The organism is Streptosporangium saharense (assembly GCF_014203715.1).
Classification (GTDB): Bacteria; Actinomycetota; Actinomycetes; order Streptosporangiales; family Streptosporangiaceae; genus Streptosporangium; species Streptosporangium saharense.
Window position 1 is genome coordinate 164730 of the sequence record NZ_JACHJP010000011.1, and the last position, 56914, is coordinate 221643.

Consider the following 56914-nt stretch of genomic DNA (forward strand, 5'->3'; position numbering starts at 1 on the left):
GCCGCTGCCCGATCGCGAGGTTCGAGCTGCCCTTGGCGAGCACGACGACGCGGCCGCAGAGGTCTTCGAGGTTCTTGACGCCGTCGGGGTTGCCCTTCTTGACCATGATGGCGCCGCCCGCGTTGAAGTAGTCGACGAAGTCGACGGCCGCGCGGCGTTCCTCGGTGTCGCTCATGGAGGACATGACGATGTCCCAGCGCTTGGCCTGCAGGCCGGGGATCAGGCCGTCGAAGGCGGCGTTGGTCACCTTGATCTTCAGGTCCAGCTTGGCGGCGATCGCGGCGGCGAGGTCGGGGTCAACGCCGATGAGCTCCTGGGTGCCCTTCTTGTACATCTCCATCGGGGGGTAGCCCTCCGAGGTCGCCATCCGCAGCTCACCGGTCTTGCGCACGGCCTCGGGCACCAGCTCCTTGGCGGTCTTGCCCGCCGCCGCGGCGGCACCCTCGTTCGCGTCCGTCCCCGACGCCGAGCGCCCGCAGCCGCCCGCGAGCGCCGTGACGATCAGGGCGGCAGCAATGACGGAATAAGTCCTTTTTGTCATTTAAGCTCCTGTTTTGCGAATAGTTGAGCTTATGCTGCCGACGGCAGGTAACGGTCCCAATGCAGGTGAATGCTTGCGAGTCTGAGCATCGAAAACTTCGACGCTCAGACCGGACAAAAGCCTTAAAGCCCTACCTTCGACCCCATGACCATGGTGATCGAGAACGGCTGGCCACACACCGCGTCGTGGGCCGGTGAGGAACTGCGCATCGGCGGAGTGGGCGTGCGGGAGCTCGCCGCCGAGTTCGGCACCCCCGCCTACGTCCTCGACGAGGAGGACTTCCTCGAACGCTGCGCCCGGTGGCGTCAGGCGCTGCCCGACGGGGAGGTGCACTACGGCGGCAAGGCCTTCCTCTGCCCCGAGGTGGTGCGCTGGCTCGACACGGCCGGGCTCTGCCTCGACGTGTGCACGGGCGGGGAGCTGGCGGTGGCCGTCGCGGGCGGCATGGACCCGGCCAGGGTGGTCTTCCACGGCAACAACAAGTCCCTCGCCGAGCTGCGCCGCGCCGTCTCCTGGCGGGTCGGCTGCGTGGTCGTGGACTCCTTCTCCGAGATCGGGCGCCTGGCCGCCCTCGCCGCCGAGGCGGGGGTACGGCAGAGCGTCATGGTCCGCGTCACCCCCGGCGTCGAGGCGCACACCCACGAGTTCATCGCCACCGGCGGCGACGACTCCAAGTTCGGCTTCTCGCTGCGCGCCGGGCTCGCGGCCGAGGCGGTCCGCCGGGTCCTGGCCGAGCCGTCGCTTGAACTGACGGGGCTGCACTCCCACATCGGCTCGCAGATCACCGACCTGGCCGGGTTCACCCTCGCCGCGCACCGGATGGCCGGCTTCCTGCGGGCCATGGAGGACGAGCACGGCGTGACGATCCCCAAGCTCGACCTCGGGGGCGGCCTCGGCATCGTCCACAGGAACGGCGACCCGCTCCCCCCACGTCCCGACGAGGTGGTCGCCGCGGTCCGCGAGGCCGTACCCGACCATGTGCGCCTGGCCGTCGAGCCGGGGCGCTCCATCGCCGGGCCGACGGCCGTGGCGCTCTACGAGGTCGGCACGGTCAAGGAGATCCCCGGCGCCCGCACCTACGTCAGCGTGGACGGCGGGATGAGCGACAACCCCCGACCCGCCATGTACGGCGCCGCCTACACCGCCGTCCTGGCCTCCCGCCTCTCCACGGCCCCAACGCGCGAGGTCACCGTGGTCGGAAAGCACTGCGAGAGCGGGGACGTCCTGGTCCGTGACCTGCCGCTGCCCTCCGACGTACGGCCCGGCGACCTGCTGGCCGTACCGGCCTCCGGGGCCTACCAGCGGTCGATGGCCAGCAACTACAACCACGTGACGCGCCCGCCGGTGGTCGCGGTGCGCGACGGGGTGGCCCGGGTGATCGTGCGCAGGGAGACCGAGGAGGACCTTCTGCGGCTCTACGTCTGAGCCGCCCGGCCTTCACCGTGCCCTGGGTGCCCTTTACCGGCCAAATTCGGCCAGATCCGGTGTCGATGCCGCGCCGTGGAGAAGGATGCCCGTGAAAGACCGCTCACGGACAACCCAGCACGGACCCAAGGGAGGTCTGCCATGTTCCGCAAGACCCATCTGGCCCTGATCGTGGCCCTCGGCGCCGGTGTCGTCTCCATCGGCGCCGCGGCGACGGCCGAGTCGTTCTCCGGCGGCTCAGGGCACCAGGCGTACACGGCGATAAAGAACGCCGAGGGCGCGACGATCGGCACCCTCAAGATCGACCAGGAGCGGTACGGCAAGTCCAGGGTGACCGTGGCCGTCAGGGGCCTGACCCCCGGCTACCACGGCTTCCACATCCACACCACCGGGATCTGCGACCCCAAGTCGACAGATCCGGCGACCGGCAGCCCCTTCTTCAGCGCGGGCGGCCACTTCAACCTCGGCACCGGAGGCCACGGCGAGCACACGGGCGACCTGCCCGCCCTGCTGGTCGGCGCGGACGGCACCGGGAACGCGTCGGTGGTGACGGACCGCTTCAGGATCGGCCAGCTTCTCGACAAGGACGGCAGCGCGGTCATCGTCCACGGGCTGCCCGACAACCTGGCCAACATCCCTACCCGCTACACCGACGCCAACGGCAAGGCGGGACCGGACGAGGCGACGCTCAAGACCGGCGACGCGGGCGGCCGGATCGGCTGCGGCGTGATCACCGGGCGTTGACCCGCTCTCCGGCCCGGCCTCGCTGTGAGGGCCGGGCCGGGGAACGGCGTCAGGCGATCAACCCCCACGGCTCGGAGATCCGCGAGGCCAGGCGCGGCTTGGCGTCGGCCCACCACAGCACGGACCTGACCAGGGTCGCGACCGGGTCGGCCACCTGGCGCGTCGGCTCGAACGGCTCGGCCATGCTGGTGTAGCTCTCGAACATGCCCAGCAGGCGCACCGCCTGGAGCTGGATGGGCGACAGGTGCTGCTCGGCGAAGGGCAGGAAGAAGCGGTGCCAGCGCCTGGGTGAGATGAACGGCGGCGCGGCGACCGGCGGGATGCCCCGTTCGGCCCGCCAGCCGTTGAGTGTGCCGCAGGTGACGTCCAGGAGCGTCTGCAGGGTCATGCAGGTGGCGCCGCCCGCGATCGTCTCGACCCTGACGCCCTCCGGTGGCGGCCCGGTGACGGCATCCATGATCACATCGGCCACCAGATCGACCGGCGCCACCTCCGCGTATCCTCCCGGCTCCCCGATCACGGCCGCGGCGAGCCCGGAGACCAGGGTCTGCAGCAGCGTGTAGGGGCCGGAGAAACGGGCTATCGACCCGTCGTCGTCACGGCCGAGGATCAGCGGCGGCCGTACGATCGTGACCGGGCCCCGGTGGCGCTCGCGCACCAGCTCCTCGCACCGCGCCTTGGACCACTCGTAGCCGTTGCGGTAGCGCCCGAACCCCTCGTCCTTGGCGTAGGGGTCGTCGGAGCCTTCGACGTAGGCCGTGGAGACGTGCACCAGGTGGGTTTCCGGGGTGAGCAGGTCGAGCACGGCCTCAAGGGGGCGGACGTTTGACTCGACGGCCTCCTCGGCGGTCATCGTCCACCGGGTGGAGGCGGCGGCGTGCACGACGACGTCCCAGGGGCCCTTCAGTTCCCCGGGGGGCGGCCGCACGCCGATCTCCCAGCGGATCTCGCCCTCCCCCTGCGGGCGCCTGGCCACCCTGGACAGTTCGACGGGCGTGTTCCCGAGGGCACGGCACAGTTCGGTGCCGACCACCCCGGTCGCCCCGGTCAGCAGCACTCGCGGCGCGCCGCTCATCCGGCCGCTCCCAGGACCAGGGACACGTTGTGCCCGCCGAAGGCGAAGGAGTTGGACAGGGCGACCGGCGAGCCGATCGTCCTGGGTGTCCCGGTGACGAGGTCGATCTCGTCGGCGCACTCGCTCTTGCCGAAGTTGGCCACCGGTGGCACCAGCCCGGCAGAGGCGACGCCCAGCGAGATCACCGCCTCAAGGGCCCCCGCCGCACCGATCAGGTGACCGACGACGCCCTTGGGCGCGGTCACCGGCGGGCAGCGGTCCCCGAAGCAGGTGGCCAGCGCGCGGGCCTCCGCCCTGTCGTTGAGGAAGGTGGAGGTGCCGTGCGCGTTGACGTGCCCGACGTCGGAGAAGGACAGGCCCGCGTCCCGTACGGCCATGGCCATACAGGCGGCCGCGGCCTCGCCGTCCTCCCTGGGCGCGACGATGTGGTGGGCGTCGGAGGTGCTCCCGTAGCCGAGCACCTCGCCCAGCACGGCGGCGCCCCGCCGCCTGGCGTGCTCCCACTCTTCGAGCACCAGGAAGGCGGCCCCCTCCCCCATCACGAAGCCGTCGCGCTCGGCGTCGAAGGGACGGCAGGCCGCCGCGGGGTCGTCGTTGCGGCCGGACAGCGCGCCGATCCGCGCGAAGGACGCCATCACCATCGGCGTCACCGGGGCGTCCACACCCCCGGCGATCATGACGTCGCACTCGCCGGAGCGGATCTTGAGCATGGCCTCGCCGATGGCCGTCGCCCCGCTGGCGCAGGCGGTGGCGTAGGTCAGCGCGGTGCCCCTGGCGCCGAACCGCATGCCGATCCTGGCCGCCGCCGAGTTCGACATGATCTGCGGCACCGTGAACGCCGGGATCCTGGCGGGGACGTGCTCGCAGCGCCGCAGCACCTCCTCGGTCGCGCCGAGGCCCGCGACGCCGGTGCCGACCGCGACCCCGAGGCGCTCGGGCGTGATCTCCCCCAGCCCTGCTTCCTCGACGGCGTCCACGGCGGCGGCCAGGGCGAGCGTCGTGCCCCGGTCCATCTGGCGGCGCTGGCGGAGCGTGAGATAACGGTCGAGGTCGAAATCGGGGACGGTGCACGCGAACGTCACCGCGACCTCGTTCGCGACCAGCTCCTCGACCGTCGCCGCCGTCGGCCTGGCCTCGGTCAGCCGTTCGAGAAGCTCCCCGACGGTGTTGCCCCCCGGGGCCTTCACCCCGAGGCCGGTCACCGCGACCCGTCTGCGGCCGGTCATGCCGGGCGCGCCGAGATCCGCGCGGCCACCAGGTCGACGGCGTGGCCGACGTTCCGCATGTCGAGGAGGTCCTCGATCCGCATCCGGACGCCGAGCGCCCGTTCGAGCCTGGCCCCGATCTCCATCAGCTCAAGGCTGTCCACGGCGTACTCCGCGCCCAGGTCGGTCTGCTCGCCGATCTCTGTCTGGTCGACCCCCAGGACCTCGGACACCTTCTGGATCATCAACTCGGATATTTCGGCTCGGTTCATCGGGACTCCTTGGAGGCCAGGGAGGGCGCGGACTCGTCCAGGTCGAGGGAGGCGGGCACGCCGAGGGCGCTCCTGCCGAGGAACTGCCGGGTCGCGACGGGGGTGGGCGGGTGGAAGCGGACGGCCTGGGCGTCCCGCCACAGCCGCGCCAGCTCGCCCCCTCTGGCGTAGGAGGCCCCGCCGCACGCCTCGGCGATCGCGGAGACGAAGTCGGGCACCGTACGCACCGCCTGCTGCTTGACGGCGAGCGCGGCGGGCAGCAGGCGCTGCGGGTCGGCTCCGGCGTCCATCCTGGCGGCGACGGCGGCGCAGCCCGCCTCCAGGGTCAGCAGCGCCGCGTACGGGTCGCCGAGCGCGGCCTGGTAGCTGGGCAGGTTCGCCCTGGTGCTGTTCAGGTGCGCGATCCGCTGGGTGCCGAGCAGGGCGCGCCCGGCCCGCAGGGCCGACTCGGCCAGCCCGAGGTAGACCGCGCTCGCGGTCAGCGAGAACCAGATCACGCCCGCGGCCAGCACGTCGTCGTCCTCGGCGCCCGCGGGGGCCTGGTAGAAGACCAGCTCGTCGGGGATCACGCAGCGGTCGAGCACCAGGGTGTTGGAGGCGGAGCCGCGCATGCCCATCGCGTCCCAGTTCTCCACGACGCTCAGCCCGGGGGCGTTGGTCGGCAGCATCGCCACCAGGACCTGCGGGGCGGCGCCGTCCTGCCCCGGGGCCGCGACCTGGAGGCAGACGAGGTCGGCCTCGGCGGCCAGTGAGCAGGGGTACTTCTTGCCGGTCACCTCCCAGCCGCCGGGCACCTGCTTGGCGGTCAGGGTGGACCGGGTCGCCGAGCCTCCCAGGTTGGGTTCGGCGAAGGCGGAGGCGACCAGCCGGTTCTGGGTGGCGATGGCCTCGATGAGCAGCCACGACACGTCGCTGTTGCGCCGCCAGTGCTCGACCGTCAGGCCGATGGTGAAGATGTGCATGTTCACCGCGACAGCGAGCGCCGGGTCGGCCCGGCCGAGCAGGCGCTGTGCCGCGCACGATTCGAGCAGGCTGGCGCCCCTGCCCTGGAAGTCGGTGGGGATCGCGAGGGCGGGCCAGCCGATCTTCCGCAGCAGGTCCAGGCTCGCCGGGTCGGGGCGTCCGCTCTCGTCGGCCCGCGCGGCGCCCGCCGCGATGCTGTCCAGGGCGTCGGTGGGCAGGAGGTCGCCGACGTCGGGCCACAGCTCGCTCACGACTGTCCTCCCCATGCCGCCCCGGCCTCCTTCAGCGCCTCGTCGAGTACGGCCATCGCCCGATCGACCTCGGCGGGGCCCGCGACCAGCGGAGGGAGCAGCCGCAGGGTCCGCGGCCTGCTCAGGCACGGGGAGACCAGCAGGCCGCGTCTGGCCAGGCCCATCTGGACCTCGCCCGCCAGCTCGGTGCCGGTGAAGTCGACGCCCCACAGCAGTCCCCTGCCTCGGACGTCGGCGACCAGGCCGGGGTTGTCCTCGCGCAGCCTCCGCAGGCCGCGCTCCATCAGCCCGGCCAGTTCGACGCCGTTGCCCGCCGCCGCCTCGATCTCGGTCAGCGCGGCCGGGACGGCGGCCGTCGCCAGGGGGTGGCCGCCGAAGGTCGCGGTGTGCCGGAAGGGGTCCTTCAGCAGCGGCTCGTAGAGGGCGTCCGAGCAGACCAGAGCGGAGACCGGCACGACGCCGCCGCCGAGCGGCTTGCCCAGCAGCACCGCGTCCACCTCGATCCCGGCGGCGAGCGCGACCGAGCGGTCGCCGCAGCGCCGCAGGCCGCACTGGATCTCGTCGGAGACCGTGAAGGCGCCCGCCCGCCTGGCGTCGGCGCTCCAGCGCCGCAGCACCTCGGTCTCCAGCGGGCGCACGCCGTTCTCCCCCTGCACGGGTTCGAAGACGACAGCCGCGACGTCGGCCTCGGCCGTCACCCGCGCCACCGCCTCCGGGTCGTCGGCGGCGACGTGCCGTACGCCGTCGAGCAGCCCGTCCAGGCCGTCGCGGAAGCGGTCGTGGTGGGTCAGGCCGAGCGCGCCGAGCGACTTGCCGTGGTAGCCGCCCTCGACCGCGACGACGACGCGCCTGCCGGTCGCCAGGCGGGCGAGCTTCACCGCGGCCTCGACGGCGTCGGCGCCGTTGATGCCGAAGTAGACCCGGTTCAGGCCGCCGCCCAGGTATTCGCTGACCCGTTCGGCCGCCAGGGCGGAGACCGGGTTGGCCAGGCTCCTGGTGGAGGTCGGCATGACGTCGAGCTGGCGCCGTACCTCGGCCACGACGGCCGGGTTGCGGTGGCCCAGGAGGGTCACCGCGTAGGAGCCGAAGTCCAGGACCGAGCGGCCGTCGGACAGGAGCACCTCACAGCCTGAGGCGCCCGCCTCGACCGCGCCCTGACCGGCGAACTTGCCGCTCAGCGCGATTCCCGGGGACATGTGCCGCTGAATCCTGCGGAAGGTGACCCGTGCGAGGTCGGGGGCCGCGGCCCCCGGCGGGGCGGACGGATCCAGCACGTGGCGATCCAACGTTTCCCTTTCTTGCTTTTCCGTGTCTTCGCCGTGTTCGGGGAGACCGCGGTCAGGCGACGGGGCTGACGTCGCTGTTGCGGGTGCTCAGCCGGTTCAGGATGGCCCGGGAGTTCTCTTCGAGGGCGCGGGCCGCGACCGGGTTGAGCATGTCGGCCATGAGCGGGATGCCGATGTCGAACTCGACGTGCAGCTCGATGGTCGTCTGCCCGGCGCCGTCGTCGGTGACCTGCCAGTGGCCGTCGAAGTAGGCCAGGTCGCCCTCGGTCTGCTCGAACTCGATCCTGCGGCGCTCGTGGTCGACGGTGTCGCGTTCGACCCATTCGAGCTCGGAGCCCTTCAGCAGCACCGTCCACCGGCTGGTCCTGCCGGTCTCGGAGTGTTCGAGGATCGTCACGTCCACCACCTCGTCCATGTAGGTGGGGAAGTCCTCGCAGTCGAGCAGCACCTCCCAGATCCGCTGGGCGGGCTCGGTGCTCGTGTGCGTCGTCGTCACGGTGGGCACTGTCGTCTCTTCTCTCTTCTGCTTCTGGGGGGTTTCGGGAGGTCAGGTCCAGGCCGCGGGGAAGGCGGTCGGCAGGCCGGAGGCCTCGTTGAGGGGCAGCAGCGTCCTGGTGAGCCTGAGCGCGGGGAACAGACCGGAGGGGCCGCGGATCGAGGCGGGGGGCACGGTGAAGCCGAGGTCGCGTTCGAGCTCGGCGACGTACTCGCCCACCCTGGCCGCGGCCTCGCGGGCGGCGTCGATGTCCGTGGCCCGCGCGACGGCACGGGCCGTGGCCAGGCCGCGCTCGACCTCCTCGGCGTCGAGTCCCGCGTAGGGGTCGGCCAGCACGTCGTGCTCGTCGGGCGGGAACCCCTCACGCAGCAGGGACCGTACGGCCAGCGCCCGCACGACCGTGTCCCTGGCGACGAACTTCGCCACCTGGAGGAGGCCCTCGTCGAGGGTGCCGAGCAGGTCCTCGTAGCTGGCGTGGACCTCGAAGAGCAGCTCGAAGACGCCGAAGCACTGGTGGGCGGCCCACCTGCGCGGGTCCTTCACCGGGGTCAGGCCCGTCTCCCGGGTCTCGTCGCTCATGTCGTGCTCCAGTCGATCGACAGCCACAGCAGGTCCTCCCGTGCCAGCTCGCGGTGGGTGCGCCTCATCTCCGTGCTCCTGCCGGTCCAGCTCCAGCCGGGTTCGCCGAGGGGGGCGACGTCCGGGGTCTGCGCCTCGGCCCCGCGCAGCGCCCAGCGGTGGACGAGGGTGCGCCCGCCGTGGGTGTTCCAGGTCTGGAGCCCGGCGGCGGGGGTCAGGCACACCGTCGGGTCCTCGGGCAGGTCGAGCCTGGCGGCCAGGCCGTCGAAGAGGTCCCCGGCCTCGCGCAGGTAGGCGTGCGCGTCCTCGGCGCCGGTTGGCAGGTCGAGGAAGCGGCAGTACAGCGCGGCCAGTTCGGTGTCGCCGAGCCTGTCGAGTTTGGCGCCGGTCCACTTCTGCCCGAAGCACAGCTCGCCCCTGGCGGTGGCCAGGGCGTCGAGCGCGGCGACCCCGGCCCTGCCGAGCCGTTCGGCGGCGGCCAGCGGCCTGGTCTCACGCAGCAGCTCGCTCGCGAGCCGGTAGCGGACCGCCTCCGTCCGCCACCAGCGGGCCGTCGCGTCGGCGACCGGCTTGCGCCGCTCGCTCTGCCAGTCGAGCCAGTCCCGCTCACCCCGCAGGGGCAGGCCGAGGATCAGCCGGTTGAGCTGGGCGAGCTTCCTGCGGTAGTCCCGCCAGCCGGAGCGGTCGAGCTTCGCCGAGGTGCCGGAACCGGTCAGGGCGTCGGCGGCGCGGCGGATCGAGTCGGCCCTGATGTAGTTCACGTCCACGGCGACGCCGAGACTGAAGGAGGTGATGGGCAGACCCGTCACCTTCGTGCTCTCGACGACGACGTGGACGTCGACGTCACTCATCGGGGTGCCGAACCCGTGCACCACGGACCCGGCCGCCGACATCAGCAGGGGCTCGCCGAAGCTGGTGTCCACCTCCGCGACGAGGTCGTCGGGCGTCCTCCCGTGCGCGGCAAGGCGCGCGCCGAGATACCGCGCCATGTCGTCAGGCGATGTCAAGGGGTCTCCTTCTAGTACAGGTCGTATTTCTGGCGCCGGTAGTCGAAGGCCGTCGCGGCGACGGCCCCGAGGACCACGGCGCAGCAGCCGAGGACGCCGACCGACTGCAGGACGGGCCCCCACTCCCCGCGTCCCGAGGTCGCCTCGTCCAGGGCGCGCAGGGCCCAGTGGTGCGGGGTCAGCACGCCCACGGCCCTGGACAGGGCGGGCAGGCTCCCGTCGGGCACGATCGCGCCGCCGACGCTGCCCGCGGTGATCAGGAAGATGTAGAAGAGGCTCTCGAAGGTCGAGGTGTCCGCGGTGACGAGATAGAGCACCACCCCCATGGCGCAGCTCACGCCGAGCAGCGTGACGGCGACCGCGAGGAGCTGCCACACCGAGCCGTGGACGGGGGTGCCGTAGAAGACGACGGCGATGGCGGTGAACAGGCTCAGCTGGGTCAGGCCGATCCCGGCGATGGGCAGGATCTTGCCGAGCAGGAAGGCGCCCCTCGGGGGGCGGTAGAGCGCCTGCCGTACCCAGGTGTTGCTGCCGAACTCGCGGAACAGCGCCAGGCCCGTGTAGTGGGTGGTGGTGAAGCTGAACATGACGGCGATGCCAAGCATGGCGCGGCCGTGGCTGCCCTCCCCCGCCACGGCGGAACCGAGGGTCAGGGCCAAGGTCGCGGGCACCGCGAACATGAAGACCAGCGGGGTGCGCATCCGCCACAGCACCAGCAGCTCGGTCGTGGCGTAGCCCGCGGCGACCGACCAGAAACCGGCTCTCTCAGTCGTGCTCAACGACGCTCCCCTGTAGCTCGGGGTCCAGGGAGATGATCTCCCGCAGGTTTCTGCTGGTCAGCCGGACGGACTCCACACCGGAGGCGGCGTGGCCCTCCCCGGCCCAGCGGGCGAAGGTCTCCGCGGCCTGGGCGACCGTCCCGGGGGCCGGGGCGCGCAGGGTCAGCGGGCCTTGCTCGCCGTCGATCCGGGCGAGCAGCTCGCTGTGGTAGCCGCCGAGCAGGTCGCGCAGCGGGCCGACGCCGACGACCGTGCCGCCGGAGACGACCGCGACGTGGGTGCAGGTCTCCTCGATGTCCTCGGGGTAGTGCGAGGTGACGATCATCGCGTCGCCGTCCCGGCGCCAGCGGGCCATCAGGGCGACCAGCCTGGTCCTGGTCTCGAAGTCGAGCGCGCTGGTCGGCTCGTCGAGGAAGCGGAGTCTGGGGGCGTGCACGAAGCTGGCCGCGATGTGGGACAGCCGCTCCCACCCTCCGGACAGGCGGTGCACGGGGGTGCGCGCGACCCTGGCCAGGCCGAAGTCCTCGACGGCGCGCTCTGCCGCGGCGGCGACCCGCCTGCGCGGCAGGACGAGCCTGGCGGCGTGGGTGAGGTTCTCGGCGACGGTGAGCTTCTTGTAGAGCGAGACGCGCTGGCCCGCGACGCCGACGTGACGCCTGACGTCCCCGGAGCCTTCGGGTCCCAGGGTGACGCTTCCGCCACGCCTGCCGGGCACGATGTCGAGGATCGCGTTGATCAGGGTGCTCTTGCCCGCGCCGTTGCGGCCGAGGACGCCCAGCACCTCGCCCGCGCGCAGCCGCAGCGTGACGCCGGTGAGGACGGGCGGGGAGTCGCCGTAGGCGAAGGACAGGTCGGTGACGGCCAGCAGGCGGTCTCCGGTGGCCTGGTCCGTGGGGGTCCCGCTGTCGCGGGTGAGGCCGGTCACGACAGCCGCGCCGCGACGGTCCCGGCCACCCGGTGGGCGTTCGCCATGGCGGTCAGGGAGGAGTTGGTCGCCCCCGAGGTCGGCATGAAGCTGGAGTCGGCCACGAACAGCCCTCTGGCCTCGAAGCACTCGCAGTCGCGGTCGAGTACGGCCTGCGCGGCGTCCTCGCCGAAGACCGCGCCGCCGTGGTGGTGCGCGGAGACCAGGCCCTCACCGGAGGGGACGGGATGCACCCGGGTCTCGACGGCGCCGAGGGCGCGGCCGATCCTGGGGAGGATCCCGGTGACACGCTCCTGCAGCAGCAGGTCGGCCGGGTGCGGCGCGTAGGTCACCGTCGGCACCCTGGCGCCGAAGGCGTTCCTGCGCGCGCTCAGCGAGACGAACTTGTCGGCCGAGGGCAGCGACTCGCCCTTGAAGCTCACCTTGACCACGTAGTGGCCGCGTTCCGCCCGCAGGAAGGCGGCGAGTTCGGGGCCGAGCATCCGCAGGTTGCGGACGTGCCTGGCCGGTGACTCGGCGACGTAGGCGTCGTAGAGGGCGAACTTGCCGCCCTTGCGCAGCGGCCCCGTCTCCCCGAGGTCATAGAAGTCCTTAATCACGACATTTCCGTAAAGTCCGGCGAGGCGGTCGGTCAGGTCCCGGTCGCGGGGCTCCGCGGTCACCAGGTAGGCGGTGCGCTCCAGGGTGAAGGTGAAGCGCCTGCCGAGCAGCCCGTTGCGGTTGGGCAGGTCGGAGCTGAGCAGGATGCGCGTCGTCTCCAGCGCGCCCGGGGTGAGCACCACGGTGCCGCACCTGATGCGCCGGGTCCGGAGCTCCCCGGCGTCGTCACGCTGGAGGTATTCCACCCCCTGGACGGCTCCCCCGGCGACCAGGACGCGGGAGACGTAGCAGCCGCCGAGCAGCCGGACCCTGGGGTCCTCACGCAGCCTGCCGTACAGCTCGACGTACCAGTTGGGGCGGGCCAGCAGCGGCCGGCCGCGCTCGGCGGGGCGTCCGGTGTCGGGGGAGACAGGGCAGGTGTCCCAGGCGCGCCCGCCCAGGCAGCTCTGCCCGACGTAGGCGTTCATCCCGTCGCGGCCGAGCCGGTCGACCAGCGTCCGTTCGAGGTGGCTCGGCCCCGGTCTCTTCCGGTACGGCCCGCCGTCGAACTCCCGGTAGGCGGCCTCGGTGTGGCCGTAGGCGCAGCCGAAGGGTCGCAGCCTCCCCTGGACGTGGTCGTAGGCCCGCTCAAGCTCGGCGAAGTCGAGGGGCCAGTCACGCACCTCGGGGCCGAGGGCGCCGCCGTACGCCGAACGCATCCGCAGGTCGCTGGGGCGGAAACGGGAAAGCTGGCCGTACCAGAGCCAGGAGCCGCCACCGGCGAACCGTGAGGCCCACCACTTGCGCAGCCGCGCCGGGCCCGCGCCGGGGGTGCGCAGGAGCACGTGGTCCTCCCCCGGATCGACGGTGAGCGGGCGGTCGAGGATCAGGCTGCGCTCGCCGGGGAAGGAGTGGCCCTCCGGCTCCCAGAAGGCGCCCCGGTCGAGGACCGCTACGTCGTTCGCGCCGGGGGCGCCGAGCAGCCGTTCCAGGACGGGGGCGCCGGTGAGCCCGAAGCCGACGACTACCGCGTCAGCCGAGCTCGTCCATCGGGTGTTCATAGCCAACCTCCCTCCGCCAGCGCGGGGACGAGAACAGCACGTCGTTGACGCAGGCGCACACCGACTCGGCGGACGCGCGGGCCCGCTCGTCGGGGCCTTCGAGGACGCGCCTGAGGTCCTCCCAGCCGCGCACGCCCGCCCCGGCCAGGGCCTCGCAGCCAAGGCCGCGCTCCCTGACCGTCCTGAGCGCCTGCCCGGCGAGCGGCTCCAGGGACGTCTCCGGCAGGTCGTAGGCGTCGAGCACGGCCGCCACGACGTCCGCTAGCGCGTCGTCGCTCGCCATGTCTTCTCCTGTTCGGTCGGCTCGTCGGTAAGCGAGCCGTACGCGCGCAGCCACGCGAGCGTCCCGCGCAGGCCGTCGGCGAGCGGGGTGCACGCCCCCGAACCGGCGCGGCCGAGGCGGGTGGTGTCGAGCGTCAGCTCCAGGTCGCGGAAGGGGAAGTAGGCCCGCGCGGGGACGCCCTCGTCGTGGACGTACACCGGCCGGTGCCCGGTCCCGGCGACCTCGGCGAGCAGGTCGAGATACTCGGTGAGGGTGCACGTCCCAGGCCCGCCGACGTTGTAGGTGCCGGGGGGAAGCGTCCCGGCGCACGCCGCGGCCACGGTCCTCGCCAGGTCGCCGACGTGGCAGAACTGGATTCTCGTACGGCCCTCGCCCGGCACGAAGATCGGCTGCCCGGCGAGCATCCTGGCCCACAGGAAGCTCTCCCTGGCCTCGGTGTTGTGCGGGCCGTACACGTAGGGCGGGCGCAGGACCGTCAGGCCGGGCAGGCCGGACAGCAGGCGCTCGCACTCCGCCTTGTCCTCGCCGTAGCCGCCCCAGGCGGGGTCGCCGTCCGCCGGGTCGCCCTCGTGGAACGGTGGGCCCGCGGGCCCGCGCCGGTAGACCGAGGCCGAGCTGACGTAGACGTAGCGGGCGGCCCCGGCGACGGCGGGGGTGTCCAGGACGTTTCTCACGTGGCGGGGCTCGGTGCCCGAGACGTCGACGACCACCTCGTAGTTCTCGCGCAGGGCGGCGTGGGCCGAGGCGGCGTCGCACCGGTCGGCGACGACCTGGACGATCCTCGGGTCCCACAGCGGCCTGGTCCCCCGGTTGAGCACGCTCACCTCGAAGGAGGGCAGCAGCGCCTCGACCACCGCCCTGCCGACGAACCGGGTGCCGCCGAGCACCAGTGCCCTGGTCACGAGTCGGATACGGCCGCCGGAACGGCCGCGAGCCTGCGCCAGGCGTCCTGGAGCAGGTGGTCGATCCGCTCGGCCCCCTCAAGGCGCAGGATCGGCACCCTCGCGCCGACGCCCGTCAGGAACGCCTCGGCCCGCGCCCTGAGGTCGGCGGCCAGGGGCTCGCCGATCCCCGACCACCAGTCCTCCTCCGGGTTGTCCGGCGTGTAGAGGTTGGGCCGCATGAGGGCGGCGACCTCGGCGGGGTCGGTGACCTCGCGCAGCAGCGGTTCGCGTCCCCTGGCGACGTCGGGCAGCACGATCATGCCGAGCGGCGCGCTGATCTCGAAGTCGGCGCCGGTGATCGCGCGGAGGCTGGTCAGCGGGACGGTCACCTTGGAGTCGCTCTCGCCGCGCCACAGGCGCTCCTCGTCAACCTCCCGGTACTCCTCGGGGATGAAGGTGTCCCAGCTTCCCGGATACTTCTGCAGCGTGCCCGCGAGCACCCGCAGGCGGGTGGGGATGCCGAAGACCCGCAGCCCCCCGGTGGCCGGGTCCTCCGCCAGGTGGACCTTGTCCACCGAAAGCGGCGTGGCGCCGGTCCTGACGATCGCGTCGAGGAAGCAGGTCGTCTTGCCCGAGCGCTTCGGCCCGGAGAACAGCACGGCCCTGCCGTTTATGACGACGGCGGAGGCGTGGACCTGTAGCTGCCCTCGGACTTCGAGGGTGCGCTGGAGCACGTGCAGGATCAGCAGCGCCAGGTCCTTGTGGACGGTCGGCGCCGCCGGGTAGCCGTCGCCGACGACGAAGGTCAGGCGGGTGTAGGCGGCGTCGGCCAGCAGCCAGGTGGGGGTCTTCACCGTGCGCAGCAGCACGGTCTCGCCCGCCCGCCAGTGCTCGACGGGGAGCCTGCCCTTCTCCGTGCTGCAGTAGGAGATCATCGCGGGCACCGGGTCGGCGAGGCGCGCGGCGGCCTCCTCAAGCCTGCCCACCAGGGCGTCGTCGGCGACGAAGGTCATCTCGACGTCGGGGCGTCCCCCCGTGGGCCGGTCGGTGTGCGAGCCGAGGTAGGCGTGCAGCGCCTCGAACAGGGCCTGGTCACCGCAGCGCACGTCCAGTTCGAGGCCCGCGACGTTCCAGGCCGCGGCGACCTCGCACCGGGCCTTGGCCGCGGTGTCCTCGACGTCGCCGAGCAGGTCCTCGGCGCCGGTCAGAGCACTCACTTGTCTCACTCTCCGAACTCGGGGCGGTCGATGGTCATGCCGGTTCCTCCGCACGTTCTTCTGGGCGCCGCAGCACGGTCTTCGGGGTGGAGAAGCCGTTGAACTGCGAGGAGTAGGCGGTGGTGTAGGCGCCCGCGGAGCCGACGAACAGCAGGTCGCCCTCGGCCAGGCCCTCGGGCAGCTCGACGCCGGTGGCGAAGGTGTCCTGGCTGTCGCAGGTGGGCCCGGTGACGTTGTATCTGCGCCGCGGGCCGCTCTCCCGCTCTCCGGAGATCGGGTAGACCAGCGCGCCCGCGGTCTCCAGGACCTCCATCATCCCGTTGAAGACGCCCAGGTCGGTGTGGGCCCACCAGGTCTCACCCCTGCGGACGACCTGCAGGACCCGGCAGACCATCACCCCGGCCTCGGCGACCAGCGCGCGTCCCGGCTCGGCGACGACCTCGACGGGGTACGGCAGAGCACCGAGGAGAGCGGTTATGTGCTGTCCGAATTCCCCGATGGCGGGAACCGGCTTGTCATAGCGCGCCGGAAATCCGCCGCCGATGTCGAGCATGGCGATTCTCACGCCCTTTTCCGCGAGCCGTTCCATAATCTCGGCCGCGTCGCGCAGCGGGGCGTCCCAGGCGTGCGGATCCGTCATCTGGGAACCGACGTGGAAGGCGATTCCATGGGGTTTCAACCCCAGTTCTTCGGCGCCGAGAAGAAGGTCGCACACATCGTCCTTGGAGACGCCGAATTTCCCCTCGCTCGGCACGACGCTGGCCGCCTGGCCGGTGCCGAGCCTGGCGTAGACGTGTGCCCCCGGCGCCGCCTGGGAGAGTTTCTCCAGTTCGTGCGGTGAATCGACGCAGAAACGCCACACCCCGGCCCCGTGACAGCGGGATATGTGGTCGCGGGGCCGTACGGGATTGCTGTAGAGGACCTCGGCCGGATCGACGCCGACGCCCCTGAGCAGTTCCATTTCCGGGTGGGAGGCGATCTCGAAGCCGCAGCCGAGTCCCCGCAGGTGCCGCAGCAGCGCCGGGTCGGGGTTGCACTTGACCGCGTAGTGGACGCCGACCGAGGGGAACGCCTCGCGGAAGGCCGTGAAGGCGGCGGTGACGAGGTCCTCGTCGAGGATCAGGCAGGGGGTGGCCAGGTCGGCGCCTTCTTCGGCGCCGGGCGCGGGACGGGTCAGGTTCGCCGGGATCGTCACGGGCTCTCCCCGAGGACCTCGCCGAGCAGGGCGCACGCGGCTCCCAGGTTCTCCAGGTGCCTGCGCGGGGAGCAGCCCCTGACCAGGACCTGGAAGTTGTAGGTCCGCAGGTGCCACAGCAGCCGCAGGATCGCGATCTGCCTGGTGAAGACCGCGCGGTCCCTGCCGGATCGTTCCAGGTAGCGCGACAGGACGATCTCCTCCTGTTCGGCCGTGAGCCAGCCCGCGCGCATCTGGTTGAAGTCCGCCGCCGCGACCCGGAACCGCGCCGCCTCCCAGTCCAGCGTCCACAGTTCCCCCGCCCGGTCCACCAGCCAGTTGCCCCGGTGCACGTCGCCGTGGCACAGGCAGGGCTCCTCCTTCTCGAAGCAGGTCATCGCGCCGGTGAGCAGGTCGGCGGCGCCGCGGAGCGGGCCCGCGTGGGCGGGCAGCAGCTCGCACTCGCGCCGCAGCAGGCCGAGCAGGTGCTCGGGCACCGCCGTACGGCTGAGCGGTCCGCCGACGTCGCCGAGGCCGTCGGCCGGGATGGCGTGCACGTCGAGGAGCCGGTCGGCCAGCGCGGTCAGCACCTCGGGGTCGTCCCAGTCGGGGGCGTGGCCGTCCACGAACTCGAAGACGGCGAACCTGTCGACTCCCCGTTCGTCCGCGACGACCTGCAGGATCTCGGGCACCCTGACCCTGCCGGACAGCAGGGGGCCGACGTGGCGCTCCCCGGCGAAGGTCTGGCCGTAGCACGGGTCGTCGAGAACACGGTGCCTGACGAACACCGCCCTGCCGCCCAGGGTCGCGGCGTAGGTGTCGTTCAGCGGCCCCTTGGTGATGGGCCGCCCGGTGGCGCACAGCCGCCGCAGGTCGTGATGCGTCCACTCACCCACGGGCGAACTCCTCGGGAGAGAGCAGCCTGGGGAGCTTGTCCACCGACTTCACCCAGTAGTGGGTCTCCCTGATGGGGTTGGCCGCCGGTCCCGGCAGGCCGTGGCCGCCGTCGAGGGCGAGCCTGCAGTACAGGTCGGGCATGTTGACGCCGAGCGTGGCCAGGAAGTAGATCGACGAGTAGAACCGGGCGGGCTGCACCTCGGTCGGCAGCGCCGTACCGTCGTGGGAGTAGGTGAAGTCGACGCCGATGATGCCGTGCGGGCGGGCGCAGACGGCGCGCACGCACCGTACGGCCAGCTCGTGCAGCTCCTCGTCCCAGAAGGTGCGCTGCGCCCCGGTGATGCCGGTGACGCCGGAGACCGACAGCGTCGCGTACTTCCAGGAGACCCGCTCCCTGAGCTGGGAGCAGACCAGTTCGCCGTCGTTCCAGAGGCCGCTGAGCGTGGCGGTCCGCTTGGACAGGTGCTCGGCCGCGGTGAACTGCCCCCAGCCGGAGTGCTCGTCGAGCCAGGCCGTGGCCAGCGGCATCGAACCGGTCGCGATCGAGCCCGCTCCCCCGCTGCCGCTGCGGCGGCGCAGCCACACCCGGGGGTGGCGGGCCATGATCTCCTCAAGGTCGTCCCGCGAGCCGACCAGGACGGTGTCGGGGACGGGCAGGCCCGCCTCCTTCAGGGCCTGCCAGGTGGCCCACTTGTCCTCCATCCTGCGGTGGTCGTCCCGGTCGGGCAGCAGGGTGGGCGCGACGAGGTCGTCCCGGGCCTCGGCGACGGCGAGCAGCTCGGGGCTGGTGTCGGCGGCGTAGATCAGGTCGGCGGACTCCCGCCCGGCGATGTCGTTGACCTGTTTCACCAGGTCGGCGGGGTCGTCCCAGGAGACGAGATAGCGGGCGTCCGCCTCGCTGGCGTGGAAGTCCTCAAGCGTCGTGTCGACGCCGACGGTCCGGTACCCCCCGGCCAGGGCGAGCGAGCGGGAGAAGTTCAGCCCCGTTCCGTCTCCCGAGCCGACGACGAGGACGGTACGGAGGTCAGAGGACGGGGACATGGGGGAGTCCAAAGGTCGCCGGGTGGCTGCGGATCTTGTCACGCAGGTCGGCGGGGGCCTCGCCCTCGGTGCGCACCCAGGGGTGGAGGGGCTCGGTCAGCTCGGGGTTGACGAAGTACATCAGGGACATGCGCCGGTCGAGGCCCAGGTTGCGCACCTGGTGGTCGAGTGCCCCGACCCTGCCCCCGGTGAGGTCGGCGAGGACGGAGCCCGGCATCAGGACGACCTCGTCGGGAGCCATCTCGACCGGCAGGCACTCCTCTCCCGGCCAGATCTCCAGGCCGGGGGCGGTGGTGTGGATGACGGTGACCATGTGGCCGTCCTCGTGCCGGTCCTGGAGCAGGTCACGGTCGTCGGCGGCGTGGGTGTAGTTGTTGACCTGCAGGTAGGAGGCCGCCTCGAACGAGGGCGCCTGCGCCTGCCCGACGATGCCCGCGACGTGGCCGACGACCTCGGAGACGAGCGTGACCAGGTGGCCGCGCCAGGCGAGCAGCGCGTCCGTCAGCGGGGCCAGTTCCTCGGCGTTCGGCACGAGGTCGAGCCGGTCGGACCACAGGGTGAAGCAGTCGTTGAGGTCGGGCCGCTCCGCGGTGATCGAGTACTCCATGCCGAGCGGGCGGTAGCCGAAGTTGTAGTCGGCGCTGGCGTAGCGGGCCTTGGTCGCGTCGGGCAGGGCGAAGAAGCTCCGGCACTCGTCAAGGGCGGTGGCCAGAAGCGTGGCCTCCTTCGCGCCCAGTGTTATGCGCGCATAGCCGACCCCGAGTAGTTCTCGAGCGTAGTCAAGGGTCTTGTGTGGCATTTCGAGGATGTCCCCCGTCGTACGAAGGTTTGGCGGTGGCAAATGCCAGGCAGAGCGCGATCGCGCGGCCGTCGGTCACTGGTCTCCCGACCAGCGCCGCGAGCGAGTGTATAGGAGGTGATCAAAGCAAATAAATGGTGAATTTTCAGATTAAAGTCACCCAAAGTTGCGGCTTCGCTACGCACCTAAATGACCGCAGACCAACTCGGATATGGCGTACGCGAGGGGAACTCATGTTTTTGGGTTACGGTCACAATCGGAGACCGCTCCGGATAACGCTCTCCCATTTCCGGGCGGATTGTTCGTGGACCGTTCCACGTGGATGAGAACAGCGTTCCCACCCTTTGGGACGCCCCGCTGCGGAGTGGGTTTCGGACAGGCACTTTCTAATTTATTCGCGTCACTAATGAGAACGGTCCAAGGGAGGGAACAAAGCGATTTCCCCATGGTCAACGGGCTCCCGGCATGGCACACTGATCGCGCGCCGGGCCCACGCGGTGGACCTTTCGGCGCCGTGGAGCGTCCCGTCCTCCCTGTGACCCGCGAACTCCCTGTGACCCGCGAAGGAACCGACCGTGGACCACACCCCCGAAGTCGCCGTCTTCGACCTGGACGGCACGCTGGTCAGGGGCGAGTGCGGCGAGTGGTTCCTGCGCTGGCTGACGCGGCGGCGGCCGTGGCGCCTGGCGCTGCTGCTGCCCGCGCTCCCGGTGATCGCCTCACTGCGGGCGCTGCCCACCGTCAGGACGCGCAGGGCCGCCCTGTCGGGACTCTGCTGGTTCGCCACAGTCGGCAGCGACGACGCCGAGCTCGACCGGCTGGCCGCCGCCTTCGCGGCCGGGCACGCCGGGACCGGCTCGGCGAACCCGATGCGCGCGGGCCTGGAACGGCTGCGCGAGCACCTCTCACGGGGCGACCGGGTCGTGATCGCCAGCGGCTCGGGGGCGCGCGTCGTCAGGGCGGTCTGCGCCGAACTCGGGCTGGACGGCGTGGAGATCGTCGCCACCCGCGAGAGACGGCTGCTCGGCGGGCTCGTGGTCGGCGAGCGCTGCCTCGGCGAGGGGAAGGTCCTCATGCTGCGGGCGGCGGGGGTGCCGACGCCGTTCGACTACGCCTACTCCGACAGCGTGGCCGACCTGCCGCTGCTGCTGGCCGCCCGGCGCCGTTTCGCGATCAGCCCGTCGGCCCCCCACCTGCGGCGCATCATGGCCGGGACCGACGGCGACTGCCTGGTCCTGCCGTGGCGGACCGGTCGGTGAGAGGCGCTCAGACGCCGTACTCGACGGTGAGCACCGCGCGGGCCAGGGCGTGGTGGTTGACCGTGCCGGAGAAGATCGCGGCCGTCTGGTCGGGGGTGAGTTCCGTGCTCGCGACCCCGAGGGCGTGGACGGCGAAGACGTAGCGGTGCGGCGGCCCAGGAGGCGGGGCGGCCCCGCCGAAGTCGAAGGTGCCGTAGTCGTTGCGCCCGTGGAAGGCGCCCTCCGGCAGCCCCTTCATGTCGCCGCTGCCCGCGCCGCGCGGCAGCTCGGTCACCCCGGCCGGGATGTCGACCAGCAGCCAGTGCCACCAGCCGCTGCAGGTCGGCGCGTCGGGGTCGAAGCAGGTGACCGCGTAACTCGCCGTCCCCTCGGGGGCGCCTGACCAGCGCAGGTGCGGGGAGAGGTTGCCGGACTCGTAGACGTGCGTGCCGGGCAGCACCCCGCCGTCCGCGAGGTCGTCGCTGACGACCTCGAACGCCGGGACCCGGCGCAGGTGGTCATAGGGCAGCGGCGCGCGCTCGGCCATCATTCCCCCGTTTCTCTGTCGGGAAGTGCCGACTTCCCGCCGGAAGTGGATTGTTGCTCTGTCCTGACCACCTGTCAAGGGTTGACAATTCCATAGGACCTGGGGGCATACTCCGCTTTTGGAGCATCAATGGCAAGGCGGGGTTGCCAGTCGGCTTCCGGCGCCACGTGACAATCCTGCGTCCGGCCGACAGACGATTCACAAACCCGCATCCGACAGCGCGGAGTTTCCATGAACAATCCATTCGAGGATGGAAACGTCATTTCCCCAACCTGGCCCTCGGCACGGGCCTGCGCTCCTGCCGGCCCCGTCCTCAGGAATTCCGCCCGCTGCAGATGCCGTACGGCCTCGCCGCCCTCCTGATCGGTTCCCCGGTTCCACCGTCCGAGCCCTGTTTCCCCGCCATCCACGGCGATCGGCTCGGGTGACCGGTCACCGGGCGTGACCGTCCGGGTGTGATCCCTCCCTCGGCAGGTCGAGGGCGTCCCCCGGATTTCTCTGACTTTCTCCTCGTGGGCGAACAGAAATTCACCCGCGAGCTTGTCGGGGGGTGCGGGCCATGAGCCCCCGGCGTTCTCCCGATGCCCTTCCGGCGCTCTTACGGCGACCGCTGGAAGGACCACACCAGAGTACGGAGTTTTCATGAGCAATCCGTTCGAGGACGAGGACGGGCGTTATCTCGTCCTCGTCAACGCCGAGGGGCAGCACTCCCTGTGGCCTTTCTCCCTGGAAATTCCCGGGGGCTGGGAGGTCGCGTACGGAGAAAGCGGCAGACGGGACTGTCTCGAATTCGTCGAGGCTAACTGGACCGACATGCGGCCTCACGGTCTCCGGACATCGTGAGCGGGCAGGAGATCCGATGAACCCGCCCTCCCGCCGAGAGAGCCTCGCCCGGTTGTTCGAGGCGCGGGTCGCGGCGGCCCCGGACGCCGAGGCCGTGGTCTGCGGCGCCACCCGCCTGACCGCCGCCGACCTCGACGCCCGCGCCAACGCCCTGGCCCACCGCCTGATCGCGGCCGGGGCCAGCACGGAGACCCCCGTCCTGGTCCTACTGGAACGATCCGCCGAAACCGTCATCACCTTGCTCGCCATCGCCAAGGCGGGCGCCACCTACGTCCCCCTGCATCCGGCCTATCCCTCTGAGCGCATGGAGTGGATCAGGCGGGAGACCGGCGCCAGATTGGCCGTGGCCCACTCCTGGGACGGTCTCACCACCCTCCAGGTCACCGGCGAGACCCGTCCCGACAGCCCGGCCCGTGACATCGACCCCCGGCGACTGGCCTACGTCATGTTCACCTCCGGCTCGACCGGGGTCCCCAAAGGTGTCGCCGTCACCCACCACAACGTCGCGGCCTTCGCCTTCGACCGGCTCTGGCGGGGTCCCGGTCACCGGAGGGTCCTGCACCACACGGCGCCGTCCTTCGACGTGTCCATGTACGAGCTGTGGGTGCCGCTGCTCAACGGCGGCACGGTGGTCGTGGCCCCGCCCGGTGTGCTCGACGCGCCGACCCTGGGCCGGATGCTCAGGCAGGAGCGGCTCACCGGGGTCTTCCTGACGACCGGGCTGTTCAACGTCCTGGCCGAGGGCTCGCCCGAGGTGCTGGCCGCCGTACCGGAACTGTGGATCGCGGGTGAGGCCGCCTCGCCCGCGGCGGTCGGGCGGGTTCTGGCGGCGGGGGGTGAGGTCCACAACGGCTACGGCCCGACCGAGACCACGGTCTACGCCACCGCCCACCACGTGACCGAACCCGGCGACGTGGTCCCGATCGGCGCGCCCCTGGACGGCACGGCCGCCTACGTGCTGGACGACGCGCTGCGTCAGGTGCCGGTCGGGGAGCTGTACCTCGCCGGGGACCACCTGGCCAGGGGTTACCTCGGCAGGCCGGGGCTCACCGCCGAGCGCTTCGTCGCCGACCCGTACGGCCCGCCGGGCACGCGCATGTACCGCACCGGCGACCTCGTCCGCAGGCTCCCCGACGGCCTCCTCGACTACGTCGGCAGGATCGACGGCCAGGTGAAGGTGCGTGGCATCCGGGTCGAACTCGGGGAGATCGACGCCACCATGGCCCGCCACCCCGCCGTGGCCCAGAGCGTCACCCTCCTCAGAGAGGACAATCCCGGCGACAAACGCCTCGTCACCTACCTCACCACCAGAAATCCTGTAAAAACCGACGACCTGCGCCACCACGCCGAACAGGCCCTGCCCGGCTACATGGTCCCCGGCGCCCTCGTCGTCCTCGACGCCCTCCCCCTCAACCACAACGGCAAGGTCGACCGTGACGCGCTGCCCGCCCCCGAGGCGGTGACCTCGGGCACGGCGCCGCGCACCCCGGTCGAGGAGATCCTGCGTGACCTGTTCGCGCAGGTGCTCGCCGTACCGGGCGTCGGGATCGACGACGACTTCTTCGCGCTCGGCGGGCACTCGCTGCTGGCCATGCGGGTGGTCGCCGGGATCAGGTCGGCGCTCTCCGTCGAGCTGCAGGTGCGGGAGGTCTTCGAGGCGCCGACCGTCGCCGCGCTCGCCGTGGCGGTCGAGAAGGCGAAGGACCGGGGCACCAGGCCGCCGCTGGTCCGCTCCGAGGATCCAGAGCAGCCGTCGCTCTCCTTCGCCCAGCACCGGATCTGGATCGTCGACCGGCTCGCCGAGTCGGCCGGGCTCTACACCATCCCGCTGGTCCTGCGCCTGTCCGGACGGCTGGACGGGGACGCGCTGGCGGCGGCGCTGCGGGACGTGGCCCGGCGGCACGAGACGCTGCGGACGGTCTTCCCCACCCTGGACGGCCGTCCCCGGCAGCGAGTGCTCGACGTCGTGCCCGACCTGCCGGTGACGGAGATCGACGAGGCGGAGCTGGGCGCCGCGATCGAGCGGGAGGCCGCGCGCCCCTTCGACCTGTCGGCCGAGCCCCCGGTGCGGGCGCGGCTGTTCGCCCTGCGGCACGACCCCGGCGAGCACGTGCTGGTCGTGCTGCTGCACCACATCGCGGCGGACGGCTGGTCGATGGCACCGCTCAGACGTGACCTGGCCGTGGCCTACGCGGCCCGCACTCGCGGGGAGGCCCCCGGGTGGGAGCCGCTGCCGGTGCGCTACGCCGACTACACGCTGTGGCAGCGTGACCTGCTCGGGGACGCCGCAGATCCGGACAGCCTCATGAGCGCGCAGACCGGTTTCTGGCGGCGGGCCCTGGCGGGGCTGCCCGAGGAGCTGACGCTGCCCGCCGACCGGCCCCGGCCACCGGTCGCGGGGCATCGGGGCGGTGCCGTACCGCTGCGGATCCCGCCCGGGCTGCACGGGCGGCTGCTCGCCCTGGCCAGGGGTGAGCGGGCCACGCCGTTCATGGTCCTGCAGGCCGGGCTGGCCGCGCTGCTGACCCGGCTGGGGGCGGGTGACGACATCCCGATCGGCTCCCCCGTCGCGGGCCGTGCCGACGAGGCGCTGGACGAGCTGGTCGGCTTCTTCGTCAACACGCTGGTGCTGCGCACCGACACCTCGGGCGACCCGTCCTTCCGTGAGCTGCTGGCCAGGGTCAGGGAGGCGGACCTGGCGGCGTACGCGCACCAGGACGTGCCGTTCGAGCACCTGGTCGAGGCGCTCAACCCGGTGCGGCTGCCCGGCCGCAACCCGCTCTTCCAGGTGATGCTGGCCCTGGAGAACACCCCCGACGACAGGACCGAGGCGCCCGGCCTGACGGTCTCCCTCGACCCCGACTACTCGCTGTACGGCCTCAGCGGCGCCAAGTGCGACCTGCTGTTCGGGCTCAGCGAGGGTCCTTCGGGCATCCACGGGGTGCTGCAGTACGCGACCGACCTGTTCGACCACGGCACGGCCGAGACGATCGCCGCGCGGCTGACGAGGCTGCTTGAGGCCGTGGCTGCGGACCCGGACCTGCGGATCGGCCGGGTAGAGCTGCTCACCGCCGAGGAGCGGCACGCCCTGGTCGAGGGGGGAAACGCCACTGCTGTGCCGCTGCCGTACGGTGACCTGGCCCGGTTGTTCGAGGCGCGGGTGGCGGCGGACCCGGACGCCGAGGCGGTGGTCTGCGGCACGACCCGCCTGAGCGCGACCCAGCTCAACGAGCGTGCCAACGCCCTGGCCCACCGGCTGATCGCGGCGGGCGCCGGGCGGGAGACTCCCGTCCTGGTCCTGCTGGAACGATCCGCCGACGTCGTCGCCACCCTCCTTGCCGTCGCCAAGGCGGGCGCCACCTACGTCCCGCTGCACCCGGCCTATCCCCCGGAGCGCATGGAGTGGATCAGGCAGGAGACGGGCGCCAGGCTGGCCGTGACCGACTTCTGGGACGGCCTCACCACCCTCCGGGTCACCGAAGAGACCCGTCCCGACAACCCGGCCCGTGACATCGACCCCCGGCAGCTCGCCTACGTCATGTTCACCTCCGGCTCGACCGGGGTCCCCAAGGGCGTCGCCGTCACGCACCGCAACGTGGTCGCGCTGGCGGCCGACCGCCGCTTCGAAGGACACGACCGGGTGCTGTCGCACTCGGCGTTCGCCTTCGACGCCTCGACCTACGAGGTGTGGGTGCCGCTGCTCAACGGCGGGACCGTGGTCGTGGCCCCGCCCGGCGTGCTCGACGCCCCGGTCCTCGACCGGCTGCTCAGGCAGGAACGCGTCACCGGGGCCTTCCTGACCACGGGGCTGTTCAACGCGCTGGCCGAGGGGTCGCCCGAGGTGCTGGCGGCCGTACCGGAACTGTGGACGGGCGGTGAGGCGGTCTCGCCCGCGTCGGTCGGGCGGGTCCTGGCGGCGGGCGGCGCCGTCACCCACGTCTACGGCCCGACCGAGACGACGACGTTCGCGCTCTCGCACCGCGTGACCGAGCCCGGTGACGTGGTCCCGATCGGCGGGCCACTCGACAACACGCGCGCGCACGTCCTGGACGCCGCGCTGCGCCCGGTGCCCGCCGGGGTGCCCGGGGAGCTGTACCTCGCCGGGGACCACCTGGCCAGGGGCTATCTCGGCAGACCCGGCCTCACCGCCGAGCGCTTCGTCGCCGACCCGTACGGCCCGCCCGGCACGCGCATGTACCGCACCGGTGACGTGGTACGGCGGCGCGCCGACGGAAGTGTGGAGTTCGTCGGCCGGGCCGACGGCCAGGTGAAGATCCGTGGCTTCCGGGTCGAGCTCGGGGAGATCGACACCACCATGACCGGCCACCCCGCCGTGGCCCAGAGCGTCACCCTCCTGCGGGAGGACAACCCCGGCGACAAACGACTCGTCACCTACCTCACCGTCCATCACCCCGTGGAGACCGACGACCTGCGTCACCACGCGGAACAGACCCTGCCCGGCTACATGGTCCCCGGCGCCCTCGTCGTCCTCGACGCCCTTCCCCTCACCCACAACGGCAAGATCGACCGCGACGCGCTGCCCGCCCCCGTGCGGGCGGAGACGGCCCAGGAGACGCAGGGGCCGAGGACCGAGGCCGAGGAACTGGTCGCCGAGGTCTGGGCCGAGGTGCTCGGGATCGAGAGAGTCGGCGTGCGCGACGACTTCTTCGCCCTCGGCGGCAACTCGCTGCTGGCCATCCGGGTCGCCGCCAGGATCAGGGCGGCGGTCGATCTGGAGATACCGGTCAACGCGGTCTTCACCGACCCCACGGTCGAACGGCTCGCCGACACCGTCGAGGCACTGCTCATCAACGACATCGAAGGAACCCGATGACCGACCAGCTCTCTGAGCGTGCCGGTGCCCTCACCGCGGACAAGCGCGCCCTGCTGTCACAGCGACTGCGCGGGCGGGCGGCGAGCACGACCGTCCCGCGCCGCCCTCCGGGGACCGAGCCGCCGCCGTCCAGCGGGCAGGAGCGGCTGTGGTTCATGGAGCAGCTCGCCTCGGGGAACGTGGCCTACACGCTTCCGGTGGCGATGCGCCTGCGGGGTGAGCTCGACGTCGCGCTGCTCGCCGAGGCGCTGAGCGCACTGGTGGCCAGGCACGAGGCGCTGCGGATGCGCTTCCCCGCGACCCAGGACGGGCGGCCGAGGGTCGTCGTCGGCGAGCCGTGGGCCGTCACGCTCGACGTCACCGAGGCGGGGAGCGCGGAGCGGGCCGCCGAGATCCTCGGCACGGAGGCGGCCAGGCCGTTCGACCTGACCTCGGAGGCGCCACTGCGGGCCTCGCTGGTCCGGGTCGGCCCCGGCGACCACGTGCTCCTGCTGCTGGTCCACCACATCGTGAGCGACGGCCAGTCCCTGGAGATCATGACCGGTGAGCTGCTCACCCTGTACGGCGGGCTGCGCGAGGGCACGTCCGCCACGCCGCCGGAACCGGCAGTCCAGTTCGGGGACTTCGCCGTCTGGGAGCGGGAGCGGCTGGCCGGGCCCGCCGCCGAGGCCGACGGCGCCTTCTGGTGCGCGGAGCTGGCCGGGCTGCCCGATCTTGAGCTGCCGACCGACCGTCCCCGGCCCGCAGAGCAGCGGTTCGAGGGCGCGGCCCACACCTTCACCTGGGACGCCGAGCTGACCGAGGCCGTGCGGGAGCTGGGCAGGGCGCACTCGGTCACGCTCTACATGACCCTGCTCGCGGCCTACCACGCGGTGCTCGCCAGGCACTCGGGGCAGGACGACTTCGGGATCGGCTCCCCGGTCGCGGGACGGCCCTACCGGGAGCTTGAGGGGGTGGTCGGGGCCTTCGTGAACATGGTGACGCTGCGGGGCCGTACCGGCGCGGATCCGACCGTGGCCGAGCACCTGCGCGACACCAGGCAGGCCGTGCTGGGCGCGCTGGCGCACCAGGACTATCCCTTCCACCGGCTCGTCAACGACCTGCGGGTGGAGCGGGACCCGAGCCGTTCCGCGGTCTTCCAGGCGACGTTCACGCTCTCCGACCGGGCGGTCCGTGAGACGACCGTGGCGGGGCTGGAGGTCGTCCCGTTCGACCTGCGGTTGCGGGCCACCCAGTTCGACCTGGCGCTGTACGTCAGCGAGACCCCGGAGGGGCTGAGCGGCTTCATCACCTACCGGACCGACCTGTTCGAGGCCGCTACCGTCGAGCGGATCGAACGCTCGATGCGGCACTTCCTGCGGCAGGCCGCCGCGGACCCGGCGCTGCGCCTGTCCGAGGTGCCGCTGCTCGACGAGGAGGAGCGGCGGACGATCCTCGGTGAGTGGGCGGGCAGCCGTACCTGGCGGATCTCGCACCGCACGCTCGGTGAGATGGCCGAGGCGCAGGCGGCGCGGACCCCGGACGGGCTCGCCCTCGTGGCCGGGGAGCTGTCGCTGACCTTCGGCGAGCTGCACGGCAGGGCCAACCGGCTGGCCAGGTGGCTGCGGGCCCGGGGGGTCGGCCCTGACGCGCGGGTGGCGATCTGTCTCGACGACACCGTGGAGGCCGCCGTCGCGATCCTCGCGGTGCTCAAGGCGGGTGGCGCCTACCTGCCGCTCGACCCGGAGCAGCCGCGGGAGCGGATGAACCTCCTGCTCGACGACGCCTCCGCCGTGCTGCTGGTCACCGACTCGGCGCTGCGCGGGCGGGCGGACGGCTTCACCGGCCAGGTCGCCGAGCTGGACCGGCTGGACCTGCCGGAGGACGACACGCCGCTAGAACCGGTAGCGGGGCCGGACGACCTCGCCTACGTGATCTACACCTCCGGCACCACGGGACGGCCCAAGGGGGTCGGCGTCCAGCACCGGCACATCGTGGCCTACCTGGAGTATGTCCGCCAGGAGTACGGCATCGTGCCCGGCGCCACCTTCGGCCTGCTGCAGTCGCTCGCCTTCGACTTCAGCATGCTGATGTTCCACCTGCCGCTCACCGGGGGCGGCACCCTCCACCAGTTACCCAGGCGCGGTTCCGGCCCCGAGCTGGCCGAGGCCGTGCGGGACCTCGACTACCTGAAGATGACGCCCTCCCACCTGGCCGCGCTGGGCGCGGAGGTCGAGCTCGAACGGCTGCTGCCGCGCCGGGCGCTCGTCCTGGCGGGTGAGGCGTCACCGGCCGCGTGGGTGCGTGACCTGGCCGCCCGCGCGGGGTGCGCGGTCCTCAACAGCTACGGGCCGACCGAGACGGTCGTCGCGGTGACCGGCGAGCGCGTCGACCCCTCCGCGCTCTCGGGGGGTACGGCCTGGCCCATCGGCCGCCCGTTCCCCGACGCCCGCGTCTACGTGCTGGACGCCGCGCTGCGGCCCGTGCCGCCGGGGGTCGCGGGAGAGCTGTACGTCGGCGGCGACACCCTGGCCAGAGGCTACCTCGGCAGGCCGGGCCTCACCGCGGAGCGGTTCGTCGCCGACCCGTACGGCGCGCTCGGGGCGCGGATGTACCGCACCGGGGACCTCGTCCGCTGGCTGCCCGGCGGGCGGCTCGACTTCCTGGGCCGGGCCGACCACCAGTTGAAGATCCGTGGTTACCGGGTCGAACCGGGCGAGGTCGAGGCCGCACTCGGTGCTTTACCCGGGGTGGTCCAGGGGGTCGTCGGGCTGCGCGGGGACCGGCTCGTCGCGTGGCTCGAACGGGAACCGGACGCGCCGGAGACGGAGGCGTCCGAGCTGCGGGCCCTCCTGCTCGACCGGCTTCCCGAGTACATGGTCCCCGGGCGGTTCGTCTGGCTCGACCGGCTTCCGCTGCAGGCCCACGGCAAGGTTGACCGGAGGGCGCTGCCCGACCCGGAGCCCGAGCGGCCCGACCTGCGGCCCGGCTACAGCGCCCCCGCCGACCCGACGCAGGAGGCCATCGCCGCGATCTGGGCGGGCGTCCTCGACCTCGAACGGGTCGGCACCGGTGACGACTTCTTCGAGCTGGGCGGTCACTCGCTGCTCGCCACCCAGGTCGTGGCCAGGATGCGCAGGGCCTTCCCGGAGAGCAGACCGCCGATCGGCGTGCTGGAGATGTTCACCCACCCCACGGTCGCCGCCCTCGCCGACCTCGTCACCGAACGCAGGACGGGAGCCGCCGCCCCGCGCAAAATTCTCGCCGAGCTGACCCGCCCGGTCGCCCCCGCCGAGCACCGCGGCTCCATCGTCTGCGTGCCGTACGGCGGGGCGAACGCGGTCGTCTACCAGGCGCTGGCCGACGCGCTGCCCGCCGGTTACTCCCTCTACGCGGTGGCCGCGCCCGGACGTGAGCCCGGTGAGGAGGCGCAGCTTCCCTTCGAGGAGGTGGCGAGGCTCTGTGTGGCGGAGATGGCCGAGCGGGTCAGCGGCCCGGTCGTGATCTACGGGCACTGCGCGCCGGGCAGCGCCCTGGCCATCGAGATCGCCCGCCGCGTCGAGGTGTCCGGCCGTGAACTGGACGCCCTCTATTTGGGCGGCATCTTCCCCTTCGCCAAACCGAAGGGGCGTCTCCTCGGGCCGCTCAGCAGCCTGATCAACGACCGGCTGCACGGCACCAGGAGGGTGGCGGCCGAGCTGCGGGCCATCGGCGGCGACGTCTCCGGGCTCGACGAGGAGCAGGTGGCCTTCACCGTCGAGCTGATGCGCGAGGACGGCCGGATGGCCGAGGAGTACTACACGCGCATCCTCGGCACCGAACAGCCCCGGCTGAAGGCGCCGGTCATCTCGGTCGTCGGCGAACGCGACCCAGGCACCGAGTTCTACCAGGAGCGCTTCAGGGAGTGGTGCTTCCTGTCCGACTCGGCCTCGCTGGTCGTGATCGACGAGGCGGGCCACTTCTTCCCCAAGTACCGCGCCGAGGAGCTGGCCCTGATCCTGACGGGCGTCCACGGCGCCGACGACGCCTGGCGCCGGGAGCACTCCCGGGAGGCGGGCGGCACCTGGTGGCTGCAGGACACCGCGGCACTGCAGGAGGTTCGGGCCGTACAACAGCGAGAACCGGACGTGCGCCGCTTCCTGGCCGTCGCGCTCGGGCAGCTGGTCTCGCTGACCGGGTCCGCGCTCACCGAGTTCGCGGTGCCGATCTGGATCTACACGGTCACCGGGTCCCTGGTGCACTTCGGGCTCATCGCCCTGCTCGCCCTGGTTCCCGGCATCTGCGTGGCGCCGCTGGCCGGGGCCGTGGTGGACCGGTACGACCGGCGGCGGGTGATGATCGCCGGTGACCTGTGCTCCGGTCTCGCCCAGGCGGCGATGCTCGCCCTGCTGCTCACCGGCGGGCTCACGGTGGCCCCGCTGTACGTGCTGATCGCGGTGGTCTCGGTGTCGGCGACGTTCCAGCGGCTCGCCTACCAGGCGTCGATTCCGCAGCTCGTGCCGAAACGCTATCTCGGGCACGCCAACGGCATCGTGCAGTTGGCGATCGGCACGGCCCAGTTCCTCGTCCCGCTCGTCGCGGTCGGGCTGCTGGCCGCGATCGGCCTCGGGGGCATCCTGACCATCCAGGTGGCGGCCTACACCTTCGCCGTCGTCGTGGTGCTGTTCGTCAGGTTCCCCACGACACTGGGGCTGCGCCGCCGCGAGCCGATGTCGGCGGAGATCACCAACGGCTTCCGCTTCTCGCTGGGGCACCGGAGTTTCCGCGGCATGCTCGCCTACTTCGCCGGGATCAACCTGTTCCTGGCGCCCATGTTCGTCATGGTCTCTCCGCTCGTGCTCTCCTTCTCCTCGCTTGCGGCGGCGGGCGCCATGGCGGTCGCGGCGGGGGCGGGCGCGGTCGCGGGCGGCGTCACCATGAGCCTGTGGGGCGGGCCGACCCACCGCAGGCTGCGCGGGGTGGTCCTCACGACGACGCTGATGGCGGTCTCCGGGGTGCTGATCGGGCTGCGGCCCAACCTGTGGCTGATCGGCGCCGGGGCCTTCGGCATGTCCTACGCGCTGGCGCTGATCAACGGCATCATCATGACGATCATCCAGGTGAAGGTGCCCTACCGGTTCCAGGGCCGGGTCATCGCGGTCAACACCATGATCGCGGCGGCGACCACGCCGATCGGCTTCGGCGTCATCGCCCCGCTCGCCGCCCCCCTGCTCGACCCGCTGCTGACGGAAGGCGGCCCGCTCGCGGGCACCCTCGGCGTGCTGCTCGGCACCGGCCCGGGGCGCGGGATCGGGCTGCTCTACCTGCTGTGCGGGCTCGGCATCGCCCTGCTGACGGTCGCCGGCATCCGGATCGGGACCCTGGTGCGCTTCGACGACGACGTGCCCGACGCCAGGCCCGACGACCTCGTGGGCATCGAAGAACTCGAAAGGACGCGCGCATCGTGAACACCACCATCGCCTGGGAGGTCAGGGACGGCCGTCCCGCCGCGGCCGACGCCCAGGGGGGCGACCTGAGGGAGACCTGCGCGTGGCTGCGGGAGAGCCGCGACGCCCTCAGGGCGGGCCTGGACGCCCACGGCGCCCTCTACCTGCGGGGACTGCCGGTCAAGGACGTCGGGGACTTCGCCGAGGTGCGGGACGCCCTGGTCTCCGAACTCGCCGGGTACGTCGAGAAGGCCACCCCGCGCAGCCACTTCGGCAGGGACGTCTACTCCTCGACCGACCTACCGCCGTCCCAGGCGATCCGCCCGCACAACGAGAACAGCTACGCGCTCAGCTTCCCCGGCCTGCTGATGTTCGGCTGCCTGGTCGCCCCGGACCAGGGGGGCGCCACCCCGGTGACCGACGTGCGCAAGGTGCTGAGGGACATCCCGGCGCCGCTCGCCGACCGCTTCCGGGCGCACGGCTGGTCGCTGACACGCAACTACGGCGACCACATCAGCCTCGGGTGGCGGACCGCCTTCGGCACCGAGGACAGGGACGAGGTCGCCGCGTACTGCGCGGCCAACCACATCGCCCACGAGTGGCTGGAGGGCGACCGGCTGCGCACGACGCAGCGCCGCTCGGCGACCATCCGCCACCCGGGAACCGGTGAGGAGGTCTGGTTCAACCACACGGTCTTCTGGAACGAGTGGGCGCTCGACCCCGAGGTGCGTGAGGTGTTCCTCGAAGACCTGGGGCACGACAACCTGCCCTTCAACACGGCGTACGGCGACGGCGAGCCGATCTCCAGGCAGGACGTGGAGACGATCGACGAGGCCTACCGGCGGGCGACGGTCAGGGAGACGTGGCGGCCGGGTGACGTGCTGATCGTGGACAACATCCTGTCGGCGCACGCCCGGGAGGCGTTCCGGGGCAACCGGAAGATCGTGGTCGCCATGGGTGACCCGGTGGACCTGGACGACTGCGCGCCGACGGTCCCGCCGCTGGGCGGCCTCGCGACCAAGGCGGCCGAACCGGCGAGGAGACGCCGCTGGTTCGGCCGCCGTTCCTGACCCCTCAGGGTCAGGCGCCGTCCTCCAGGTCCCCCTCCGACTTGAGGTAGACCTCCTGCAGTTCGCGAAGGACGTCGGGGTCGGGGTGCTCCCACATGCCCCGGCCCGCCGCCTCAAGCAGGCGCTCGGCGATGCCGTGCAGCGCCCACGGGTTCGACTCGGCCAGGAACGCCTGGTTCTCCGGGTCGAGCACGTAGGTCGCGGCCAGCTTGTCGTACATCCAGTCGGCGACGACCCCGGTGGTCGCGTCGTAGCCGAACAGGTAGTCGACGGTCGCGGCCAGCTCGAAGGCGCCCTTGTAGCCGTGCCTGCGCATGGCGGCCAGCCAGCGCGGGTTGACCACCCTGGCGCGGAAGATCCTGGAGGTCTCCTCCGACAGGGTCCTGGTGCGGACCGCGTCGGGCCGGGTGCTGTCACCCACGTAGGCGGCGGGAGCCTTGCCGGTGAGCGCCCTGACGGTGGCGATCATGCCGCCGTGGTACTGGAAGTAGTCGTCGGAGTCGGCGATGTCGTGCTCGCGGGTGTCGACGTTCTTGGCCGCGACCGCGATGCGCCGGTAGGCGGACTCCATGTCCTGCCTGGCGGGGACGCCCTCGACGCCCCTGCCGTAGGCGAAGCCGCCCCACACGGCGTAGACCTCGGCCAGGTCGGCGTCGTCGCGCCAGTTGCGGCTGTCGATCAGCGGCAGCAGCCCGGCGCCGTAGGCCCCCGGGCGGGAGCCGAAGATGCGCATGGTCGCCCTGCGCTCGTCACCGTGCTCGCGGGTGTCGGCCAGCACGTGCGCCCTGACGTAGTTGTCCTCGTCCCGCTCTTCGAGCCCGGCGGTCAGCCGTACCGCGTCGTCGAGCAGGGCCACGACGTGTGGGAAGGCGTCCCTGAAGAAGCCGCTGATGCGGACGGTCACGTCGATCCTGGGCCTGCCCAGCTCCTCGGCGGAGATCGGCTCAAGACCGGTGACGCGCCGCGACGCCTCGTCCCACACCGGGCGCACGCCCAGCAGCGCCAGCACCTCGGCCACGTCGTCCCCGGCCGTGCGCATGGCGCTCGTCCCCCACACCGACAGGCCGACAGAACGCGGCCAGTCGCCGTGCTCTGAGCGGTAGCGCTCCAGGAGTGAGTCGGCCATGGCCTGCCCGGTCTCCCAGGCCAGCCTGCTCGGCACGGCCTTCGGATCGACCGAGTAGAAGTTGCGGCCGGTCGGCAGCACGTTGACCAGGCCGCGCAACGGCGAGCCGCTCGGCCCGGCCGGGACGTAGCCACCGTCGAGGGCGTGCAGGATGGCGCCGATCTCGTCGACGGTACGGGCCAGCCTGGGGACGACCTCGTCGGCCGCGAACCGCAGGACACGCCCGACCTGCTCCTGGTCGCCGTCCACCACGGTCGCGGCGACCTCGGCCACGGCCTCGGGGTCCCAGCCGCGCTCCTCCATGGCCTCGACCAGGGACCTGGCCACGGTCTCGGCCTCGTCGGTGCTCAGGCGTCCCGCCGTACCGTCCTCGCGCAGGCCGAGTGCCTCGCGCAGGCCGGGCAGCGCCACGCCGCCCGCCCACATCTGGCGGGCGCGCAGGATGGCCAGCACCAGGTCCACCCGGGTGGCGCCCTGCGGGGCCGCGCCCAGCACGTGCAGGCCGTCGCGGATCTGGACGTCCTTGACCTCGCACAGCCAGCCGTCGATGTGCAGCAGGAAGTCGTCGAACTCGGCGTCGTGCGGGCGGTCCTCGATGCCGAGGTCGTGGTCGAGCCTGGCGGCCTGGATCAGCGTCCAGATCTGCGCCCTGATGGCGGGCAGCTTCGCCGGGTCCATCGCGGCGATGGAGGCGTGCTCGTCGAGGAGCTGCTCAAGCCTGGCCATGTCGCCGTAGGTGTCGGCGCGGGCCATCGGCGGCACGAGGTGGTCCACCAGGGTGGCATGGGCGCGGCGCTTGGCCTGGGTGCCCTCGCCGGGGTCGTTGACCAGGAAGGGGTAGATCAGCGGCAGGTCCCCGAGCGCGGCGTCGGGGCCGCAGGAGGCGGAAAGGCCCGCCGACTTGCCGGGCAGCCACTCCAGGTTGCCGTGCTTGCCGACGTGCACCACGGCGTGCGCGCCGAAGCCGTCGGACAGCCAGCGGTAGGCGGCCAGGTAGTGGTGGCTGGGCGGCAGGTCGGGGTCGTGGTAGATCGCGATGGGGTTCTCCCCGAACCCCCGGGGCGGCTGGACCATGACGACGACGTTGCCCGCCCGCAGCGCGGCCAGCACGATCTCGCCCTCGGGGTCGCCGGAGGTGTCCACGAACAGTTCGCCGGGCGGCGGTCCCCAGTGCTCCTCAACCGAGGCCCGCAGGTCCTCGGGCAGCGTGGCGAACCACGCGGCGTAGCGGGAGGCCTTGATCCGCACCGGGTTGCCCGCGAGCCGCTCCTCGGTGAGCCAGTCGGGGTCCTGGCCGCCCGCGGCGATCAGGGCGTGGATCAGCGCGTCGCCGTCCTGCCCGGTGACGCCGGGAAGCTCGTCCTCTGCGCCGATGTCGTAGCCGTGCTCGCGCATCGCGGCCAGCAGCCGCACCAGGCTCGCCGGGGTGTCGAGGCCGACCGCGTTGCCGATCCTGGAGTGCTTGGTCGGGTAGGCCGACAGCATCAGCACGATCCGCCGCTCGGCGGCCGGGACGTGCCGCAGGATCGCGTGCCGTACGGCGATGCCCGCGACCCGGGCGGAGCGCTCGGGGTCGGCGACGTAGACGGTCAGGCCGTCCCCGTCGATCTCCTTGAAGGAGAACGGCACCGTGATGATCCGCCCGTCGAACTCGGGGATCGCCACCTGGGTCGCCGCGTCGAGCGGGGACAGGCCGTCGTCGTTGGCCTCCCAGGCGGCTCTGCCCCCGGTCAGGCACAGGCCCTGCAGGATCGGCACGTCCAGCTCGGCGAGCGCGCCGACGTCCCAGGCCTCGTCGTCGCCGCCCGCGGAGGCGGTGGCCGGGCGGGTGCCGCCCGCGGCCAGCACGGTCACCACCAGGGCGTCGACAGTGCCCAGCGTCTCCAGCAGGCCGGGTTCGGCGCTGCGCAGGGAGGCGCAGTAGACGGGCAGGGCGCGGGCGCCCGCGTCCTCGATGGCCGCGCAGAGCGTCTCGACGAAGGCGGTGTTGCCCGCGACGTGGTGGGCGCGGTAGTAGAGCACGCCGACGACCGGGCCGTCCTCACGGCGCGCCTGGCGCTCAAGCACGCCCCAGGCGGGCGTCGGGGCGGGCGGGGCGAAGCCGTGGCCGGTCAGCAGCAGCGTGTCCGACAGGAAGTTGCCCAGTTCGGCGAGGTTGGCGGGGCCGCCGTGGGCGAGGTAGGCGTGCGCCTCGGCGCAGACCCCGCCGGGCACGGTCGACAGCTCCATCAGTTCGGCGTCGGGCGCCTGCTCACCGCCGAGCACGACGACGGGAACCGGCCCGGCCAGCAGGGCGTCCAGGCCCTCCTCCCAGGCGCGGCGCCCGCCGAGCAGCCGCACCACGACCAGGTCGGCGCCCTCGACCAGGGGCGGAAGATCCTGCGCGGTGAGCCTGGCGGGGTTGCCGAGACGGTAGTCGGCGCCGCTGGCGCGGGCGCTGAGCAGGTCGGTGTCGGAGGTGGAGAGCAGGAGGATCACGCGTCACGCTCCCCGGCGTGGAGCGGCAGGGCCGTGAACGGCGGGATGAGCGAACAGCGCACGAAGGCTTCCTCCCTCGGGGTCCTCGCCCCGGGTCGTCGTCGGCTACGACGGCTGGAGTCTCCTGGCTCCCGGATCGACGCTCCCCCCGGCCTTCCCGCCCGTCGCCGGGCCGTGGCTGGATGGGGTTCGCTCCCCGGTTACAGTGGCGGGACCGCGCCGGACTCACACCGGCTTCCTCCCTTTTGCCGTCGCCAACGATGAGACTACGGCAGCGAGGTTCCATGCAAGAAACTGGAGCTACCATCCACAGCGTGTCAAAAGGTGACTTCTCTGGGCGACCCCGTCCCGACGCGTGCCCGGGGGCGCTCCAGGTGCACACCGCCGCCGACGGCGGCCTGGCGCGGGTCAGGGTGCCCGGGGGGCGGCTGACGGCCTCCCAGCTGCGTGAACTGGCCGAAGCCGCCTCGGTCTTCGGCAGCGACGTCGTCGAGCTGACCTCGCGGGCGAACGTCCAGGTGCGGGGGCTCGGCGCGGGGAACGGCTTCGCGGCCCGCATGGCGGCGGCGGGGCTGCTGCCCTCGGCCACCCACGAGCGGGTCCGCAACGTCCTCGCCTCACCGCTGAGCGGCCTCGACGGCCGGGGGCTGCTCGACGTCGGACCGCTGACCGGCGAGCTCGACCTGCGGCTGTGCGGAACTCCCGGGCTGGCCTGGCTGCCGGGGCGTTTCCTGTTCGCGCTCGACGACGGGCGGGGCGACGTGGCCTGGCTCGGGGCGGACGCCGCCGTCCTGCCCACCGGCCCCGGCGAGGTGGCGCTGCTGCTCGCGGGGTCCGACAGCGGCCTGCGGGTGCCGTACGGCGCCGCGGTCGCCGCGCTGCTGGCCGCCGCCGAGGCGTTCCTGGACGAGCCGGGGGTGCGGGAGGGGCGCCTGTGGCGGATCGGCGAGCTGCCCGGCTGCGCGGAGCGGATCGCCGCCCGCGTCGGCGCCGCCCTTGAGGCGACCGTCTGTCCCGTACGGCTGACGCCCACCCCCTCCTCGGGCCCGGTCGGGGTGATCGAGCGGCCCGATGGCCTGGCCGCGCTGGGGATCACGGTGCCGCTGGGACGGCTGACCTCCGCCCAGGCCGCCCTGCTGGCCGACCTGGGTCACGGGGAGGTACGGCTGACGCCCTGGCGCGGCGTGGTCCTGCCCGGCCTGGCTTCGGACGGGCTTGCCGAGGCCGTGGAGCGGCTCACGGCGGCCGGGCTGGTGACGGACCCGGCCTCGCCGTGGACGGGCGTGACGGCCTGCGCGGGGCGTCCAGGCTGCGCGAAGTCACTGGCCGACGTGCGGGCCGACGCCACCGCCTGGATCACGGCGGGTGGTGACCCGCTCTCGGCCGCCCCCGCGGCTCCGGGTACGCTCCCGGTGCACTGGGCGGGCTGCGAGCGACGCTGCGGCCGCCCGCGAGGACGGGCCGTGGACGTGGTGGCGACCACGACCGGCTACCGGGTCCAACGTGGAGACAGCGGCCTGGAGTGCGCGGACATCGAGGAGACCACGGCCGCTCTGGCGGCCCTGAGAGGGGAAACGTGACCGACTACGTCCGGGACGGCGCGGAGATCTACCGGCGTTCCTTCGCCACCATCCGCGCCGAGAGCGACCTGGACGGCCTGCCGCCCGACGTCGCCCAGGTCGCGGTCCGCATGATCCACGCCTGCGGGATGGTCGACCTGGTCGCCGATCTCGGCTGGTCGCCGGGCGTGGTCGCCTCCGCCAGGGCGGCGCTGCGCGCGGGCGCGCCCATCCTGTGCGACGCGACGATGGTCGCCTCCGGGGTGACCAGGCGCCGCCTGCCCGCGGGCAACGAGGTGGTCTGCACGCTGGGTGAGCCCGGCGTCCCCGAGCTTGCCGTACGGCTCGGCACCACCCGCAGCGCCGCCGCCCTCGAACTGTGGCGGGACCGCCTCGAAGGGGCTGTCGTCGCGGTCGGCAACGCGCCGACCGCGCTGTTCAGGCTGCTGGAGATGGTCGAGGAGGGGGCGGGAAGGCCCGCCGCCGTGCTCGGCGTGCCGGTCGGGTTCATCGGCGCCGCCGAGTCCAAGCAGGCGCTCGCCGAGCATCCGGCGGGTCTGGAGTACCTGGTCGTGCACGGGCGGCGGGGTGGGAGTGCGATGGCCGCGGCTGCGGTCAACGCGATCGCGAGTGAGGTCGAGTGAACGACACGTCAGCGGGACGGCTCACGGGCGTCGGGCTCGGGCCGGGTGACCCGGAACTGGTGACCGTCAAGGCGGCCAGGCTCATCGGGGAGGCGGACGTGATCGCCTTCCACAGCGCCCGCCACGGCAGGAGCATCGCCCGTTCGGTCGCGGCGCCGTACCTGAGGGAGGGGCAGATCGAGGAGGCGCTGATCTACCCGCTCACCGTCGAGACCACCGACCACCCGGGTGGCTACCAGGGCGCCATCGACGACTTCTACGCCGACTGCGCGCTGCGGCTGGCCGCCCACCTGGACGCGGGCCGCGACGTGGTCGTGCTGTGCGAGGGCGACCCGCTCTTCTACGGCTCCTACATGCACATGCACAAGCGGCTGGCCCACCGCTACGTCACCGAGGTCGTGCCCGGTGTGACGTCGGTGAGCGGGGCGGCGGCCGTGCTGGGCAGGCCGCTGGTCGAGCGGGACGAGGTCCTGACGGTGCTCCCGGGCACGCTGCCCGCCGAGGTCATCGCCGAACGGCTGGCCGCGACCGACTCCGCGGCGATCCTCAAGCTCGGCAGGACGTTCACCAAGGTGCGCGACGCACTGGCCGGGGCGGGCCGTCTCGACGAGGCGTGGTACGTGGAGCGCGCGACCACGGGCGACCAGCGCATCGCCCCGCTGGCCGAGGTCGATCCGGACAGCGTGCCGTACTTCTCGCTGGCGCTGGTGCCGAGCCCGGTCAACGCCGGGCTTCCCGAGGCGCGGGCCGAGGAACGGGCTCCGGAGCAGGCCCAGGGTGGCGAGGTGGTCGTGGTGGGGCTCGGCCCGGCCGGACGGCCCTGGCTGACTCCGGAGGCGCAGGAGGCCCTGGCCGCCGCGGACGACCTCGTCGGCTACGGCCCCTACCTGGACCGGGTACCGCACAACCCGCGGCAGCGCCGTCACCCCACGGACAACCGGGTCGAGGCCGAGCGGGCGGCGCACGCCCTCGAACTGGCCGCGGCCGGGGCGCGGGTCGCGGTGGTCTCCTCCGGCGACCCCGGGGTGTTCGCGATGGCCAGCGCGGTCCTCGAAGTGGCCTGCGAGCCGAGGTTCGCGGACGTGCCGGTGCGGGTGCTGCCCGGCCTGACCGCGGCGCACGCGGTCGCCAGCAGGGTCGGGGCGCCGCTCGGCCATGACTACTGCGTGCTGTCCCTGTCGGACCTGCTCAAGCCGTGGGAGGTCGTCGCCGACAGGATCAGCGCCGCCGCGCGGGCGGACCTGGTCCTGGCGATCTACAACCCGGCTTCCAAGAGCCGCACCTGGCAGGTCGCGGCGGCCAGGGACCTGCTGCTCGAACACCGCTCGCCGTACACGCCCGTGGTCGTCGGCCGTGACGTCGGCGGCGCGGGGGAACGCGTGACCGTCACCACGCTGGGCGAGCTGGACCCGGCCATCGTGGACATGCGCTGCCTGCTGCTGGTCGGCTCCTCGACCACCAGGGTCGCCGAGCGGAAGGACGGGGGCCGGGTGGTCTTCACCCCGCGCCGCTACCCCGCCTGAGCACCCGCCACGGCCTCCAGCCACGCCACCGCCCGCTCGACGGTCTCGGCCTTCGGGACGTCGTCGGGTACGGCGGGGCGGCGCACGACGACGACGGGCAGGCCCAGCTCGCGGGCGGCGAACAGCTTGGCGGTCGTCATCCGGCCGCCGCTGTCCTTGGTGACCACGACCTCGACGTCGTGGTCCCGCATGAGGGCCAGTTCCCCCTCGACGGTGAACGGGCCCCGGCTGAGCAGCACCTTGAGGTTGCGCGGCAGCGGCGGCCGGGGCGGATCGACGGAGCGGGCCAGGAACCACAGGTCGTCCAGGCCCGCGAAGACCGGCAGGCTGCGGCGGCCGGTGGTCAGGAAGACCCGGCCTCCCAGGCTGGGCAGCAGCTCCGCCGCGGCCTCCAGGGAGGGCGTCCAGCGCCAGTCGTCGCCGGGGCCCTGCTGCCAGCCGGGCCGCCGCAGGATCAGCAGCGGCACCCCGGCCAGGCCCGTGGCCTCGACCGCCGAGGCGGTCATCCTGGCGGCGAAGGGGTGGGTGGCGTCGATGACGACGCCGATCCGGTTCTCCTCGATCCAGGCCCTGAGCCCGGTGGGGCCGCCGAAGCCGCCCTCGCGCACCTCCCCGACCGGCAGTCTGGGGTCGCGGACCCGCCCGGCCAGGGAGGAGACCACCCGGGTCCCCGGCCGCTCTGCGAGCGCGGCGGCCAGTCGTCTCGCCTCGTCGGTGCCGCCGAGCACCAGGACGTTCAGCGTGCCCGGGTCAGTCACGGCAGCGGGCCGCCGAGTACAGGTGGCTGTCGGGGAACTCCGAGGCGGTCAGCACCCTGCCCACCACGATCACCGCGGTACGCAGGATGCCCGCGGCGCGGACCTGGTCGGCGATGTCGGCGAGCGTGCCGCGCAGGATCACCTCGTCGTCCCTGCTGGCCCTGGCCACCACGGCGACCGGGCAGTCGAGGCCGTAGCGGGGCACCAGTTCCCCCACGACCGCCTCGACGCGCTGCACGGCCAGGTGCAGGACCATCGTCGCCCCCGACCTGCCGAGGGTGTCCAGGTCCTCCCCCTCCGGCATGGGGGTGGCCCGCGCCGAGGTGCGGGTGAGCACCACCGTCTGGCCGACGCCGGGCACGGTCAGCTCCCGCTTCAGCGAGGCCGCCGCCGCAGCGAAGGCGGGCACCCCGGGCACCACCTCGTACGGCACGCCCTCGGCGTCCAGGCGCCGCATCTGCTCGGCCATCGCGCTGTAGACCGAGGGGTCCCCCGAGTGCAGCCTCGCCACGTCGAGCCCCGCCTCGTGGGCGGCGAACATCTCGGCCACGATCTCGTCGAGGGCCATCCTGGCGGTGTCCACGAGACGCGCCCCCGGCGGGCAGCACTCAAGCAGCTCCTGCGGGACCAGGGAGCCCGCGTACAGGCAGACCGGCGAGGCGGCGATCACCCGCTGTCCCCGCAGGGTGATGAGGTCGGCGGCCCCAGGCCCCGCCCCGACGAACCGCACCGTCACCGTCGTTCCTCCTCTACCGGCTCCGCCGGTTTGACCGCCGTCCAGATCGTCACCGGCATCATGGGCCGCCAGCCGGTGAAACCGCCGACCGGGGCGGCCCTACTGACCGCGAGCCTGACCATCTCGCTGTGGGGGGCGCCGATCCTGGCGTGCCAGGCGGCCACGGTGACCTCCGACTCGACGGTCACCGCGTTGGCCACCAGCCTGCCCCCGGGCCGCAGCGCCCGCCAGCAGGCCTCGATCACGCCGGGGGCGCTCACCCCGCCGCCGACGAACACGGCGTCGGGGACGGCGAGGCCGTCGAGCGCGCCGGGGGCGGCCCCGGTCACCACGGTCAGGCCGGGCACCCCGAGGGCGTGGGCGTTGCGGGTGAGCCGCTCGGCCCGGCCGCCGTCCTTCTCGACGGCGACGGCCCGGTTCTCCCGGTGGGCGCGCATCCACTCGATCGCGACGCTGCCCGCCCCGCCGCCGACGTCCCACAGCAGTTCGCCGGGGACGGGCGCGAGCCGGGACATGGTCACCGCCCGCACCTCGCGCTTGGTGAGCTGGCCGTCGTGCTCGAACGTCTCGTCGGGCAGGCCGGGCAGGCACGGCAGTGGAACGGTCCCCGGGGCGGCCACGCACTCCACGGCCACGACGTTGAGGGCTGCGGTCTCCGGCACCGCCCAGCCGCCCGCCGTACCGGACACCAGGCGCTCGTCGTCACCGCCCAGGCGTTCCAGGACGGTCATCGGGCTCGCGCCGTACCCCCGGGAGGTGAGCAGCGCGGCGACCCCGGCCGGGGTGCGGCCGTCGGCGCTGAGGACGAGCACCCTGCGCCCGTCGTGGACGGCGGGGTGCACGGCCTCGACGGGACGCGACACGAGGCTGACCACCTCGACGCGGTCGGCGGCCCAGCCGAGCCTGGCGCAGGCCAGCGAGACCGAGGAGAGCGAGGGCAGCACCCTGACCCGCTCGGCGCCGAGCAGCCGCACCAGCGTCGTGCCGATGCCGTGGAACATGGGGTCGCCGCTGGCCAACACGCACACCGCGCGACCACGGTTGGCCTCGACGAGGCCGGGCAGCGCGGGCAGCAGCGGTGACGGCCACACGACGCGCTCCGCCGTACAGACGGAGACGGGAACCAGGTCGAGCTGCCTGGAGCCGCCCATCAGCACGTCGGCGGCGAGCAGTTCCTCGCGTGCCCGCGGGGACAGACCGGCCCAGCCGTCGGCTCCGACGCCGACGACGGTTATCCGGTCAGACATTTCCGAGCACGCGGGTGACGCTGATCTCGATGACGACGCGGGCGGGGTTCTCCCTGGGCTGCCGGTAGCGCTCGGCGTAGCGGCGCACGGCCTCGGCGACCGAGGCGGGGTCCCTGCGGATCACCGCCCTGCCTTCGAGCGTCGACCAGCGCCCGCCGTCCACCTGGCAGACCGCGACCCGGGCACCGCCGTCCCCGGCCGCCTCGACGTGACGGACCTTGCGCGAGCCGTCCGAGGTGATCACCCTGGCGATCCCGGCCTCGGCGTCCAGCGTCACGCCGACCGGGACGACGTGCGGCGTGCCGTCGGCCCGCAACGTGGTCAGCGTGCACAGGTGGTACTCCCGCCAGAAGGCGTGGAAACCGTCCTCGCGATCCGTCAACACCGGCTGTCCCTCCCGTGGCTGCTGTCTACGGGGCGCCATAGTAGGGCATGTCTCCTGGATCTTTACGCCCGCGGCGTCGTCGCCCCACCCCACGAGAACACTCCGCGAGCTCCGCGTTCGCCACGGGGATACACGGGGCGTCCCCGGCGGAGGACGGGCTCCGCCGGGGGCCGGGGCTCACTCGGCCGTGGACGGCTGGGCGCGCTCGCTCTCGTAGGCCGCGAGGACCTGCTGGCGGCGCTCCCTGGGGAGCCTGTCGATGTACAGCATGCCGTCCAGGTGGTCGGTCTCGTGCTGCAGGCAGCGGGCGAGCAGCCCGGTGCCCTCGACCGTGATCGGCGCCCCGGTGACGTCGAAGCCGTGCACCACGGCCCGGTCGGGCCTGGCCAGGTTGGCCCGCTGCCCGGGGACGGACAGGCAGCCCTCGTCGTACTCGTCAAGGTTGCGCTCGCCGTGGCCCGGCAGCACCAGGGTCGGGTTGACGACGACGCCCCTGCGGTACTCCTCGGTCTCGTCGGGGCAGTCGTAGACGAAGACCCGCAGCGGCACGCCGATCTGGTTGGCGGCCAGACCGACGCCCTCCGCGGCGTACATGCTGGCGAACATGTCGGCCACGAGCACGGCCAGCTCCTCGTCGAAGGCCGTCACGTCCTCGCACGGGCGGTGCAGCACCGGCTCACCGACAACCGTGATCGGCCTCGCCGTACCCTCGCCGCTTGCTTCCATCCGTCACGCCTCCATGTCGCGGTATGTGGTTCGCCGCAGAAGACTACTGGTGGCCGCGAACCCCGCGGGACGGGTGGTCAGCGGCCCCCGCTGTAGACGACCTGCTCGGGCCTGACCCTGACGGTGATGCGCTGCTCGCCCGGCTGGCGGTAGGGGTAGGTCTCCACCCCGAGATACTTGTTGGCCAGGCCGTCGATGACCTCGTCGGCGCCGTCGAGCTCAAGCTCGGCGACCCCGGAGACGCTCACCAGGTGGAAGGCGTCCTTCGGGTCGAGCACGCTCACCGACACCTGCGGGTCGTTACGCAGGTGGCGCTCCTTGGCGCGGCCCACGGCGGTGTTGAAGATGACGTCGTCTCCGTCCACGTCCACCCAGACGACGGTGCTGTGCAGCGAGCCGTCAGGCCGCACGGTGGTCACCCAGCCGTGAATGGGCTGGCTGATCAGTGCCTTGGCGTCGTCGTTCAGCTTTCCCACGGGAACCTCCGCAGTCGCGTGATGTGCCTACCGACCCATCGAACATCACGGGTAACCGATCAATTCCACCGCCCCCCACCTCGTGCTCCATCCCCTTGCCGCACGGGGAGTTCGGCGCGGGCCTCCCCAGGCTCCGGACCGCCTCGGCGTCGGCGGGCCGTACGATCGGCGGATGACCGCCCACCAGAGTCAGCTCGTCCTCGACTGCGCCAGCCCCGAGACGCTCGCCGTGTTCTGGAGCCGCCTGCTCGGCGGGGTCCCGGTGCACCGTGACCCCGGCTGGTCCCGTCTCGACCCGCCCGGCGGGCTCAGGATGGCCTTCCAGCGGGTGCCCGAGGCCAAGACGGGCAAGAACCGCCTCCATCTGGACATCGCCGTGGAGGACGTCACCGTGGCCGCGGAGGAGGCGCTGAGCCTGGGCGCGCGGCGCGTCGGTGAGCAGGTGCGTGACGCCGCGGGCGCCTTCCAGGTGATGCGCGACCCCGAGGGCAACGAGTTCTGCTTCGTCAGCCCCTGACCGGTCAGTGCACGGAGAGCCCGCCGTCCACGAAGATCGACTGCCCGGTGACGTACGCCGAGGCGCGGCTCGCCAGGAAGACCGCCGCGCCCGCGAAGTCCTCCGCCAGGCCGTTGCGGCCGATCATCGTGCGCGCGGCCAGCGCCGCCACCCGCTCCGGGTCGGACGAGAGCCGCGCGTTGAGCGGCGTCATCACGAACCCCGGCACGAGCGTGTTGCAGGTGACACCGTACGGCGACCACGCCTCGGCCTGGGAGCGCGACAGCGATTCGAGCCCGCCCTTGGAGACGCCGTAGGCGCCGCTCTGCACGAAGGCCCGGTGCGCCTGCTGGGAGCTGACGTGGATGATCCGGCCGAACCCCCGCTCCGCCATGCCCGGCCCGAACCGCTGCCCCAGCAGGTAGGGCGCCTCCAGGTTGACGGCCATGGTGATGTCCCACACGTCCTCGCCCAGTTCCCCCATGGGCGGTCGCTGGTTGATCCCGGCGCTGTTGACGAGGATGTCGGGCTCGCCGAACGCCTTCGCGGCCTCCTCTGCGGCGGCGCGCACGGCCTCGCGGGTGCCCAGGTCGGCGCTGACCCAGGCGGCGCGGCAGCCGTCGGCCGTCAGCTCCTCGACCGTCGCGGCCAGCTCCTCCCTCCGGCGCGCCACGACCACGACGGCCGCCCCCGCGCGGGCCAGGGCCCCGGCGATGGCACGGCCGATGCCGGAGCTCCCGCCGGTCACCACGGCGACCCTTCCGTCCAGGGAGAACAGCTCTGACAGGTAGGACTGTGTCGTCATGGGCCGAACTGTAGAGGAGCCTCGACGTGTGAACCCGATCGGGGCGTTGTGGCGAGACATGGCTGACCACTGTTCCGACTGTTCCTACGGAGGGGCCGGCCCGATGCCATGGTGCCGACGATGACCGCACCACCCACGACCGGTACGTGTGACCACGACCTGGTGCGGGAGTCCTGGACACGTCCGGAGGCGTTCTCCGCGCTGTTCGACCGCTACGCCGACATGCTCTACCGATATGTCTCCCGCAGGCTCGGCCCCGAGGTGGCCGAGGACCTGGTCGGGGAGACGTTCCTGGTCGCCTTCGACCGCAGGAGGCGCTACGACCTGGCCTACACCGACGCCCGTCCCTGGCTGTTCGGCATCGTGACCAAACTCGTCTCCAGGCACCACCGCACCGAGGCCGCGAGGTACCGGGCGCTGCAGCGCAGCCCCGGGGAGGGCGTGGTCGAGAGCCCGGCCGACCGGGTGGCCGCCGAGGTCACCGCCCTGGCCTGCAGGCCCGCGCTCGCGGGGGCGCTCGCGGGGCTGCCTGCCAGGGACCGTGACGTCCTGCTGCTGATCGCCTGGGGCGACCTGTCGTACGAGGAGGCCGCCCGCTCCCTCGGCATCCCGGTGGGCACCGTGCGCTCCCGGCTGAACAGAGCCCGCAGGAAGGTCCGCGCGGCGCTCGGCGAGACCAACCCGATGCACGAGGAGGAGTGACCATGGACGACCTGACGATGCTCCGCGCCCTCGGCGACGAGTTGGAGCACGAGCCGCCCGCCACGCTCGCCAATCAGCGGCGGCGCCTGCTCGACGCCTCGAACGGCACGGGACGGCCACGGCGACCACGAGGGCCACGGGGGCTCAGCGTGCGCGGCATGGCGATGCTCGGCCTGGCCGCCGCGGCCACCGCGGCCGTGCTCGTCGCCCCGGCCGTGCTGCTGCGCGGCCACGAGGTGGCCACCCCGGTCGGGGCGCGCCCGGTCAAGGCGAACGAGGCGATCAACGTGCTCGTCGCCGGGACCGACGGCCAGATGGGGTCGGGGAGGAACCCCGCCCGCGCCGACGTGCTGCTCCTGGTGCACCTGTCCGCCGACCGCGGGCGGGTCACCGTCGTCAGCGTCCCGAGGGACTTGGCGGTTCCCGTCGTGCCCTGCGCGGGTTCCGCGGGCGGGGCCTCAGGTCCCGCCAAGACCGAAAGGATCGGCGCGTCCTTCGCCGACGGCGGGATGGCCTGCCTCTGGAAGCGGGTGGAGGTCCTGACCGGAATCCGGGTCGACCACGCGGTCGAGGTGGACTTCTCCGGCTTCAAGGACATGGTTGACGCCCTCGGCGGGGTCGAGGTCACCCTGCCCACCCCGATCGACGACCCACGGGCGAAGGTACGGCTCCCCAAGGGCAGGCAGGTGCTCGACGGCGGCCAGGCGCTCGGCTACGTGCGGGCCCGTTACAGCCTGGGTGACGGCTCGGACCTGGGGCGGATCGGACGCCAGCAGCGCTTCGTGGAGGCCATGCTGCGCAAGGCCGGTGGGCTGATGTCCGACCCCGCCCGTCTGGCCGCCTTCCTCGGCGCCGCCGCAAAGTCGGTCAAGGCCGACAGCAAGCTCGACCTACCGACGCTGCGGGCCATCGCCGAGAGCCTGGACGGGACGGTCCCGGGGTCGTTCGGGTCCTTCAGGGTGCCCGTCCGCCCGTCCGCCTCGGACCCGGGCATGCTCGACTGGGACCGCCCCGCCGCCCAACGCCTGTTCGCGAAAGTCCGCGACGACACCCTGTGAACCGGCTACCGCTCCGCGACAGCCGTAAGGAGCGGCCTGAGGGGGAGCCGCGCGGGGTGACCGGGTTGGTCGCGCGGAGCCGGAGGTCGTGTGGGACGGGCCTGAGCGGTCACCGGGCAACGGGGAGCCGTGTTGGAGAGCTGGATGACCACGCGGAGCGGCCCGGGCGGTCGCCGGACAGCGGAAGCCGTCGGGGATGGTTCCGCGCGGAGCGGCCCGAGGGGGTTCCGCGCGTGTGGAGCAAGTGTGCGGGAGCCGTACATGGCGGGGAGTGTGGGGCGCGCCTCGTTGCGGCATCCCGCATGCCCGCAGACAATGAGCGGGTGAGCACACGTGTGCGCTCCGTGATCAGGGTCGAGGGTGTCGTGCAGGGGGTCGGTTTCCGTCCTTTCGTGTACGGCCTGGCGGTGCGGCTCGGCCTCGGCGGGCTGGTCGGCAACGACGAGCGCGGGGTGTTCATCGAGGTCGAGGGGGCCCCGGCCCTCGTCGCGGAGTTCACGGCGGCGCTCAGGACGAGTCCGCCGCCGCTCGCGACGGTCGAGCGGGTCAGCGCGCGGGCGGTTCCCGTGACGGGCGAGACCCGTTTCGCCATCGCGCGCAGCACCGAGGGCGGGACGCGGCGCGCGCTCGTCTCGCCGGACGTGGCCACCTGCGACGACTGCCTGCGCGAGATGGACGACCCGGCGGATCGGCGGTACGGCTACGCCTTCGTCAACTGCACCAACTGCGGTCCCCGGTTCACGATCGTGCGGGACGTGCCCTACGACAGGCCGAACACCACGATGGCGGGCTTCGCCATGTGCGCGGACTGCGCGCGGGAGTATCACGACCCGGCCGACCGGCGCTTCCACGCCCAGCCGGTGTGCTGCCCGGCCTGCGGCCCCCGGCTGCGGCTGCTCGGCCGCGACGGCGAGCCGCTGGCAGGCGATCCGGTCGAGGAGGCCGTACGGCTGCTGCGTGACGGCGGGGTGCTCGCGGTCAAGGGCCTGGGCGGCTACCACCTGGCCGCCCTCGCCTCCCGCGAGAGTGCGGTCGCGGCACTGCGCGCCAGGAAGCACCGGCAGGAGAAACCGTTCGCGGTCATGGTGGCCGACCTGGCGGGGGCACGGTCGCTGTGCGAGGTGGACGAGGTGGAGGAACGGCTGCTCACCTCAGGGGCACGTCCGATCGTGCTGCTCCACGGACGCGAGGAGGCAGCCTCCCGCGTCGCCCCCTCGGTGGCCCCGGCCGTAGCGTCCCCGGCCTCCGCGACGGCATCGACTGCATCTCAGGGGACAGCATCGTCGGGGACATCCCAGGTGGCAGCCTCGGAGACGTCCCCGTTGGCGGCCTCCACGGGAGTCTCCGGGGAGACCCCTGCGGAAGCCTCCGGTGCGTCGGAGGGTCTGTGGCTCGGGGTGATGTTGCCCTACACGCCGTTGCACCATCTGTTGCTGCGGCGTCTGGGTGAGCCCGTGGTGCTCACCAGCGGCAACGTCTCCGACGAGCCGATCGCCTACCGCGACGAGGACGCGCTGACCCGGCTGCGCGGGGTCGCCGACGCCTTTCTCGTCCACGACCGGCCGATCCACACGCGTACCGACGACTCGGTGCTGCGGGTCCTGCGGGGCCGTGAGCTGCCGCTGCGGCGTTCCCGGGGGTACGCGCCGCGCCCGCTGCCGCTCGCCCTCGGCCTGCCCAGACCCGTGCTGGCCTGCGGCGCGGAGCTGAAGCACACCTTCTGCGTGGCCAGGGGCACCCACGCGTTCGTCTCCCACCACATCGGCGACCTGGAGAACTACGAGACGTTCCGCTCGTTCACCGAGGGGGTCGAGCACTTCCTGCGGCTGTTCGACGTCGTCCCCGAGGTGGTCGCCCACGACCTCCACCCGGAGTACATGTCGACGAAATACGCGCTCGCCCTCGAAGGGGCCGACCTGGTCGGGGTGCAGCACCACCACGCGCACATCGCCTCGTGCCTGGCCGACAACGGGGTCACGGGGCCGGTGATCGGGGTGGCCTTCGACGGTCTCGGCTACGGCCCGGACGCGACGCTGTGGGGCGGGGAGTTCCTGGTCGCCGACCTGGTCTCCTTCGAGCGGGCGGGCCACCTGGCCACGGTGCCGATGCCCGGCGGGGCCGCGGCGGTCAGGCAGCCGTGGCGGATGGCCGCGGCCTGTCTCGACGTGGCGTACGGCGGTGCCGTACCCGACGATCTGGATGTCGTACGGCGCAACGCCGAATCGTGGGACGGTGTCCTGGCGCTCGGCAGGCGCGGGGTGAACGCCCCCCTCACATCGAGCGCGGGCAGGCTGTTCGACGCGGTGGCCTCCGTCGCGGGGGTGCGGGACGTGATCGGCTACGAGGGACAGGCCGCGATCGAGTGGGAGCAGCTCGCCGACCCCGTGGAGAAGGGGCACTACGGCCATCGCCTGACTGGTTCCTCCCCCTTCGTCGTCCACGGCGCCGACCTGGTCGCGGCGATCGCCGAGGACGTGCGGGCGGGCACGGAGACCGGGACGGTCTCGGCCAGGTTCCACACCACGGTCGCGCGGATCGTCGCGGAGGGCTGCGCCCGGGTCAGGGAGACGAGTGGCCTCTCGACGGTGGCGCTCTCCGGGGGCGTGTTCCAGAACGCGCTGCTGCTCGTACGGGCCGCCGCCCTCCTTGAGGAGGACGGCTTCCACGTGCTGACACACGGGCAGGTGCCACCGAACGACGGCGGCATCAGCCTCGGCCAGGCCGCCGTCGCGGCGGCCCGCGACAACCACCGCTGACCCGCACGCCCACGCCCAGCAGCACCCGGACACCCACGGCCGGCGGCGGGCAGCAGACGCGCGGCAGAGGGTTCCCACCAGCGGAACACTGACCCGACCACCACGCCCGGCAAGCCCCCGGACACCCACGACCGACAGCACCTGGGCGCCCACGGCCAACGGCGGGTCAGCAGATGCGCGGCAGCGGGTCTCCCACCAGGAGGTCCACGATGCGGGTGCCGCCGAAGCCGGTCTTCAGCAGTACCAGGCCCGGTGGGTCCTCCCCGATGCGGCCGACGAGCGCGGCCCCCTCGCCGAGCGGGTGTGCCCGCAGGGCCGCCAGTGCCGTGTCCACGACCGCGCCGTCCACCACGGCCACCAGGCGTCCCTCGCAGGCCACGTAGAGCGGGTCGATGCCGAGCAGTTCACACGCCCCGCGTACGGCCTGCCGTACCGGAACGGCGTCCTCCTCGACGACCACGGCGACGCCGGAGGCCCGCGCGATCTCGTTCAGGATCGTGGCGACCCCGCCCCTTGTCGCGTCGCGCATGCAGCGCACGGCCTCAGGGCAGGCGTCCAGGAGCGCGGCGACCAGGCCGTTCAGCGGCGCCGTGTCCGAGATCAGGTCGGCCTCGATGTCCAGTTCGCCCCGGGCGAGCATGATCGTGACGCCGTGCTCGCCGATCGGCCCGGAGACGATGACGGCGTCGCCGGGACGCGCGCCCGCCACCCCGAGGGCGCCGGGCCGTTCGATCAGCCCGACACCGGCCGTGTTGACGTAGCACCCGTCGGCCTTGCCGCGCTGCACCACCTTGGTGTCGCCGGTGACGATCTGCACCCCGGCCACCTCCGCCGCGACGGCCATCGACGCGACGACGCGCCTGAGGTCGCCGACCGGGAACCCCTCCTCCAGGATGAAACCTGCCGAGAGGTACAGCGGCCTGGCGCCGCACACCGCCAGGTCGTTGACGGTCCCGTTGACCGCGAGGTCCCCGATGTTCCCGCCGGGGAAGAACAGCGGCGAGACCACGTAGGAGTCGGTGGTCAGGGCCAGGCGCTCGGTGCCCGCGCCGAACACGGCGCCGTCCTCAAGGGGTTCGAGCAGCGGGTTGCGGAACGACTCAAGGAAGATCGCCTCGATCAGGGACTGGGTGGCCTTGCCGCCCGCCCCGTGGGCCATGGTGACGTACTCCTCCCGCACCGTGGCCCTGCGGCGGCGTGCCCTGTCGATGCGTTCGAGAACCTGCTCCTCGCGGCCCGGCCGTACGGCATGGCTCTCGTGCTCGCGGACCAGGGCCTCCGCCCAGCTCGCTGTCCCGTCTGCACCGGTCACCGGGTCGCCTCCCTGACGCGCTCCCTGGAGAAGCGGCCGAAGTTGTAGTAGGCCGCGCAGGCGCCCTCCGAGGAGACCATGCAGGTGCCGATCGGGGTCTCCGGGGTGCAGGCGGTGCCGAACACCTTGCACTCCCACGGTTTGAGCACGCCCTTGAGCACCTCGCCGCACTGGCACGCCTTGGGGTCGGCCACCCGGACGCCGGGGATGTCGAAGATGCGTTCCGCGTCGTGGACGGCATAGCGTTCCCGCATGCCGAGCGCGGAGTGGGAGATGAAGCCCAGGCCGCGCCACTCGAAGTAGGGCCGCAGCTTCATCACCTGGTTGACGGCGGTCAGCGCCCTGGGGTTGCCCTCCCACGGCACGACGCGGGCGTACTGGTTCTCCACCTCGGAGCGCCCCTCGGCCAGTTGCCGCAGCAGCATGTAGATCGACTGCAGGATGTCCAGCGGCTCGAACCCCGCGACGACGAGCGGTTTGCGGTAGTCACGGGCGATGAAGGCGTACGGCCCGCAGCCGATGACCGTCGAGACGTGCCCGGGGCCGATGAAGCCGTCGAGGCGCAGGTCCGGGGAGTCCAGGATGGCCTTGATCGCCGGGATGATCGTCACGTGGTTGCAGAAGACGGAGAAGTTGGTGATCTTCTCGGCCTCGGCGCGCAGGACCGTCATGGCGGTCGAGGGAGCCGTGGTCTCGAAGCCGATCGCCATGAAGACGACACGTCTGTCCGGGTTCTGCCGGGCGATCTTGAGGGCGTCCAGCGGCGAGTAGACCATGCGGATCTCGGCGCCCTGGGCCATGGAGTCGAAGAAGGAGCCCCGCCCGCCGGGGACCCGCATCATGTCGCCGAAGGAGGTCATGATCACGTCTGGCCGCTCGGCGATGTGGATGGCGTCGTCAACCCGTCCCATCGGGATGACGCAGACCGGGCAGCCGGGGCCGTGCACCAGGGTGATGTTCTCCGGCAGGTAGTCCTCAAGCCCGTGCTTGTAGATGGTGTGGGTATGGCCGCCACAAACTTCCATGAACTTGTACTGACGGCCCGGCTCACACAGGCTCGCGATCTTCGCGGAGAGGGCACGTGCCTTCTCCGCGTCGCGGTACTCGTCAACGAACCGCATCCGCCTCACCCCATCCGGACGCGTCGAGTGACGACTCCTTGAGCGCGGCGATCTCGTCGTCGTAGGCCTGGCCGATGCCCTCAAGGAACTCCATCGCGGCCTTCGCCTCCTCCTCGTCGATCTTGGAGAGGGCGAAGCCGACGTGGATGAGAATCCAGTCCCCCGGCTTGAGATCCTCGTTTTCGAGAAGGCCGACGTTGATCGCCCGCCGTACCCCGCTCACGTCGACCCTCGCGAGGTCAGCGTGATCCGTCAGGATCTCCACGATCTCCCCCGGAATCCCCAGACACATGGCTCACCACCTCCTCGAACTCGATGGATTCGAGGGTCAGCTCGTCGCCGCCCGACAGGTCGACGTCGGTGCTCGCGCAGCCGCCGCACACGGCGAGCGCGTCGTAGGTCTCCTCGTCCCCGCCGCACGTACGGCAGGTGAGCCTGGCGGGTATCACGACCAGGTCCGTCGCGGCGCCCTCCGCCACGCTGCCCGGCGCGACCATCGTGAACGCCTGCTCGAACGCGGGACCGGTGATGCGCAGCATCGTCCCGGCCCGCACGCGCAGACGTGCCACCTTGCGCCCCTGTGCCCTGCGCTCGACCGCGTCGAGCACCGCCTCGGCTATTCCGAACTCATGCATGGCCGTACCGCCTTTCCTGGGTGGCCCTCACGGGTCACATCTCCCTCATCCGCTTGTAGCGGAGGATGTCGGGTATCGAGGCGACGACCACCACCGCCAGACCCGCGGCGGCCGCCACGAGCAGCACTTTTCCGATCATGACCTTCCCCTCTCCGTACTTCCGATGGCCGCGACCTGTTCCGCGACCAGCTCCCGGACCAGACCCACGGCCACGGGGACCGCGTCGGCGACCGGTTGACTGAGGCCCATGCCGGGCGAGGTGTCGGCGGGCTCGCAGCCGACGAGCAGCACGCGTTCGGTGCTGACGCCGAGCGGGCCGAACAGTGCGAACACCGCGTCCGGGGTCATGCTGTGGGAGTCGCCGAGCGCTCCCATGAGGAGCGGCGCCTGGTCCGGCGTGCCCCGTTCGATGCCGGGCTCGATGACCGACAGCGTCCCCGGGCTCTCTCCCCTGGGAACGGCGTCGATGAGGATCAGGCTGTCGTAGCCCGCCAGCAGCTCGTAGGCGAGGTGGACGCCGCGGATGCCGAAGTCGGCGACCACGGCTCCCTCCGGTGGCCCCTCCGCGTCGAGGAGCCTGACGACCTCGACACCGAACCCGTCGTCGCCGAAGAAGACGTTCCCCACGCCCGCCACCAGGATTCTCATCGGCCCTCCCCGTCAAGCGGCTCGACCTCGTCGGGCGAGAAGTACAGGAAGCGGCCCTGGGCGCGTTGCAGGTCGGCCCCCGGGTCGTCGTCGAGGGTCACGGCCAGGTGGTGGTCGCCGTCCACGTCGAGCAGCACGGCCTCGACCGTCGCGGCCCTTCCGACCAGGAACATGTCGTGGGCGTCGGCGCGGCGTCCGCCCGGCAGTCCTGGTGAGGCGCCCCCGCCGGGCAGCAGCCGGACCCTGCTGCCCCTGGCGAGGGTCACCCCCGCGACGACGACGCCGTCGCTCTCCGGCGACACCGAGGTGTCCGCGCCGGGGTCCCACCAGGGCACCCGCTCCTGCTCTTCCTGAGAAGGCTCGGGGCCGCAGGAGCGCAGATATCGGATGGCGCCGTGCAGCCGTTCGAGTATCTCGCCCGGCATGTCCTCGGTCCGTTCGACGATGCGGGCGGCGCGCGGGTCGGTGGCCCTGGCCTCCCGCTTCTCCTCCTCGGTCAGCGTCAGCGTCCTGAGGCTGAGGATCTCGTCGATCTCGGTGGCGTCGAAGAGGTCGCCGGGGCTCTCCGGCGCGATGGCCGGGTGGTCGTACAGGATGATCGGCGCCGAGAGCACGGCGTCCCGCCGTTCCGGGTCGCCGACGAGCACCGGCCAGGTGTGCAGGTTCCGGCAGGCGCGCGCCGCCTCGCCCGCCCACTCCGGCGGGTCGAACAGGGACAGGAACTCCCCGCCCGCGACCGCGAGCAGCGTGTGCGCGGCGATCGGCGACCTGCGCAGCGCGTCGTCGCGCCCCGCCCCCGGCCCCGGCTCCCAGCCGCAGACGTTCTCGACCCGCACCCGCAACCTCACCATCTCGTACGGCCCGGCCAGCCGTTCGGCGCCGATCCGCACCGTCGCCTCGACCGGCAGGTGCTCGCGCACGACCCGGCCGACGATCTGTCCCGACGGCGTCAGGAGCGGCTGTGCCGTACGGCCCGCGGGAAAGCCCGCGTCAATGGTCCGCTCGGCCGCGAGCAGTTCCGCGAGCTGCAGTACGGCCTCGCACTCGCGTTCAGCGGCCTCGTCGAAGGTCAGGTGGGTCTCCTCGCCGACCGTCAGGGAGGGGACCGGCCTGTGCTCGCCGTCGTCGTCGAGGCGTTCGACGGTCCTGGCGACGAGGTGCAGGAAGCGCAGCCTGACGTGGACCGTCGCCCCCTCCCCCGCCTGGAGGAGGCACTCGGTCTGGCAGGAGGACGGCTCGGCGGTCGCGGTGTAGGCGGGCGGCACGAGCACCCCGAACTGCCAGCGCGTCTGGTTCTTGGCGGCCGAGGCCCGGTAGGGGTAGAGCAGGTAGCCCTCGTACAGCACGGTGTCGGCGACCTGCCTCGCGGTCTCCATGGGGGTGCTCATCCGGCCGCCTCCCTCGTCTGGGCGAGCAGCGCCCGCACGGTCTCGTCCCAGGTGGGCAGCGCCCTGGCCGACTTGAAGCGGTCGAGCTCGCGCAGGGTCTCCCGATCGAGCCGCAGCCAGCCCTGGCCGGGGAAGTAGTGGTCCATCAGCTCCCGCCACACCGCCACCGGCAGCCGGTGGCGCGCCTCCCGGTCCCAGGGCACCTGCCCTGCCGACAGGCCCTGCGGGGTCCGGGTGAACACGGTGCCGCTGAACAGCAGGATCAGCGGGATCTCGCCGTCGTCGAGAGCGGCGAAGTATCTGGCGGCGGCCACCTCAAGGTCGTAGGTGACGGGCACCGGCACGTCCACCTCGGTCACGCCGGTGAAGCCGGGCACCGTGACCGAGACGTTGGCGAACTGCAGCGCCGTGAGCGTGCTCCCCCACCGGGAGGGGTCGCCGAACAGGTCGCCGAGCAGGACGGCCTCCCGCGACGTGTAGTGGCGGCGGCGCGGTTCGACCCGGATCTGACAGCGCAGTACGGCGGCCTGCACCCTGTTGCCCTCCGGCTCGACCAGGCGCAGCCGGAAGACCAGCGTCGGGGAGGCCGCGAACGGGTCGGGCCGGACGTCCAGGCAGGTGAAGCCGAGTTCAGTCACGGTCCCCTCCTGCGACTCCGACGACCCGGCCGCGTCGGCGCAGGTCCGCGAAGAAGGAGTCGATGGCCTCCCACGCCTCCCGGCCACCGTCGAAGCCCTTCCACCGGGTCCTGACCAGGCCGACCAGCTCGTAGCAGGCGTCGATCGGCACCAGGTGGCACACGAAGCCGTCCCGTCCCCGGTCCACGAGCAGCGCCTCGACATCCGGCCTGACGTCGGCGAGGGCGGGGTTGGCCGCCAGGACCCGTTCCCAGGTCTCCATCGGCAGCTCGGACTC

General features: G+C 72.5%; 51 protein-coding genes and 1 riboswitch (2 of these 52 only partly in view). Of the genes, 14 read left to right on the forward strand and 37 right to left on the reverse strand.

Going from position 1 to position 56914, the window contains the following annotated elements; genetic code table 11:
• Nucleotides 1-541, reverse strand: partial view of an ABC transporter substrate-binding protein gene (locus FHS44_RS34525; protein WP_184722921.1) — the 5' portion only. The gene continues 344 nt to the left of window position 1, outside the view; 541 of the gene's 885 nt are visible here — the first part of the coding sequence; its start codon is at nucleotides 539-541; its stop codon lies beyond the left edge, outside the window.
• 144 nt (nucleotides 542-685) lie between these two features.
• Here FHS44_RS34525 and lysA point away from each other — a divergent pair, with 144 nt between their 5' ends.
• Together lysA and FHS44_RS34535 are read left to right on the forward strand one after the other, a co-directional pair.
• Nucleotides 686-1966, forward strand: a complete 1281-nt coding sequence (lysA, locus tag FHS44_RS34530) for a diaminopimelate decarboxylase (protein ID WP_376771629.1) — start codon at nucleotides 686-688, stop codon at nucleotides 1964-1966.
• A gap of 141 nt (nucleotides 1967-2107) precedes the next feature.
• Nucleotides 2108-2710 (forward strand): superoxide dismutase family protein, encoded by a 603-nt coding sequence (locus FHS44_RS34535; RefSeq protein ID WP_184722923.1) that lies wholly within the window; start codon nucleotides 2108-2110, stop codon nucleotides 2708-2710.
• A 49-nt stretch (nucleotides 2711-2759) separates the two neighbouring features.
• Here FHS44_RS34535 and FHS44_RS34540 read toward each other — a convergent pair whose 3' ends face one another.
• From FHS44_RS34540 to FHS44_RS34625, 18 genes are all read right to left on the reverse strand, one after another.
• On the reverse strand, nucleotides 2760-3785 hold the full coding sequence (locus FHS44_RS34540) for an SDR family oxidoreductase (protein WP_184722926.1): 1026 nt from the start codon (nucleotides 3783-3785) through the stop codon (nucleotides 2760-2762).
• Nucleotides 3782-5011: a beta-ketoacyl-[acyl-carrier-protein] synthase family protein gene (locus FHS44_RS34545; RefSeq protein ID WP_184722929.1), complete on the reverse strand. Its 1230-nt coding sequence runs from the start codon at nucleotides 5009-5011 to the stop codon at nucleotides 3782-3784. Before FHS44_RS34545 ends, FHS44_RS34540 begins: the two co-directional genes overlap by 4 nt.
• Entirely contained in the window at nucleotides 5008-5262 is a 255-nt protein-coding gene (locus FHS44_RS34550) for an acyl carrier protein (protein ID WP_184722932.1), read from the reverse strand. The genes FHS44_RS34545 and FHS44_RS34550 overlap by 4 nt, the downstream gene beginning before the upstream one ends.
• On the reverse strand, nucleotides 5259-6491 hold the full coding sequence (locus FHS44_RS34555) for an acyl-CoA dehydrogenase family protein (protein WP_184722935.1): 1233 nt from the start codon (nucleotides 6489-6491) through the stop codon (nucleotides 5259-5261). Before FHS44_RS34555 ends, FHS44_RS34550 begins: the two co-directional genes overlap by 4 nt.
• The gene (locus FHS44_RS34560; protein ID WP_312863931.1) at nucleotides 6473-7750 is read right to left on the reverse strand and encodes an aspartate aminotransferase family protein; all 1278 of its coding nucleotides are present in this window, start codon (nucleotides 7748-7750) and stop codon (nucleotides 6473-6475) included. Before FHS44_RS34560 ends, FHS44_RS34555 begins: the two co-directional genes overlap by 19 nt.
• A 64-nt stretch (nucleotides 7751-7814) precedes the next feature.
• Nucleotides 7815-8258 carry a type II toxin-antitoxin system RatA family toxin gene (locus tag FHS44_RS34565; protein ID WP_312863932.1) on the reverse strand — a complete coding sequence of 148 codons (444 nt, stop codon included), beginning with the start codon at nucleotides 8256-8258 and terminating at the stop codon, nucleotides 7815-7817.
• 51 nt (nucleotides 8259-8309) lie between these two features.
• A complete protein-coding gene (locus FHS44_RS34570) occupies nucleotides 8310-8837 on the reverse strand; it encodes a hypothetical protein (RefSeq protein WP_184722941.1) in 528 nt (175 codons plus the stop codon).
• Complete coding sequence (locus FHS44_RS34575) at nucleotides 8834-9844, reverse strand: hypothetical protein (protein WP_184722944.1); 1011 nt, start codon at nucleotides 9842-9844, stop codon at nucleotides 8834-8836. Before FHS44_RS34575 ends, FHS44_RS34570 begins: the two co-directional genes overlap by 4 nt.
• Nucleotides 9845-9855: 11 nt before the next feature.
• Entirely contained in the window at nucleotides 9856-10623 is a 768-nt protein-coding gene (locus FHS44_RS34580) for an ABC transporter permease (RefSeq protein WP_184722947.1), read from the reverse strand.
• On the reverse strand, nucleotides 10610-11548 hold the full coding sequence (locus FHS44_RS34585; protein WP_184722950.1) for an ATP-binding cassette domain-containing protein: 939 nt from the start codon (nucleotides 11546-11548) through the stop codon (nucleotides 10610-10612). The genes FHS44_RS34580 and FHS44_RS34585 overlap by 14 nt, the downstream gene beginning before the upstream one ends.
• Nucleotides 11545-13188 (reverse strand): GMC oxidoreductase, encoded by a 1644-nt coding sequence (locus FHS44_RS34590; protein WP_184722953.1) that lies wholly within the window; start codon nucleotides 13186-13188, stop codon nucleotides 11545-11547. Before FHS44_RS34590 ends, FHS44_RS34585 begins: the two co-directional genes overlap by 4 nt.
• Nucleotides 13160-13471 (reverse strand): hypothetical protein, encoded by a 312-nt coding sequence (locus tag FHS44_RS34595; protein WP_184722955.1) that lies wholly within the window; start codon nucleotides 13469-13471, stop codon nucleotides 13160-13162. Before FHS44_RS34595 ends, FHS44_RS34590 begins: the two co-directional genes overlap by 29 nt.
• Nucleotides 13450-14373 (reverse strand): NAD-dependent epimerase/dehydratase family protein, encoded by a 924-nt coding sequence (locus tag FHS44_RS34600; protein ID WP_184722958.1) that lies wholly within the window; start codon nucleotides 14371-14373, stop codon nucleotides 13450-13452. The genes FHS44_RS34595 and FHS44_RS34600 overlap by 22 nt, the downstream gene beginning before the upstream one ends.
• Entirely contained in the window at nucleotides 14370-15572 is a 1203-nt protein-coding gene (locus FHS44_RS34605; protein ID WP_184722961.1) for a hypothetical protein, read from the reverse strand. The genes FHS44_RS34600 and FHS44_RS34605 overlap by 4 nt, the downstream gene beginning before the upstream one ends.
• 34 nt (nucleotides 15573-15606) lie before the next feature.
• Nucleotides 15607-16767: a type III PLP-dependent enzyme gene (locus tag FHS44_RS34610; protein ID WP_184722964.1), complete on the reverse strand. Its 1161-nt coding sequence runs from the start codon at nucleotides 16765-16767 to the stop codon at nucleotides 15607-15609.
• On the reverse strand, nucleotides 16764-17642 hold the full coding sequence (locus tag FHS44_RS34615) for a phosphotransferase family protein (protein WP_184722966.1): 879 nt from the start codon (nucleotides 17640-17642) through the stop codon (nucleotides 16764-16766). Before FHS44_RS34615 ends, FHS44_RS34610 begins: the two co-directional genes overlap by 4 nt.
• Nucleotides 17635-18684 (reverse strand): ATP-grasp domain-containing protein, encoded by a 1050-nt coding sequence (locus FHS44_RS34620; protein ID WP_184722969.1) that lies wholly within the window; start codon nucleotides 18682-18684, stop codon nucleotides 17635-17637. Before FHS44_RS34620 ends, FHS44_RS34615 begins: the two co-directional genes overlap by 8 nt.
• On the reverse strand, nucleotides 18668-19483 hold the full coding sequence (locus FHS44_RS34625) for a 2OG-Fe(II) oxygenase family protein (protein ID WP_184722972.1): 816 nt from the start codon (nucleotides 19481-19483) through the stop codon (nucleotides 18668-18670). The genes FHS44_RS34620 and FHS44_RS34625 overlap by 17 nt, the downstream gene beginning before the upstream one ends.
• 575 nt (nucleotides 19484-20058) lie before the next feature.
• Here FHS44_RS34625 and FHS44_RS34630 point away from each other — a divergent pair.
• Nucleotides 20059-20742: an HAD-IB family phosphatase gene (locus tag FHS44_RS34630; protein WP_184722975.1), complete on the forward strand. Its 684-nt coding sequence runs from the start codon at nucleotides 20059-20061 to the stop codon at nucleotides 20740-20742.
• A 7-nt stretch (nucleotides 20743-20749) separates the two neighbouring features.
• Here FHS44_RS34630 and FHS44_RS34635 read toward each other — a convergent pair whose 3' ends face one another.
• Nucleotides 20750-21271, reverse strand: a complete 522-nt coding sequence (locus FHS44_RS34635) for a YbhB/YbcL family Raf kinase inhibitor-like protein (protein WP_246436539.1) — start codon at nucleotides 21269-21271, stop codon at nucleotides 20750-20752.
• Nucleotides 21272-21910: 639 nt separating this feature from the next.
• Here FHS44_RS34635 and FHS44_RS34640 point away from each other — a divergent pair.
• From FHS44_RS34640 to FHS44_RS34655, 4 genes are read left to right on the forward strand one after another with little or no spacing between them, the layout of a single operon-like run.
• Nucleotides 21911-22111, forward strand: a complete 201-nt coding sequence (locus FHS44_RS34640) for an MbtH family protein (protein WP_184722978.1) — start codon at nucleotides 21911-21913, stop codon at nucleotides 22109-22111.
• Between the two features lie 16 nt (nucleotides 22112-22127).
• Nucleotides 22128-26945: a non-ribosomal peptide synthetase gene (locus tag FHS44_RS34645; RefSeq protein ID WP_184722981.1), complete on the forward strand. Its 4818-nt coding sequence runs from the start codon at nucleotides 22128-22130 to the stop codon at nucleotides 26943-26945.
• Nucleotides 26942-32371, forward strand: a complete 5430-nt coding sequence (locus FHS44_RS34650; protein WP_184722984.1) for a non-ribosomal peptide synthetase/MFS transporter — start codon at nucleotides 26942-26944, stop codon at nucleotides 32369-32371. Before FHS44_RS34645 ends, FHS44_RS34650 begins: the two co-directional genes overlap by 4 nt.
• The gene (locus tag FHS44_RS34655; RefSeq protein ID WP_184722988.1) at nucleotides 32368-33420 is read left to right on the forward strand and encodes a TauD/TfdA family dioxygenase; all 1053 of its coding nucleotides are present in this window, start codon (nucleotides 32368-32370) and stop codon (nucleotides 33418-33420) included. Before FHS44_RS34650 ends, FHS44_RS34655 begins: the two co-directional genes overlap by 4 nt.
• Nucleotides 33421-33430: 10 nt before the next feature.
• Here the strand turns inward: FHS44_RS34655 and cobN are convergent, their stop codons facing one another.
• Nucleotides 33431-37024, reverse strand: coding sequence for a cobaltochelatase subunit CobN (cobN, locus tag FHS44_RS34660; protein WP_184722991.1), 3594 nt, complete (start codon nucleotides 37022-37024; stop codon nucleotides 33431-33433).
• Between the two features lie 95 nt (nucleotides 37025-37119).
• Nucleotides 37120-37318, reverse strand: a riboswitch (cobalamin riboswitch).
• Between the two features lie 20 nt (nucleotides 37319-37338).
• Here cobN and cobG point away from each other — a divergent pair.
• From cobG to FHS44_RS34675, 3 genes are read left to right on the forward strand one after another with little or no spacing between them, the layout of a single operon-like run.
• A complete protein-coding gene (gene cobG / locus FHS44_RS34665) occupies nucleotides 37339-38604 on the forward strand; it encodes a precorrin-3B synthase (protein WP_312863933.1) in 1266 nt (421 codons plus the stop codon).
• A complete protein-coding gene (locus tag FHS44_RS34670; RefSeq protein ID WP_184722997.1) occupies nucleotides 38601-39227 on the forward strand; it encodes a precorrin-8X methylmutase in 627 nt (208 codons plus the stop codon). The genes cobG and FHS44_RS34670 overlap by 4 nt, the downstream gene beginning before the upstream one ends.
• The gene (locus tag FHS44_RS34675; RefSeq protein WP_184723000.1) at nucleotides 39224-40750 is read left to right on the forward strand and encodes a precorrin-2 C(20)-methyltransferase; all 1527 of its coding nucleotides are present in this window, start codon (nucleotides 39224-39226) and stop codon (nucleotides 40748-40750) included. The genes FHS44_RS34670 and FHS44_RS34675 overlap by 4 nt, the downstream gene beginning before the upstream one ends.
• On the opposite strand, the gene FHS44_RS34680 is transcribed toward FHS44_RS34675, so the two are convergent.
• The 6 genes from FHS44_RS34680 to FHS44_RS34705 all read right to left on the reverse strand — a co-directional run bounded on the left by FHS44_RS34680 (nucleotide 40738) and on the right by FHS44_RS34705 (nucleotide 45078).
• Nucleotides 40738-41508: a cobalt-precorrin-6A reductase gene (locus tag FHS44_RS34680; protein WP_312863934.1), complete on the reverse strand. Its 771-nt coding sequence runs from the start codon at nucleotides 41506-41508 to the stop codon at nucleotides 40738-40740. The two genes, FHS44_RS34675 and FHS44_RS34680, sit on opposite strands and share 13 nt — an antisense overlap.
• The gene (gene cobM, locus FHS44_RS34685; protein ID WP_184723003.1) at nucleotides 41501-42244 is read right to left on the reverse strand and encodes a precorrin-4 C(11)-methyltransferase; all 744 of its coding nucleotides are present in this window, start codon (nucleotides 42242-42244) and stop codon (nucleotides 41501-41503) included. The genes FHS44_RS34680 and cobM overlap by 8 nt, the downstream gene beginning before the upstream one ends.
• Nucleotides 42241-43491, reverse strand: a complete 1251-nt coding sequence (cbiE, locus tag FHS44_RS34690) for a precorrin-6y C5,15-methyltransferase (decarboxylating) subunit CbiE (RefSeq protein ID WP_184723006.1) — start codon at nucleotides 43489-43491, stop codon at nucleotides 42241-42243. The genes cobM and cbiE overlap by 4 nt, the downstream gene beginning before the upstream one ends.
• Nucleotides 43484-43915 (reverse strand): pyridoxamine 5'-phosphate oxidase family protein, encoded by a 432-nt coding sequence (locus FHS44_RS34695; RefSeq protein WP_184723008.1) that lies wholly within the window; start codon nucleotides 43913-43915, stop codon nucleotides 43484-43486. Before FHS44_RS34695 ends, cbiE begins: the two co-directional genes overlap by 8 nt.
• 138 nt (nucleotides 43916-44053) lie before the next feature.
• Nucleotides 44054-44602: a peptide deformylase gene (gene def, locus FHS44_RS34700; RefSeq protein ID WP_184723011.1), complete on the reverse strand. Its 549-nt coding sequence runs from the start codon at nucleotides 44600-44602 to the stop codon at nucleotides 44054-44056.
• Nucleotides 44603-44679: 77 nt separating this feature from the next.
• Nucleotides 44680-45078, reverse strand: a complete 399-nt coding sequence (locus FHS44_RS34705) for a TIGR03618 family F420-dependent PPOX class oxidoreductase (RefSeq protein ID WP_184723014.1) — start codon at nucleotides 45076-45078, stop codon at nucleotides 44680-44682.
• 172 nt (nucleotides 45079-45250) lie between these two features.
• Here FHS44_RS34705 and FHS44_RS34710 point away from each other — a divergent pair, with 172 nt between their 5' ends.
• On the forward strand, nucleotides 45251-45595 hold the full coding sequence (locus tag FHS44_RS34710; protein WP_184723018.1) for a VOC family protein: 345 nt from the start codon (nucleotides 45251-45253) through the stop codon (nucleotides 45593-45595).
• 4 nt (nucleotides 45596-45599) lie between these two features.
• On the opposite strand, the gene FHS44_RS34715 is transcribed toward FHS44_RS34710, so the two are convergent.
• On the reverse strand, nucleotides 45600-46379 hold the full coding sequence (locus tag FHS44_RS34715; protein WP_184723022.1) for an SDR family NAD(P)-dependent oxidoreductase: 780 nt from the start codon (nucleotides 46377-46379) through the stop codon (nucleotides 45600-45602).
• Between the two features lie 120 nt (nucleotides 46380-46499).
• Between FHS44_RS34715 and FHS44_RS34720 the strand changes: the two genes are divergently transcribed.
• From FHS44_RS34720 to FHS44_RS34730, 3 genes are all read left to right on the forward strand, one after another.
• A complete protein-coding gene (locus FHS44_RS34720; RefSeq protein WP_184723025.1) occupies nucleotides 46500-47081 on the forward strand; it encodes an RNA polymerase sigma factor in 582 nt (193 codons plus the stop codon).
• Between the two features lie 2 nt (nucleotides 47082-47083).
• Nucleotides 47084-48139, forward strand: coding sequence for an LCP family protein (locus FHS44_RS34725; protein WP_184723028.1), 1056 nt, complete (start codon nucleotides 47084-47086; stop codon nucleotides 48137-48139).
• A 302-nt stretch (nucleotides 48140-48441) separates the two neighbouring features.
• Nucleotides 48442-50895: a carbamoyltransferase HypF gene (locus FHS44_RS34730; protein WP_221461647.1), complete on the forward strand. Its 2454-nt coding sequence runs from the start codon at nucleotides 48442-48444 to the stop codon at nucleotides 50893-50895.
• Between the two features lie 166 nt (nucleotides 50896-51061).
• Here FHS44_RS34730 and hypE read toward each other — a convergent pair whose 3' ends face one another.
• The 9 genes in view from hypE to FHS44_RS34770 are tightly spaced (at most 34 nt apart) and all read right to left on the reverse strand, a layout consistent with a single transcriptional unit that may run on beyond the window.
• Nucleotides 51062-52207, reverse strand: a complete 1146-nt coding sequence (gene hypE, locus FHS44_RS34735; RefSeq protein WP_312863935.1) for a hydrogenase expression/formation protein HypE — start codon at nucleotides 52205-52207, stop codon at nucleotides 51062-51064.
• Entirely contained in the window at nucleotides 52204-53328 is a 1125-nt protein-coding gene (gene hypD / locus FHS44_RS34740) for a hydrogenase formation protein HypD (RefSeq protein WP_184723034.1), read from the reverse strand. The genes hypE and hypD overlap by 4 nt, the downstream gene beginning before the upstream one ends.
• On the reverse strand, nucleotides 53315-53593 hold the full coding sequence (locus tag FHS44_RS34745) for a HypC/HybG/HupF family hydrogenase formation chaperone (protein ID WP_312863936.1): 279 nt from the start codon (nucleotides 53591-53593) through the stop codon (nucleotides 53315-53317). Before FHS44_RS34745 ends, hypD begins: the two co-directional genes overlap by 14 nt.
• Entirely contained in the window at nucleotides 53568-53963 is a 396-nt protein-coding gene (locus FHS44_RS34750) for a hydrogenase maturation nickel metallochaperone HypA/HybF (protein ID WP_184723040.1), read from the reverse strand. The genes FHS44_RS34745 and FHS44_RS34750 overlap by 26 nt, the downstream gene beginning before the upstream one ends.
• Before the next feature lie 34 nt (nucleotides 53964-53997).
• A complete protein-coding gene (locus FHS44_RS42785) occupies nucleotides 53998-54102 on the reverse strand; it encodes a DUF6893 family small protein (RefSeq protein ID WP_376771631.1) in 105 nt (34 codons plus the stop codon).
• Nucleotides 54099-54611: a hydrogenase maturation protease gene (locus FHS44_RS34755; RefSeq protein ID WP_184723044.1), complete on the reverse strand. Its 513-nt coding sequence runs from the start codon at nucleotides 54609-54611 to the stop codon at nucleotides 54099-54101. Before FHS44_RS34755 ends, FHS44_RS42785 begins: the two co-directional genes overlap by 4 nt.
• Nucleotides 54608-55999, reverse strand: coding sequence for a hypothetical protein (locus FHS44_RS34760; RefSeq protein ID WP_184723046.1), 1392 nt, complete (start codon nucleotides 55997-55999; stop codon nucleotides 54608-54610). The genes FHS44_RS34755 and FHS44_RS34760 overlap by 4 nt, the downstream gene beginning before the upstream one ends.
• A complete protein-coding gene (locus FHS44_RS34765; protein WP_184723049.1) occupies nucleotides 55996-56637 on the reverse strand; it encodes a DUF6084 family protein in 642 nt (213 codons plus the stop codon). Before FHS44_RS34765 ends, FHS44_RS34760 begins: the two co-directional genes overlap by 4 nt.
• Nucleotides 56630-56914, reverse strand: the 3' end of a protein-coding gene (locus FHS44_RS34770) for a DUF5947 family protein (protein ID WP_184723052.1). Its footprint extends 354 nt past the window's final position; the window shows 285 of its 639 coding nt (coding positions 355-639); its start codon lies beyond the right edge, outside the window; it ends in the stop codon at nucleotides 56630-56632. Before FHS44_RS34770 ends, FHS44_RS34765 begins: the two co-directional genes overlap by 8 nt.

What these genes read in the sequence shown, in the direction of transcription:
- lysA (WP_376771629.1), top strand. Translation starts at nt 686, where the DNA reads ATGACCATGGTGATCGAGAACGGCTGGCCACACACCGCGTCGTGGGCC.
- FHS44_RS34535 (WP_184722923.1), top strand. Translation starts at nt 2,108, where the DNA reads ATGTTCCGCAAGACCCATCTGGCCCTGATCGTGGCCCTCGGCGCCGGT.
- FHS44_RS34540 (WP_184722926.1), bottom strand. Translation starts at nt 3,785, where the DNA reads ATGAGCGGCGCGCCGCGAGTGCTGCTGACCGGGGCGACCGGGGTGGTC.
- FHS44_RS34545 (WP_184722929.1), bottom strand. Translation starts at nt 5,011, where the DNA reads ATGACCGGCCGCAGACGGGTCGCGGTGACCGGCCTCGGGGTGAAGGCC.
- FHS44_RS34550 (WP_184722932.1), bottom strand. Translation starts at nt 5,262, where the DNA reads ATGAACCGAGCCGAAATATCCGAGTTGATGATCCAGAAGGTGTCCGAG.
- FHS44_RS34555 (WP_184722935.1), bottom strand. Translation starts at nt 6,491, where the DNA reads ATGGGGAGGACAGTCGTGAGCGAGCTGTGGCCCGACGTCGGCGACCTC.
- FHS44_RS34570 (WP_184722941.1), bottom strand. Translation starts at nt 8,837, where the DNA reads ATGAGCGACGAGACCCGGGAGACGGGCCTGACCCCGGTGAAGGACCCG.
- FHS44_RS34590 (WP_184722953.1), bottom strand. Translation starts at nt 13,188, where the DNA reads ATGAACACCCGATGGACGAGCTCGGCTGACGCGGTAGTCGTCGGCTTC.
- FHS44_RS34595 (WP_184722955.1), bottom strand. Translation starts at nt 13,471, where the DNA reads ATGGCGAGCGACGACGCGCTAGCGGACGTCGTGGCGGCCGTGCTCGAC.
- FHS44_RS34620 (WP_184722969.1), bottom strand. Translation starts at nt 18,684, where the DNA reads ATGTCCCCGTCCTCTGACCTCCGTACCGTCCTCGTCGTCGGCTCGGGA.
- FHS44_RS34625 (WP_184722972.1), bottom strand. Translation starts at nt 19,483, where the DNA reads ATGCCACACAAGACCCTTGACTACGCTCGAGAACTACTCGGGGTCGGC.
- FHS44_RS34635 (WP_246436539.1), bottom strand. Translation starts at nt 21,271, where the DNA reads ATGATGGCCGAGCGCGCGCCGCTGCCCTATGACCACCTGCGCCGGGTC.
- FHS44_RS34640 (WP_184722978.1), top strand. Translation starts at nt 21,911, where the DNA reads ATGAGCAATCCGTTCGAGGACGAGGACGGGCGTTATCTCGTCCTCGTC.
- FHS44_RS34645 (WP_184722981.1), top strand. Translation starts at nt 22,128, where the DNA reads ATGAACCCGCCCTCCCGCCGAGAGAGCCTCGCCCGGTTGTTCGAGGCG.
- FHS44_RS34650 (WP_184722984.1), top strand. Translation starts at nt 26,942, where the DNA reads ATGACCGACCAGCTCTCTGAGCGTGCCGGTGCCCTCACCGCGGACAAG.
- cbiE (WP_184723006.1), bottom strand. Translation starts at nt 43,491, where the DNA reads ATGTCTGACCGGATAACCGTCGTCGGCGTCGGAGCCGACGGCTGGGCC.
- FHS44_RS34695 (WP_184723008.1), bottom strand. Translation starts at nt 43,915, where the DNA reads ATGGCGCCCCGTAGACAGCAGCCACGGGAGGGACAGCCGGTGTTGACG.
- def (WP_184723011.1), bottom strand. Translation starts at nt 44,602, where the DNA reads ATGGAAGCAAGCGGCGAGGGTACGGCGAGGCCGATCACGGTTGTCGGT.
- FHS44_RS34710 (WP_184723018.1), top strand. Translation starts at nt 45,251, where the DNA reads ATGACCGCCCACCAGAGTCAGCTCGTCCTCGACTGCGCCAGCCCCGAG.
- FHS44_RS34715 (WP_184723022.1), bottom strand. Translation starts at nt 46,379, where the DNA reads ATGACGACACAGTCCTACCTGTCAGAGCTGTTCTCCCTGGACGGAAGG.
- FHS44_RS34720 (WP_184723025.1), top strand. Translation starts at nt 46,500, where the DNA reads ATGACCGCACCACCCACGACCGGTACGTGTGACCACGACCTGGTGCGG.
- FHS44_RS34725 (WP_184723028.1), top strand. Translation starts at nt 47,084, where the DNA reads ATGGACGACCTGACGATGCTCCGCGCCCTCGGCGACGAGTTGGAGCAC.
- FHS44_RS34730 (WP_221461647.1), top strand. Translation starts at nt 48,442, where the DNA reads ATGCCCGCAGACAATGAGCGGGTGAGCACACGTGTGCGCTCCGTGATC.
- hypD (WP_184723034.1), bottom strand. Translation starts at nt 53,328, where the DNA reads ATGCGGTTCGTTGACGAGTACCGCGACGCGGAGAAGGCACGTGCCCTC.
- FHS44_RS34750 (WP_184723040.1), bottom strand. Translation starts at nt 53,963, where the DNA reads ATGCATGAGTTCGGAATAGCCGAGGCGGTGCTCGACGCGGTCGAGCGC.
- FHS44_RS42785 (WP_376771631.1), bottom strand. Translation starts at nt 54,102, where the DNA reads ATGATCGGAAAAGTGCTGCTCGTGGCGGCCGCCGCGGGTCTGGCGGTG.
- FHS44_RS34755 (WP_184723044.1), bottom strand. Translation starts at nt 54,611, where the DNA reads ATGAGAATCCTGGTGGCGGGCGTGGGGAACGTCTTCTTCGGCGACGAC.
- FHS44_RS34760 (WP_184723046.1), bottom strand. Translation starts at nt 55,999, where the DNA reads ATGAGCACCCCCATGGAGACCGCGAGGCAGGTCGCCGACACCGTGCTG.